50 protein-coding genes (1 of these 50 running past the window's edge) are annotated in these 57671 nt (G+C 58.1%); 25 read left to right on the plus strand and 25 right to left on the minus strand.

Going from position 1 to position 57671, the window contains the following annotated elements; all coding sequences use genetic code 11:
- Window positions 1-188: 188 nt before the first annotated feature.
- Window positions 189-1466 carry an MFS transporter gene (locus HMPREF2878_RS00365; protein WP_049193091.1) on the minus strand — a complete coding sequence of 426 codons (1278 nt, stop codon included), beginning with the start codon at window positions 1464-1466 and terminating at the stop codon, window positions 189-191.
- 261 nt (window positions 1467-1727) lie between these two features.
- On the opposite strand from HMPREF2878_RS00365, the gene HMPREF2878_RS00370 reads away from it, so the two are divergent.
- Both HMPREF2878_RS00370 and HMPREF2878_RS11550 read left to right on the plus strand, forming a co-directional pair.
- Entirely contained in the window at window positions 1728-3296 is a 1569-nt protein-coding gene (locus HMPREF2878_RS00370; protein ID WP_070549570.1) for an NYN domain-containing protein, read from the plus strand.
- Between the two features lie 29 nt (window positions 3297-3325).
- A complete protein-coding gene (locus HMPREF2878_RS11550) occupies window positions 3326-3451 on the plus strand; it encodes a hypothetical protein (RefSeq protein ID WP_255456202.1) in 126 nt (41 codons plus the stop codon).
- A 44-nt stretch (window positions 3452-3495) separates the two neighbouring features.
- On the opposite strand, the gene HMPREF2878_RS00375 is transcribed toward HMPREF2878_RS11550, so the two are convergent.
- Window positions 3496-4341 carry a PspA/IM30 family protein gene (locus HMPREF2878_RS00375; protein WP_070429053.1) on the minus strand — a complete coding sequence of 282 codons (846 nt, stop codon included), beginning with the start codon at window positions 4339-4341 and terminating at the stop codon, window positions 3496-3498.
- Between the two features lie 161 nt (window positions 4342-4502).
- Here HMPREF2878_RS00375 and HMPREF2878_RS00380 point away from each other — a divergent pair, with 161 nt between their 5' ends.
- Window positions 4503-5804, plus strand: a complete 1302-nt coding sequence (locus HMPREF2878_RS00380) for a serine hydrolase (RefSeq protein ID WP_070549571.1) — start codon at window positions 4503-4505, stop codon at window positions 5802-5804.
- A gap of 104 nt (window positions 5805-5908) precedes the next feature.
- On the opposite strand, the gene trxA (HMPREF2878_RS00385) is transcribed toward HMPREF2878_RS00380, so the two are convergent.
- From trxA (HMPREF2878_RS00385) to HMPREF2878_RS11085, 10 genes are all read right to left on the minus strand, one after another.
- Window positions 5909-6289, minus strand: coding sequence for a thioredoxin (trxA, locus tag HMPREF2878_RS00385; RefSeq protein WP_016421700.1), 381 nt, complete (start codon window positions 6287-6289; stop codon window positions 5909-5911).
- 142 nt (window positions 6290-6431) lie between these two features.
- Window positions 6432-7280 (minus strand): fumarylacetoacetate hydrolase family protein, encoded by an 849-nt coding sequence (locus tag HMPREF2878_RS00390; RefSeq protein ID WP_016421701.1) that lies wholly within the window; start codon window positions 7278-7280, stop codon window positions 6432-6434.
- 89 nt (window positions 7281-7369) lie between these two features.
- On the minus strand, window positions 7370-8566 hold the full coding sequence (locus tag HMPREF2878_RS00395) for an acyltransferase family protein (protein WP_049170073.1): 1197 nt from the start codon (window positions 8564-8566) through the stop codon (window positions 7370-7372).
- 142 nt (window positions 8567-8708) lie between these two features.
- The gene (dnaB, locus tag HMPREF2878_RS00400; RefSeq protein ID WP_049170075.1) at window positions 8709-10301 is read right to left on the minus strand and encodes a replicative DNA helicase; all 1593 of its coding nucleotides are present in this window, start codon (window positions 10299-10301) and stop codon (window positions 8709-8711) included.
- Between the two features lie 735 nt (window positions 10302-11036).
- Complete coding sequence (rplI, locus tag HMPREF2878_RS00405; RefSeq protein ID WP_005511982.1) at window positions 11037-11489, minus strand: 50S ribosomal protein L9; 453 nt, start codon at window positions 11487-11489, stop codon at window positions 11037-11039.
- A gap of 100 nt (window positions 11490-11589) precedes the next feature.
- Window positions 11590-12156, minus strand: coding sequence for a single-stranded DNA-binding protein (locus HMPREF2878_RS00410; RefSeq protein WP_049170077.1), 567 nt, complete (start codon window positions 12154-12156; stop codon window positions 11590-11592).
- Between the two features lie 121 nt (window positions 12157-12277).
- Window positions 12278-12565: a 30S ribosomal protein S6 gene (gene rpsF, locus HMPREF2878_RS00415; protein ID WP_005511978.1), complete on the minus strand. Its 288-nt coding sequence runs from the start codon at window positions 12563-12565 to the stop codon at window positions 12278-12280.
- Window positions 12566-12874: 309 nt separating this feature from the next.
- Window positions 12875-13066 (minus strand): hypothetical protein, encoded by a 192-nt coding sequence (locus HMPREF2878_RS00420; RefSeq protein WP_016421704.1) that lies wholly within the window; start codon window positions 13064-13066, stop codon window positions 12875-12877.
- On the minus strand, window positions 13067-15544 hold the full coding sequence (locus tag HMPREF2878_RS00425; protein WP_070652672.1) for a transglycosylase domain-containing protein: 2478 nt from the start codon (window positions 15542-15544) through the stop codon (window positions 13067-13069). It abuts the gene before it with no gap.
- A gap of 11 nt (window positions 15545-15555) precedes the next feature.
- Window positions 15556-15927 carry a DUF5318 family protein gene (locus HMPREF2878_RS11085; protein WP_224783765.1) on the minus strand — a complete coding sequence of 124 codons (372 nt, stop codon included), beginning with the start codon at window positions 15925-15927 and terminating at the stop codon, window positions 15556-15558.
- A 272-nt stretch (window positions 15928-16199) separates the two neighbouring features.
- On the opposite strand from HMPREF2878_RS11085, the gene HMPREF2878_RS00430 reads away from it, so the two are divergent.
- From HMPREF2878_RS00430 to HMPREF2878_RS00445, 4 genes are all read left to right on the plus strand, one after another.
- Window positions 16200-17285, plus strand: a complete 1086-nt coding sequence (locus HMPREF2878_RS00430; protein WP_016421706.1) for an inositol-3-phosphate synthase — start codon at window positions 16200-16202, stop codon at window positions 17283-17285.
- A 521-nt stretch (window positions 17286-17806) separates the two neighbouring features.
- A complete protein-coding gene (locus HMPREF2878_RS00435) occupies window positions 17807-18298 on the plus strand; it encodes a MarR family winged helix-turn-helix transcriptional regulator (protein ID WP_016421708.1) in 492 nt (163 codons plus the stop codon).
- Between the two features lie 158 nt (window positions 18299-18456).
- On the plus strand, window positions 18457-19389 hold the full coding sequence (locus HMPREF2878_RS00440) for a universal stress protein (RefSeq protein ID WP_069358890.1): 933 nt from the start codon (window positions 18457-18459) through the stop codon (window positions 19387-19389).
- A 43-nt stretch (window positions 19390-19432) separates the two neighbouring features.
- Complete coding sequence (locus HMPREF2878_RS00445) at window positions 19433-19849, plus strand: hypothetical protein (protein ID WP_048733161.1); 417 nt, start codon at window positions 19433-19435, stop codon at window positions 19847-19849.
- Between the two features lie 154 nt (window positions 19850-20003).
- Here HMPREF2878_RS00445 and leuS read toward each other — a convergent pair whose 3' ends face one another.
- Window positions 20004-22922 (minus strand): leucine--tRNA ligase, encoded by a 2919-nt coding sequence (gene leuS, locus HMPREF2878_RS00450; RefSeq protein ID WP_048733159.1) that lies wholly within the window; start codon window positions 22920-22922, stop codon window positions 20004-20006.
- Window positions 22923-22982: 60 nt separating this feature from the next.
- On the opposite strand from leuS, the gene HMPREF2878_RS00455 reads away from it, so the two are divergent.
- The 4 genes from HMPREF2878_RS00455 to HMPREF2878_RS00470 all read left to right on the plus strand — a co-directional run bounded on the left by HMPREF2878_RS00455 (window position 22983) and on the right by HMPREF2878_RS00470 (window position 26790).
- Window positions 22983-23594 (plus strand): SdpI family protein, encoded by a 612-nt coding sequence (locus tag HMPREF2878_RS00455; RefSeq protein ID WP_070604821.1) that lies wholly within the window; start codon window positions 22983-22985, stop codon window positions 23592-23594.
- Window positions 23595-23665: 71 nt separating this feature from the next.
- On the plus strand, window positions 23666-24649 hold the full coding sequence (locus HMPREF2878_RS00460; RefSeq protein ID WP_016421713.1) for a bile acid:sodium symporter family protein: 984 nt from the start codon (window positions 23666-23668) through the stop codon (window positions 24647-24649).
- Window positions 24650-24757: 108 nt separating this feature from the next.
- A complete protein-coding gene (locus tag HMPREF2878_RS00465) occupies window positions 24758-25888 on the plus strand; it encodes a DUF695 domain-containing protein (protein ID WP_049170090.1) in 1131 nt (376 codons plus the stop codon).
- Between the two features lie 14 nt (window positions 25889-25902).
- Window positions 25903-26790 (plus strand): serine hydrolase family protein, encoded by an 888-nt coding sequence (locus tag HMPREF2878_RS00470; protein WP_049170092.1) that lies wholly within the window; start codon window positions 25903-25905, stop codon window positions 26788-26790.
- Window positions 26791-26841: 51 nt separating this feature from the next.
- On the opposite strand, the gene HMPREF2878_RS00475 is transcribed toward HMPREF2878_RS00470, so the two are convergent.
- From HMPREF2878_RS00475 to HMPREF2878_RS00490, 4 genes are all read right to left on the minus strand, one after another.
- The gene (locus tag HMPREF2878_RS00475; RefSeq protein WP_070652673.1) at window positions 26842-27192 is read right to left on the minus strand and encodes a branched-chain amino acid transporter permease; all 351 of its coding nucleotides are present in this window, start codon (window positions 27190-27192) and stop codon (window positions 26842-26844) included.
- A complete protein-coding gene (locus tag HMPREF2878_RS00480) occupies window positions 27189-27872 on the minus strand; it encodes an AzlC family ABC transporter permease (RefSeq protein ID WP_070652714.1) in 684 nt (227 codons plus the stop codon). Before HMPREF2878_RS00480 ends, HMPREF2878_RS00475 begins: the two co-directional genes overlap by 4 nt.
- Before the next feature lie 111 nt (window positions 27873-27983).
- A complete protein-coding gene (locus tag HMPREF2878_RS00485) occupies window positions 27984-28625 on the minus strand; it encodes a YqgE/AlgH family protein (RefSeq protein ID WP_016421725.1) in 642 nt (213 codons plus the stop codon).
- Window positions 28625-30067 (minus strand): CCA tRNA nucleotidyltransferase, encoded by a 1443-nt coding sequence (locus tag HMPREF2878_RS00490; RefSeq protein WP_016421726.1) that lies wholly within the window; start codon window positions 30065-30067, stop codon window positions 28625-28627. The genes HMPREF2878_RS00485 and HMPREF2878_RS00490 overlap by 1 nt, the downstream gene beginning before the upstream one ends.
- A gap of 160 nt (window positions 30068-30227) precedes the next feature.
- On the opposite strand from HMPREF2878_RS00490, the gene HMPREF2878_RS00495 reads away from it, so the two are divergent.
- The 7 genes from HMPREF2878_RS00495 (at window position 30228) to HMPREF2878_RS00525 (ending at window position 41494) form a co-directional block, all read left to right on the plus strand.
- Window positions 30228-31085 carry an NUDIX domain-containing protein gene (locus HMPREF2878_RS00495; RefSeq protein WP_222865249.1) on the plus strand — a complete coding sequence of 286 codons (858 nt, stop codon included), beginning with the start codon at window positions 30228-30230 and terminating at the stop codon, window positions 31083-31085.
- 6 nt (window positions 31086-31091) lie between these two features.
- Window positions 31092-33629: a hypothetical protein gene (locus HMPREF2878_RS00500; protein ID WP_070546007.1), complete on the plus strand. Its 2538-nt coding sequence runs from the start codon at window positions 31092-31094 to the stop codon at window positions 33627-33629.
- A 27-nt stretch (window positions 33630-33656) separates the two neighbouring features.
- On the plus strand, window positions 33657-37265 hold the full coding sequence (locus HMPREF2878_RS00505) for a murein biosynthesis integral membrane protein MurJ (protein ID WP_070652674.1): 3609 nt from the start codon (window positions 33657-33659) through the stop codon (window positions 37263-37265).
- A gap of 235 nt (window positions 37266-37500) precedes the next feature.
- Entirely contained in the window at window positions 37501-38064 is a 564-nt protein-coding gene (locus HMPREF2878_RS00510) for a sigma-70 family RNA polymerase sigma factor (protein WP_224783764.1), read from the plus strand.
- Between the two features lie 164 nt (window positions 38065-38228).
- Window positions 38229-39167 carry a thioredoxin-disulfide reductase gene (gene trxB, locus HMPREF2878_RS00515; protein ID WP_049170102.1) on the plus strand — a complete coding sequence of 313 codons (939 nt, stop codon included), beginning with the start codon at window positions 38229-38231 and terminating at the stop codon, window positions 39165-39167.
- 411 nt (window positions 39168-39578) lie between these two features.
- Window positions 39579-39899 (plus strand): thioredoxin, encoded by a 321-nt coding sequence (gene trxA / locus HMPREF2878_RS00520; RefSeq protein ID WP_016421730.1) that lies wholly within the window; start codon window positions 39579-39581, stop codon window positions 39897-39899.
- 410 nt (window positions 39900-40309) lie between these two features.
- Window positions 40310-41494, plus strand: a complete 1185-nt coding sequence (locus HMPREF2878_RS00525) for an N-acetylmuramoyl-L-alanine amidase (RefSeq protein ID WP_048733139.1) — start codon at window positions 40310-40312, stop codon at window positions 41492-41494.
- Window positions 41495-41520: 26 nt separating this feature from the next.
- On the opposite strand, the gene HMPREF2878_RS00530 is transcribed toward HMPREF2878_RS00525, so the two are convergent.
- The 8 genes from HMPREF2878_RS00530 to rpmH all read right to left on the minus strand — a co-directional run bounded on the left by HMPREF2878_RS00530 (window position 41521) and on the right by rpmH (window position 48041).
- Window positions 41521-42474, minus strand: coding sequence for a hypothetical protein (locus HMPREF2878_RS00530; RefSeq protein WP_049170104.1), 954 nt, complete (start codon window positions 42472-42474; stop codon window positions 41521-41523).
- Between the two features lie 11 nt (window positions 42475-42485).
- A complete protein-coding gene (locus HMPREF2878_RS00535; RefSeq protein ID WP_049170106.1) occupies window positions 42486-43763 on the minus strand; it encodes a ParB/RepB/Spo0J family partition protein in 1278 nt (425 codons plus the stop codon).
- A 21-nt stretch (window positions 43764-43784) separates the two neighbouring features.
- Window positions 43785-44741, minus strand: coding sequence for a ParA family protein (locus tag HMPREF2878_RS00540; protein WP_048733133.1), 957 nt, complete (start codon window positions 44739-44741; stop codon window positions 43785-43787).
- 278 nt (window positions 44742-45019) lie between these two features.
- A complete protein-coding gene (gene rsmG, locus HMPREF2878_RS00545; RefSeq protein ID WP_224783766.1) occupies window positions 45020-45655 on the minus strand; it encodes a 16S rRNA (guanine(527)-N(7))-methyltransferase RsmG in 636 nt (211 codons plus the stop codon).
- Window positions 45656-45975: 320 nt separating this feature from the next.
- On the minus strand, window positions 45976-47124 hold the full coding sequence (gene yidC, locus HMPREF2878_RS00550; protein ID WP_048731382.1) for a membrane protein insertase YidC: 1149 nt from the start codon (window positions 47122-47124) through the stop codon (window positions 45976-45978).
- Between the two features lie 86 nt (window positions 47125-47210).
- Window positions 47211-47543 carry a membrane protein insertion efficiency factor YidD gene (gene yidD / locus HMPREF2878_RS10935; RefSeq protein WP_080969543.1) on the minus strand — a complete coding sequence of 111 codons (333 nt, stop codon included), beginning with the start codon at window positions 47541-47543 and terminating at the stop codon, window positions 47211-47213.
- On the minus strand, window positions 47503-47883 hold the full coding sequence (rnpA, locus tag HMPREF2878_RS00555; RefSeq protein ID WP_049170110.1) for a ribonuclease P protein component: 381 nt from the start codon (window positions 47881-47883) through the stop codon (window positions 47503-47505). The genes yidD and rnpA overlap by 41 nt, the downstream gene beginning before the upstream one ends.
- Window positions 47884-47903: 20 nt before the next feature.
- Window positions 47904-48041 carry a 50S ribosomal protein L34 gene (gene rpmH, locus HMPREF2878_RS00560; RefSeq protein ID WP_005511646.1) on the minus strand — a complete coding sequence of 46 codons (138 nt, stop codon included), beginning with the start codon at window positions 48039-48041 and terminating at the stop codon, window positions 47904-47906.
- A gap of 694 nt (window positions 48042-48735) precedes the next feature.
- On the opposite strand from rpmH, the gene dnaA reads away from it, so the two are divergent.
- The 7 genes from dnaA to HMPREF2878_RS00595 form a co-directional block, all read left to right on the plus strand.
- Complete coding sequence (gene dnaA / locus HMPREF2878_RS00565; protein WP_049170112.1) at window positions 48736-50484, plus strand: chromosomal replication initiator protein DnaA; 1749 nt, start codon at window positions 48736-48738, stop codon at window positions 50482-50484.
- A gap of 502 nt (window positions 50485-50986) precedes the next feature.
- Window positions 50987-52177: a DNA polymerase III subunit beta gene (dnaN, locus tag HMPREF2878_RS00570; protein WP_048731377.1), complete on the plus strand. Its 1191-nt coding sequence runs from the start codon at window positions 50987-50989 to the stop codon at window positions 52175-52177.
- A gap of 9 nt (window positions 52178-52186) precedes the next feature.
- Window positions 52187-53386 carry a DNA replication/repair protein RecF gene (recF, locus tag HMPREF2878_RS00575; RefSeq protein WP_049170115.1) on the plus strand — a complete coding sequence of 400 codons (1200 nt, stop codon included), beginning with the start codon at window positions 52187-52189 and terminating at the stop codon, window positions 53384-53386.
- A gap of 5 nt (window positions 53387-53391) precedes the next feature.
- Window positions 53392-54054, plus strand: a complete 663-nt coding sequence (locus HMPREF2878_RS00580; protein ID WP_049170117.1) for a DciA family protein — start codon at window positions 53392-53394, stop codon at window positions 54052-54054.
- Window positions 54055-54343: 289 nt separating this feature from the next.
- On the plus strand, window positions 54344-56383 hold the full coding sequence (gene gyrB / locus HMPREF2878_RS00585) for a DNA topoisomerase (ATP-hydrolyzing) subunit B (protein ID WP_016421743.1): 2040 nt from the start codon (window positions 54344-54346) through the stop codon (window positions 56381-56383).
- 74 nt (window positions 56384-56457) lie between these two features.
- Window positions 56458-57354 carry an alpha/beta fold hydrolase gene (locus tag HMPREF2878_RS00590; protein WP_370449400.1) on the plus strand — a complete coding sequence of 299 codons (897 nt, stop codon included), beginning with the start codon at window positions 56458-56460 and terminating at the stop codon, window positions 57352-57354.
- A 47-nt stretch (window positions 57355-57401) separates the two neighbouring features.
- Window positions 57402-57671, plus strand: the 5' end (the start) of a protein-coding gene (locus HMPREF2878_RS00595; protein WP_070604838.1) for an alkaline phosphatase family protein. The gene runs 1683 nt beyond the window's last position; only the first 270 of its 1953 coding nucleotides appear in the window; it begins with the start codon at window positions 57402-57404; the stop codon falls past the right edge of the window.

Here is a 57671-nt window from a genome sequence, read left to right on the forward strand (position 1 = left end):
ACATCAGCCAACCAAACACATAAACTGCCTGGCCGCGCTGACCTCCAGATACATTACACACATGCCCCCATTTAAGCGAATCCGCTGGTAGAACCTGGAAAACGAATCACTTTAGTTAACTCTGTACGCCAGATTTGAGCCTTCCTACGGCTCGGGCGCTACTTTTCAGCAACTCAGAAATCGACCAATTACTTAGTCAGAGCCGCCTTGTCACCTGCGAGTCGTCGCCAAGCAGTGGCAGACGCGACCCCCATCAGCGCACCCGCACCCAGAAACACGCTGCCTGCACCCATCGCGGTAGCACCCAAACCAGCAACCGGCGGCAGGATGACCTGCGCCAAGCGGTTACCCATCAGTCGGATGGATAGCGCCTGAGCGCGCACCTCGGCATCCACCAGGGAGCTCACCCACGTCATTGACATGGGCATGACAAAACCCCATGCCAAGCCACAGATACCAACCGCGACAACCATCAGCCACGCACTCTGTAGCCACGGCATTGCCAAAAGCGGCAGGACACCGGCACAAACTGCAATGATAAGGACTCGATTGCGATTAGCTCGGTGCAAAACAGTCGGCATGAGGGCTCGGGAAATAATCGCGAGGCCACTACGCGCACCAAGGATTGCCGTCACCTCGGCAACACTAAAGCCCAGTTCGCGTCCCAGCACCGGCACATATGCCGTCAACAGGTCAATGGCTACGATGACCGCAATTGATACAACCATGGCGCTGGACATGCCGTCGATACGCAGGATGCTTAGGACCGATGCGCCGCTGGCTTCGGCCTGCGCCGGCCGCCTCTTGTCCATCCGGCTGCGGTCGCTAACAGTCGACGCCGGGGATTGCTCAGTTGAGCTAGCAGCTTGCACTTCGGCGGCTGCATTCGCTTCGTGCCGTCGATAAGCAGTTGCGACCGGCCAGCCGATGATCAGGGCGACCGCGCCGATTCCCGTCATCGTCCAGAGTGCGGAAGTGGTGGCGGTCATGGCGCTGCCGTCGTGGTTGGGAGTGAGCAGACCTGCACCGACGATGCCGAGGAACTGCCCGACGGAGATCCCGAGCGTGAAATAAGCAAAGAGGCTATCGAGCCCGGCGACGCCGCCACGCAGGTGCGAAACCATGCCTTGAGCGGCGATGAGCGTGGTCATGTGGGCAAAACCCAGGGCCACGTAGCCGAGCAGAAGAATAGGTAGGTTGGGCGAGAGCGCCATTACTGCTGCAGCAATGACAGTGGCGACGAGACCGGAGTACATGACTTCGGTGGCGCGATGACTGTCGACAAGCTTGCCGGCGGGAAGCGCAATAATAAGAGGTACAAGTGAAAATGCGGCAGTGAACCAGCCGACGGTGGCGGCGGAACCGCCAAAATCGAGGACTCGCCAAGAAAGCAGCACGCGACCGCCGTTGAAAACCGCTTGTCCCAACACAGTAATGAGAACCAATAGGCCGAACCAGCGTCTCATACCTGTTTGTAACTCCCCTTCTCCTGTGTGGTCGTACTCTTCGCGGGGCGATTTCTTTGCACGTCAATACCTAAATTGATCGGTGCCTTCTCGTCGACTCGCACTCCTGCCAACCCGCGAAGAGCGGTCAAAGTGATGCGGCTTATTAAGAATAGTCCCTGAAGTTAAACATGTTTAGCGCATAGAATGAATTATTCGGGCATCCTTGTCGATGTAACCGGTTTGCTTATTTAGTTAATAAAGAATCAGGAATTAGGAGCCATGCTTGAACGCACATTGGTGTTCGTCGATACGTCATATTTATTGGCGAGCTTTTACAACTCGTGGGAAACCGGAGCCCGCGGGCAATTAGAAATCGACCTTAGAGAAGTAGTTAGTGTCCTTGACCGAATGATTAACCAGCAGCTGAACCAGCCAGTTCAGCGGCAACTTTGGTACGACGGCATCCCGGAGTCGGGGCCGCATCGTTACCAGCGCTCACTGCGCACGATCGATGGTGTGCAGCTGCGCGCAGGTCAACTCATTGAATGGGGTGACCGACGGACGCAGAAGGCCGTCGATACTCGGCTCGTCGCAGACATGGTTGTCGCCGGCCTGCGCAACCAAGTTTCCGATATCGTGCTGGTCTCGGGCGATGCGGACATGCTGCCCGGCGTCGCCGAAGCTTCGGCTGCCGGTGTGCGCGTGCATCTCTACGGCTTCGGCTGGGACTCCATGTCCGGTGCACTTCGCCATGCCTGCGATTCGACGACAATCCTCGATCCCCGCGAGGACTTCGCCGACGCCATGCAGCTCAATGTCCTCGAAGGCCCAATCCCACCGGTCGTCCGCACGAATAAGCCGCTGGGCGATGCCGAACCAATCGAAGATCTCGGCGCTACCTGCGTGCCGGATACGCGCATCACTCCTCCGGGCGAGGGCTCGCTTGACGACGGCACGGAGAACACTCCCTCCGCCGCCGACGGTGACGCTGCTTCGCCGGAGGCCGGAACTCCGGAGGTTCCGCAGGACCAGCGCGTTGTGCCATCCCCCACGGCTGACAGCGACTCCGACTGTCGCAGCGAAGACAATGCCGCAGCCACGCCGACGGCCAAGGCCGACTCGCCGAAGTTCAACGAGGTCGAGCACGCGGCCAAGATGGGTGCCCGGGAAATCCCGGCGCAGGCTGAGCACCGCGCTGAGGTAGAGCGCACCGGCGGTTCGGAAGCTACACGGGTGGATTCCGCTGCTTCGGGCGTTTCGGCTGCCTCACCAGCGCAGCCAACGCAGCCAGCACAGCCTTCTCCAGCGACCATGCCCGGCGCGACAGTCAACACTGGCAGTGGGGCTGGTAACGACACTGTGAACAACACCGGAGCCGAGCATGCAGGCGCGTCTGCCTCCGATTCCGCGTCGTCGACTGCAACCGGCAGTGGGGAGTCGGCGACGGAGTCGTCGACAAGCGAAGACGGTGCCAACACGAGTACGCCGAAACCAAGCCCGCGGCCGAATCCTTCGATGATGGCGCCAAGGAGGAAGCTGCGTAGTCGATACGTGCCCCTGCCGAACGAGGTGTGGGCATCCGCGGGTTTTCAGACGCCGTTCGATGTGGGACAGCAGTACGCGAACTGGTGGTACGAGAATATTGCAAACGAGCAGGCGCGCGATAGTGCCCACTTGCTCTCTGGTGGTGGGCTGCCACCGGACATTGATCGTCCGCTGCTGCAGTTTGCGTGCGAAACCCTGCACGAATACACGCTGACGGAGACGCAGCGCGTCAATCTGCGCGATGGTTTCCACGCCGGTATCCGCGGAGTGCTGCTCGCGCGGAAGAACGGCGAATTGGAGTAATAGCGCGCCTCACGGATTCGGCAGTTTCGGTGGCTTCAGCACTGCTGGCGCTACTGTCGCTGCTGGCGCTACTGTCGCTGCTGGCGCTGCTGGTGCGAGAAAGTGTCGGGGTTTATGTCAGTTTAGGGTGGTTTTTCCCGCTCAAACTGACATAAACCCCGACACTTTCTTGTTGACGATTGTTGGCAACTGGTGAACGCTACTTCGCTTCGTCTGCGTCCGTTGTGGTGTCCTCAACGGCCTCAACGGACTCGGCGGACTCGGCGGCCTCCAGCTCGCCGGCGTTATCCTTCGCGGCAGAACCGGATTCGAGAGCAGCGTTTTCATTATTCATCTGGGCACGAATTTCGGCCAGACGCATGTCAGCAGCGGCATCGCGAGTCGAAGTCTCGATCTCAGCCATACGACCTGCCTGTGAGGATTCCGCGAGCTCCTGAGCGCCCAACGCATTGGCGTAGCGGCCTTCAATCTTCTCACGGACCGAATCCAAAGTCGGCACATTCGGATCCTCGGAAATACCCTGCATGCTCTGGAGAGTCTTCGACGCGGTCTCTTGCATCTTGGCCTGATCGGCCTGCGACTCCAGCTTGCGGATATCCTGCTTAATCTGCTCGTAGCGAGCCTGCGACTGCTGCGCCTGACGCTGTGCCTCCTCAGCAGCAGATACGGCCTGCTGGTGGAGCTGCGTAGTATTTTCCAGCTCCTTTTCAACATTCACCAGCTGGGTGGCAAACACCTCAGCAGTGCTTTCCATCTTCTGTGCAGTGGCCTCATCGCCCTTGGCACGAGCTTGATCCGCATTGGCGAGTGCCTGCCGGGTGTTCTCGGTAATCTTGTCACGCTCAGAGGTCAACCGCCCCAGCTGCATTTCCAGCTGATTGCGGTTGCCGATGATAGCCGCAGCCTGACGCTGAATCTCCTGATGGCGCTGACGCTCGGCCTCAGCTGCCTGTGCAATCTGAACCTTAGGATCCGCATTGTCCTCGATCTTCTTATCGAACGAAGACATCATGTACTTCCAGCCCTTGGCAAATGGATTAGCCATGCAAATCCAACCTTCCTCAACATATGCGGAATAACTAATCGGAACCGAGAAGATTCCATCTCTTAAAAAATTGTACGTGAGCTAGCTCGCTCTCTCTCGGCAAACGGAAAGAGCTGGTTACCGACAAGCAAGACTCCCCCAGAGTTGTAAACTCTCTAAACATGGTTCATTGCCCTCAACGCACGTACCGCGGACTGGCCGCGAGTCTCGCCGCGGTAATTACTCTGTCAGCAACTGCGCCGCTGGCTAACGCGACAGTCACCGCAACTGCTGACTCCACCGATACCGGTGCATTTTCGCAGGTAGTCGTAGCAGCTCCATCGTCAACGGAGCCGGCTAAGCCCTCCGACGCAAAAACCAAGAAGACCACCGAAAAGCCAACTGAAAAGGCTCCCGAGAAGAGCACAGGGCGAACCGCAGAGAAGTCGGCGGAACAGTCGGCTGAGAAGTCGACCGAGAAAACCTCTTCACCGACATCGGAAACGTCCTCGACGGAGCCGTCGGAAAGCACTGTGAAAAGTGAGCCGAAGGAGTTTCCCCCACTTGTGCCAGGGGCGAAGACCCAGTGGGGCCTTGGCGTGCAAACTCGTCTCGACGAAGTGACTGAGAAGTTCGACGCTAAGGGCGGCATGCTCGGCATGGGCATTCTGGATCGCCAGACCGGTGAGTTCATCTGCAACTCACACTGTGATGATGTTTTTCGCCTCGCCAGCCTGATGAAGGTATTCGTCGCCGACGTTGTGGCCTATTCCAACTACACGCAGCCGAAGAAGGGCGAGATTGTCGCTGGCCAGGGTGATATGCCGGTTGAGGGCAACCCCGACGCCATGCTGCGCGACGACATGATTCGATACTCCAACAACGAAGCAACTGACGAGCTGTGGGATTCCTACGGCGGTGTACGCATCGTTGACAATGTCCGACAGCGCTACGGCCTCTCGGATAAGACTGTCGGCTCACCTATGTGGGGAGCCACCACCAGTACGCCAGCCGACATGGTTGCCTACTTTGACCGGATGCTGAGCGAAGAAGGCGGGCTGAGCGACACGGAGACCAAATACATGCGTCAGCTGATGTACTCACTGCCGCGCTACTCCTACGGCGATGCAGACCAGAACTTCGGTCTGCGTGCAGCGCTACCGAAGGAAACGATTGCCAACAAGTCCGGTTGGTACGAAGAGCAGCACACCACTGCCGGATTCCTTGGCGACGATGACCGTTACGCTATCGCGGTTCTGGGCAAAAACCTGACCGCCAACGAACTCACCGAAGCTGTCAAGCACGTGTTCCCAGACGGGCAGGTTCTGCCAACAGGTGAGAAGGAGACAAAGCACGCCCGCACCAGCGCACCACTGTCGATTGAGGAGGACTCAAACAAAGTCGCTCCAGCCCTGTGGGCGCTAGTAGCAGCACTCGCTGGCTTTGGTATTGGCTGGCTCATTCGTGGCCAGCGCGCGGACTAGATACAAAAAGCCCCCGCGCGCTTGAGGGCTAGTTCAGGCGCGGGGGCTTACGCGGAAGTGCTCCAAGTCGGAAAACGCACAGTATGCGGGCTGAACCGCAGAGTTTACTCGGTAGCGCTATCCTGTGCGGCCTGCTCGGCAATTTGCGCACGGACATCATCCATGTTCAGCTCCGAAGCCTGGCCAACCAGATCGCTCAGGGCGGCCTCCGGCAGCACACCAGAGTGCTGGAACAGCAGGATTCCCTCGCGGAAAACAAACAGCGTCGGAATCGACTGAATGCCCAGGGCTGCCGAAACCTCCTGGTTGGCATCGGTGTCCAGCTTTGCGAACACTACCTCTGAGTGCTTCTCGGAAGCCTTCTCATAAATCGGGGCGAACTGGCGGCACGGACCGCACCAGGATGCCCAGGCATCAACGAGCACGATGTCGTTGTTCTGAATAGTCTCAGCGAAAGTCTCGTTCGTAATATCAACAGTTGCCATGGGTCTAACTCCTCTTACTCTTTAACGTCGTGTTCTAACTTCACGTTCTTTACGTAGGTTTTTACCCGTTAGTCTCCCACAACGCACGCGGGGGTCGATTCATTCCCGCCGGGTTCGCGGGAACGTCGTAAAGCGGCGCGAGCTAGTGGTTGATGCGGACAGTGTTGGCCTGTTTACCCAGGCCATCGATGGTGATGACCATTTCCTGACCATCCTGAAGGTAGGTCTGCGGGCTCATGCCGTGTCCAACACCCGCCGGCGTTCCCGTGGAGATGACATCGCCCGGGTTCAGCTGCACGAACTGTGAGATGTAGGCGATCAACTTCGCCGGGGAGAAAACAAGGTCCGCAATCGGTGCATCCTGGCGCAGCTCTCCGTCGACGTATGTGCGCACCCGCGCGGAGTCCGCATCGAAAGCATCGGCCGTGAGCATCCACGGCCCGAAAGCACTGGCGCGCTGCAACGTCTTCCCCTGTAGCCACTGCGCGGTAGCGTACTGGAAATCGCGCTGAGTGAAGTCATTCATAATCGCGTACCCAGCGATAGCGTCCTGTGCCTGCTCCTCCGACACCCGCAGGCAGGTCTCGCCGACGATAACCGCGAGCTCGCCTTCGTAATCGAGCTTCTCCGCGCAGGCCTCCGGCACTCGGATATCATCCTTCGCACCGGCGACGGCATCGGCAAACTTCGCGAATAACGTTGGCACCTCGGGGCGCTGGTGCCCCATCTCGTCGATGTGCGCGGCATAGTTCAAGCCGACGCAGACGATTTTGCCCGGCCGCGTAATCAGCGGTGCGAACGCCCACGCGCTCTCCGCCATGACGTTGTCAGGGTTGTTCCCCGCCTCCGCCAAGAGTTCTTCCGCTTCACGACGCCACGTTGGCCGCGCTAACACATCTCCGAGACAGTGGTCATCAAAAAGGACCGCTACGCCGTCGCCGAGAACAGCGGCGCGGGTTGCACCCTGGTATCGCAACGTTGCTAGACGCATGGCTTTCTCATTTCTTCATGGCTATTCTCTGTGTCACTTCTGCCGCCTGATCGGCTCCCGGTTCCACGCTACCGCCTTGTTGAGCTGAATTAGGAAGCAGGTTCGCTCTTAGGCTGCCGCGGAGCCTCGCCTTCAGGCAGGGAAGAAGGATTCTGACTGCGCTGAAGGGCACGCTGCCCCGGCGTAGTCATGCGCACTACCCACACAGGACGGACAAAGAGCCACCCGGCACCGATGGCAAGCAGCAACCTGTGCAGACCAAGACACAGCATCGCCGCAATGATAGTCACCAGCGGCGTCATGATGACCAAATGTGGGTCCTTCGGCAGAATGAGGTCACAAATAATCATGACCACAACCAACATTGGAATGTGCATGAGGAAGATAGGCAGCGTTCGGCCGCCAACCTTTTCAAAAGGCACAACTAGGCGAGTGTTCTGCAGCATCGCCATAATATTGATTGCAGCCAGTGCGCCAGTGGTGGACAGGTACACGCGGGTGAAGCCGACGTTGCCTTCGTTAAAGCTCGAGTAGGTCGCCTGCACCCAGATCGCCACCGACAGAAACGCCGTCAGCGTCACTAGTAGTGCGAGACCACTGCGACGCTGTGCCATCCGGAAGATCCAGGGCGCGCCGTACATGCCCAGCACGTAGAAGAACAGCATTTTGCTGACAAAGTCCCACGACCAGCTGGACGAGGCAAAAGGCGCCCATGCACTAATGAGGCCTGTAACGATGAGCTGAATCACCGGATGTACCCAGCGGAATGCTCGTGTGAGAATTGCGAACAGCGCCAGCGCCCACAGGAACCATAGGTAGGAAGTTGGTTCGATGATCGCGTGAAGCGTGTTGTAAATTCGCGGCCCCCACGCGCTATGGTCTGTAATCGGCGCCGGAGACACTATGCCATCGGCATCCACGTGCGTATACGGCATGAGGAAAAGCACGAAGTCACGCAGTGGAACCCAAATCACGTAGAGATAGACCATCACCCAGATTCGGCGATTGGCTAACTTATGCCACGACTCCTTGAGTGCCTTGCCGGCAAAGAGACCAGATAGCAGGAAAAACAGCGGCATACGGATTGGTCCGAGGAAGAAGTTAATCCCCGCCCACTGCGCCGTGTAGTAACCGTGCGCTTGCAGCTCTGTGATGGCATGGCCAAGCACAACTAAAAGAATGCACAGCCCCTTAGCCGCATCTACCCAACCGACGCGCTGTTTCGGCGCACTCTTCTGCCTTTTCGCTTTGGCCTCCGCTGCCACGGGAGCGGCAGTTGGTGACATAGTGCTTCCCCGCTTCCCGACGACTCCGCGTAACCCTCAAAACCTTCAAAACCATCAACGCACGAAAACTCGCCCCATTGACTGTCACTCACCTTACCTAGCCCCCCGGATTGCACTAATTCTGGGTGGCTAGGCCAGGCACCTAGAGAGAACCGCTGGGCTCCTCCGCTAGGTTGGCGAACCTGGAGTAGTGCAGCTGGTGGGCCACAGCAATGCTTCCGGTCGGTCCACCACGGTGCTTTGCGACGATAATATCCGCCTCACCAGCACGTTCATGGTCAGCCTCCTGCGAGTCCGGCCGGTAAATTAGCATGACGATATCGGCATCCTGCTCCAGCGAACCCGACTCACGCAGGTCCGAGACCTGTGGCTTCTTATCTGTGCGAGCTTCCGGACCACGGTTCAGCTGCGAAATTGCAATCAGCGGTACCTCGAGTTCCTTCGCCAACAACTTGAGCTGACGGGAGAACTCCGAGACCTCTTGCTGCCTGGACTCGACTTTTTTACCCGAGCTCATCAGCTGCAGGTAGTCGACCACAATCATCTTCAGATCGTGCTTCTGCTTCAGCTGACGTGCCTTCGCGCGAATTTCCATCATGGTCAGGTTCGGCGAGTCATCAATAAACAGCGGAGCATCCCGAATCTTGTCGCCGACCTCGACCAGCTTTGTCCAGTCCCGCTCATCCAGGTCACCGGAGCGCAAAGATGCCATGTTGATTTTCGCCTCTGCGGACATGATGCGCATCATGATTTCGTTGCGCGACATTTCCAACGAGAAAATTGCGCTGGTCATGCCGTTGCGAATCGATGCCGAACGCATGAAGTCCATCGCCAGCGTGGACTTACCCACACCCGGACGAGCCGCAATAATCACCATCTGACCTGGGTGAAGGCCGTTCGTCAGCTTGTCCAGGTTGGTAATCCCCGTCGGCACACCCTGCGCCAGACCGCCGTTTTGGGTAATAAGATCCAGTTCCTCCAGCGTGTCATCCAGGACATCGGCGATGGGAACGTAGTCATTCTTCGTGTTCTCACGTCCAACGCTGAAGATGAGCTGCTGCGCCTCATCCACCAGCTGCTCCGGCTCCGTGTCCTCCGCGCCCGCATAGCCGATCTGGGCGATCTTCGTGCCGGCCTCGACCAGGCGACGGATTGTCGCCTTCTCCGCAACAATGCGGGCATAGAACTGCGCATTCGCCGCCGTTGGAACCAGGGAGGCCAAGGTGTGCAGGTACAGCGGACCACCGATACGCTCCAGGTCTCCAGTTCGATCCAGACGACCTGCCAGCAAAATAGGGTCAATTTCCGAGGACTCACCGTAGAGGTGCAAAATCGCCGAGTAAATCGTCTGGTGCGCTGGCCGGTAGAAATCCTCCGGCGTCAGCTGCTCGTACACATCCGCAACGACCTCTGAGTTCAGCAGCATCGCGCCGAGCACACTCTGCTCCGCCTCGATATTGTGCGGCGGCGTGCGCTCAAAAGTCGCGCCCGCGACCGCACTCGCACGAGCGCCACGACCACGGTCTCGCTCCCAGTCCCGCGCCCCAGATCCGCTTGCCGACGATCCGTTGCCCGAGCTCTGAGAGAAGGAATACTCCTCCGGTGGCGCATCCTCTACCGGCGGTTCCGGGGGCAGCGGAACGTCATCGAAGGAATCATCGTGGGAATTTACCGAGTAGGAGGACGCCTCGTCCCCTGCTCCGGAATGACCACCATCACCTACAGGCTGACTCATCGTGAGCAGCTCCTCCCCTTCTGGACCACTTAGGTGCCTTTTCAACCCTGTTGCTGACTGACCGTCACACTCAATATGTCTGTTCCGACCGCCAGCACTGGACACCTGACTACCTACCGCAGTTATACCTGTTCGAGCGGATTGACGGACCTGTAAAAGTACCCTTGAAGGCCCCGGAAAACAATCTTCTACGGTGTTTATCCCCGAAGTTATCCACAGCACCTGTGGACAAGCCTGGGGAGAACATGTGCACAATCAAGAAAAGTCCAGGTGAACGGTCCGTAACCCTAAACCGCCGCTTGAATGTTAACGGGGGTAGCGGAGTTTCAACCCGGAAATATTCTATCTACGCAGGTCAGTGCGTATTTGCCTTAATTCTGCACAAATGTAATCCTCTGTTACCTCGTTAGCATCGATGCTGCTCATGCGGAGATTATTAACGATAAATTAATAAAAATCTCGCGCTCTCCAGAAAAGCTATCCACGGCAGCCAGGCAAGTTACCCACAGGTTTATCCACAGCAATCATCGTTAGCCTGTGGACAAGTCGTAGACGCTCTTTCCAACACCTGCGTAAAAGGCTTTAAACCAGCCTTAAACCACGAAAAGCCCCGACCTTTCACTACGAAAGATCAGAGCTTCACGTGTGCTGTTGTCATTGGGCCTCAGAGCCCGCGCAGTCTTTAAACGCGGTGCTCGTCAGCCGCCGTCAAAGTAAAAACTCTAAACCGCGAACTTACGCGGCGACGACCTGTACGGAAACATGCGCGGTAATCTGCGGGTGCAGCGCGATGTCAACGGTGTGCTTACCAAGGGACTTGATCTGGCTCGGAGCAAGCACGACTGCGCGCTTGTCGATAGCCTGACCGGAAGCCTTACGAACTGCATCGGCGATGTCACCCTTGGTGACAGAACCGAACAGCTTGCCATTTTCCGAAGCCTTCACAGCAACGGAGACGTTGTCGAGCGAATCAATCTTCTGCTTGACTTCACGTGCATGGTCGAGGTCGCGGATAGCGCGAGCCTCCTGGGCACGACGAATGCCCTCGATCTGCTTTTCTGCGCCGCGGGTGGCAACAATTGCCAGTCCGCGAGGAAGCAGGTAGTTACGTCCGTAGCCGGCCTTGACCTCAACGATGTCGCCTGCGACACCGAGCTTGTCAACGTCGGCGGTGAGGATCAGCTTCATGATCCCTGCCTTTCGCTGGATATGTCTTTAAAAGATTATGAGAATTGTGGATGCTAAATCTGCTGCAAACTAGTCACGTAGTGCCGTGGCTGCAAGGAGCTTAGAACGGAGGCTCATCGCCGCCGAAGCCGCCACCGGCCGGAGGAGCTGAGTTCCACGGATCTTCCGCAGGAGCTCCGCCACCAAAACCGCGATCGCCCTGTCCACCCTGGTTGCCCTGGTTTCCACCAAAGCCACCGCCGAAACCACCACCGGCATTTCCGCCCTGGCTGCGGTTGCCGCCGCCAAAGTTTCCACCGCCGTTGCGTGGAGTGCGCGTGACCTGAGCTCGAGCGAACTTCAGGGACGGGCCCACCTCATCGACCTCAACCTCAAAGACGGTACGACGCTCGCCCTCGCGGGTCTCGTAACTGCGCTGGCGCAGACGACCCTGGACGATGACGCGCATGCCCTTGGAGAGACTTTCGACAGCGTTCTCCGCCGCCTCACGCCACAGGCTGCAGGTGAGGAACATACCCTCGCCGTCAACCCACTGGCCATCTCGGTACACCCGCGGAGTCGACGCGACGCGGAAGTTCGCGACGGCGGTGCCGTTCTGGGTGTACTTAAGCTCCGGGTCAGCAACCAGGTTGCCAACCACTGTGATTTGTACGTCTCCCTGAGCCATGCTTCTTCTCCTCGGTTGTATTCTGTCGAGCTGATGATGGGGCTTTCGCCCGCTATCCTACGGCTTTCGCTTTACCGGTGTGCCCCATTCGAGCACTCTGGCTACGCAAATATGACGCAGATTAACGATCAACCCGCAGCACCTTGGTGCGCAGGATGCTGTCGTTCAGATTCAGACGACGGTCGAGTTCCAGCACGGTTGCGGACTCGCAGGTGAGGTCGACGACAACGTAGATGCCGTCTTCCTTCTTCTCGATCGGGTAGGCGAGGTGGCGCTTACCCCAGATGTCCACCTTCTCCACCTTGCCGTTCTCCTTGCGGACAACGTCGAGGTACTTCTCCAGGGACGGGCCTACGGTGCGCTCATCCTGAGACGGATCGATAATAATCATTACTTCGTAGTGACGCACGGACCTCATCACCTCCTATGGTCTAGTTCTTGTATTTCGGCTACACAGCGTGGTGCGCTGGCACTGTCTTTCATGCCAACCGCTATGCAGCAGGAGGATCGTTGCGTCAAGCAACCCTGCCAGGGTACCGCAGGCAGAGGTATATGTCCTAATCGCAGGCGCCGTCGGCAAGCAGTACTGGCAAGCGGTGTCAGGGCGCCGAATAAAAAGAGACGCACAGAGCTACTGCGTGCGTCTCTTTGAATTGTGAAGTTGTCGCGTGCTTGGTGGGCAGTTAGCGCTCTAGCAGCTAACTACCTGGCCTGCGTCCTACATTGATGTCGAGGAAGCATGTGCCAACGCAATAATCACCGGAATGACTGTCGCGAATAGGAAGGCTGCCAGGCACAGAGCCCAAATGATTGCCGGTTTCCACTTCTGCATGAAGCCCCAAAAGGCCGTGCCGAACATCAGGAAGCCGATCGCGACGCAGACGATGGTGAAAATCACCCACGTATCCACTTACTGTCCACCTCCAGGGTTACCGGGGTCTCCGCCGCCTTCATTGCCACCGCCGAAACCACCGCCTCCCGGAATCGGGATGGGCAGTAGGTCAGCGATTCCGCCGCCACCGCCGCCGCCATCGCCACCCGGAACCGGAAGCGGTGCAGGCTGCTCCTCGGAGGACTCAGAGGTCGACTCCTCGGCCGACTCCTCTTCTGTGGTCTCCGGGGCAGAGCCCTGGTCATAACCAGAGTCAGAGGTCGACGGCGCCTGGTACTGCGGCGCACCTGCAACACCACCGATTGGTTCCGGCTTGGTGAAGTACTCAAAGTCCTCGTTGGCCAGTGCGTTATCCATGGTGTACTTCCACAGATCGCCCGGAGTTTGGGCACCGTACATGATGCCACCGTAGGCGTTGTAGAGCGCCGAACCATCGACGTTGCCAACCCACACTGCAGTCGACAGCTGCGGTGTCGAACCGATCATCCACGCATCCTTGTTCTGGCCGGTGTCACCCAACTGCGTAGTACCGGTCTTGGCGGCCGACGGGCGACCACCGCTCAAGGGCTTGTTGCTGTAACCGGCAATAGGCTCCATGGCCGATATCATATTGGTGGCCACTGCCTTGGAAACTCGACGGTCGCCCTTGTCAGCGTTGGACTCGTAAACAATCTCGCCCTTGGAGTTTTCGACCTTCTCTACGAAGTGAGTCTGCTGATAGACGCCATCGTTAGTCAGGGTAGCCAGACCAACGGCCATATCCAGCGGACGTGAGAGGTACTGACCCAGGGCGATACCGTCCTGCGAGTGACCGTTGTCGTCCATCAGAGTCTTTTCAATACCCGGGATGGACTCAGCCACGCCCAGACGATGAGCCATTTTGGCGGTGTCATCCGGACCATTCTTTAGGTCGCGCTGCAGGCGAATAAACGGGGTGTTCAGCGACTGCTTCAGGGACTCATAAAGCGGAAGCACGCCACCGCCGGCACCGCCGTCGTTGTGCAGAGTGACGTTACCGGACTGCACAGGTGCCGAAGAGTACTGCGCGGTCAGCGGAATGCCCTGATCGAGCGCTGCGGCCAGCGCAAAAATCTTGAAAGTAGAACCGGTCTGCAGACCGCTGTTCGCGTAGTCCCAACCAGTCGGATCGTCGCCACCGTAGTAGGCGCGGACAGCACCGGTCTTTGGCTCCACCGAAACGATGGCGGCACGCAAACCCGTTGACTGATCGACGTAGTTTTCCATCGCATCCAGGGCAGCCTGCTGTACCGTCGGGTCAATGGTCGTCGTAATGCGTAGACCGCCGGTGTTGACCTCCTGCTCGGAGATACCTTCGCGCTCCAACTCAGCCAGCACCTGATTCTTGATCATGGCAGCCGGGCCGGGCTCCGGAGCCTGCTTCGGCGCCAACGCCGGATCGATGGTCTCCGGGTACTGCATTCCCGCGCGGTCCTGCGGCGAGACGATGTTCATCTCCACCAGGCCATCGAGGACGTAGTTCCAACGCTGCTCAGCCTCCGGGCGGTTAGTCCACGGATCCAGTGCGGATGGACGCTGAATCGAGGCCGCCAACACAGCACCCTCTTCGGCATTCAGCTCACCGACTTCCTTACCGAAGTAGGCCTTCGACGCTGCCGCGATACCGTATGCGTTACGACCAAAGTAAATCGTGTTGAGGTAGGCCTCAAGGATTTCGTCCTTGGTCCACTCCCGCGCCATCTTCGCCGACATGACCAGTTCCTTGGCCTTGCGGGTCAGCGTGCGCTCATTGCCCACCACAGCATTCTTGACGTACTGCTGCGTAATGGTCGAGCCGCCACCCGCACTGGAATTACCAGTCACGACTCCCAGAGCCGCACGGGCATAACCAGTCAGGGAGAAACCCGGGTTGGTATAGAAATCACGATCCTCAGCTGCCAGCACTGCATTGCGTACAGCATCCGGCACCTTGTCGATAGTGATGTTGCTTCGGTTACCGCCCTCGGGGACGATGCGCGTGATTTCCTTTTCACCAGAACGGTCATAAATCACCGCAATCTGGCTATTGGCCAACTCCTCTGGCTCCGGCACGTCCGTTGTCGCATAAGCAACACCGAACACAACTACCGGCAACAGCACGACCAACGCCACGGCTAGACCGAGCCACGCTAAAATTCGCCGCTTATTGTCAGTCGGCTGTTCTTCTTGCGCCATCGAGCTTTCCTCTTCATGGTCATCTGGTTCATGGTCATCTGGGGCGTACTGCCCCTTCTCCGGATCCGGCTCGCTTGCCGACGTCATCTCTGAACCGGTAGCCAGACCCTCGTCATTGCCACCGACCGAAACAGCATCAATGCTGTCACTGGAATCGTCGTCAAGCGATGCGTCATCGGAGTGTGCGTGCGTATTGAAGGAATCAGCATCCGGCTGATCCCACCACTCGCCTGATGAATTAGAACCCTGGCCCTCGTGAGGGCTGTTAGGACCGCCTGGGCTATCGGGTCGATCATTGCTCACGGGTGCTCTCCCTAGTTTTCTGACTCTTCTCGAGCTGCCTGAAGTGTCCGGGTCAGGAAACTCCACTTGCAGTCGGGGCACACCTCAACTTCTTTGACGGTGCACGAACCATATTCATTAACTATTGCGGATAATTCGTTTTCAGTACAAGCAGAGCCGGAACGACGGCCCAAGTTTTCTCCGAACACCCAGAATACGAGTCGGAGGTCGAATTTGCGACATACTGGGCACTCTTCCTGGGACTTTCTGCCGTGAAAACGCGCGGCAGCGACCAGCCGAGCATCGGCATCACAGAGTGATTTTCGTGAAATCTCCCCTGCACGCCACTGCTCCAATAACTGCTTCTTGAGCAAGGAGTGATCGATCTCGCCCTGCCATGTCATCACGAAGACAGATTAGCAGGCGTGTGCGGGCTGATTTCACCCCCGCTTTATCGGTACACACATGCCCCCTCACGGTTCGGGCATCGGCAAAAAACGCATAAAGGTATAACGTCACGCTCGTTACCTCAATGCGTGCACCCACTCACGGCCGCACCGCGGACGTAAGGCCCTGGTGCGGGGTCCTGATGCTTGGTCCTGATGCGGGTTCCCGGTGTGAGTTCCCGGCGCGAGGTCAAAGCCTCCGAGCACATAGTTTCAAGGAGAATTACCAAATGAGTTCAATTCGCGTCGCTATCGTCGGCGTCGGCAACTGCGCCTCCTCCCTGGTGCAGGGTGTCGAGTTCTACCGCGATGCAAAGCCCGATGAGACCATTCCTGGCCTCATGCACGTCGTCTTCGGCGACTACCACGTCTCCGATGTCGAGTTCGTCGCAGCTTTCGATGTTGACGACAAGAAGGTCGGCAAGGACCTCTCCGAGGCCATCGTTTCCTCTGAAAACTGCACCATCAAGATCGCCGATGTCCCGACTCTCGGCGTTGAGGTTCAGCGCGGCCCGACCCTGGACGGCGTTGGCAAGTACTACGCGGACACCATCGACGAATCCCCAGCTGAACCGGTCGACGTAGTTCAGGCGCTGAAGGATGCCAAGGTCGATGTCCTGGTCTCCTACCTGCCAGTCGGTTCCGAGCAGGCCGACAAGTTCTACGCACAGTGCGCCATTGACGCTGGTGTAGCCTTCGTCAATGCCCTGCCGGTCTTCATCGCTTCCGACCCGGAGTGGGCCAAGAAGTTCGAAGACGCAGGCGTTCCGATCGTCGGCGACGACATCAAGAGCCAGGTCGGCGCAACCATCACCCACCGCGTCATGGCCAAGCTATTTGAGGACCGCGGTGTTCGCCTCGAGCGCACCCTGCAGCTCAACGTCGGCGGCAATATGGACTTCAAGAACATGCTCGAGCGCGACCGCCTCGAGTCCAAGAAGATCTCCAAGACCCAGGCCGTCACCTCCAATCTCACCGGTCCGCTGGCCGGCAAGATCGACGACCGCAACGTCCACATCGGCCCGTCGGACTGGGTGGACTGGCTGGATGACCGCAAGTGGGCCTACGTCCGACTCGAGGGCAAGGCCTTCGGCGAGGTGCCGCTGAACCTTGAGTACAAGCTCGAGGTCTGGGACTCCCCGAACTCCGCTGGCATCATCATCGATGCTGTTCGCGCTGCCAAGATCGCCAAGGATCGCGGCATCGGCGGCCCGGTCTACGCCGCTTCTTCCTACCTGATGAAGTCCCCGCCGAAGCAGCTTGCCGACGATGTTGCGCGAGCACAGCTCGAAGCATTCATCAAGGGCGAAGACTAAAAGGTACAAGCACTCAAAAGTACAAGCGAGCAGCTCCGAGAGCATGTGCCTTGAAAAGTGCCAGCCGGTTACCCATGCGGTAGCCGCTGGCGCTTTTGTGCTTCTCTCTCCCCTATCCTCCCCGCGTCTCTTCCACGCCTTCTCGCCCTACTCGCTGCTGCGCCCATCTCGTCCCCGCCATGGATGCGTGCGCTGCAGTCGTCGTAAAGCAGACAGCAATACACCCGCGAGGATGAATCTGCGAGACATATCACAAGCCAAAAGCATTCGCGAAAGTAGCCGTATGGCTACCTCCAACCCAACGTTCTAAGTACAGAAGAAGTGACACTTTAGGGGGTTTCTGCCAGCACCGAAAAACCTTATACGCAGATAGGTTTAATGTTTTGTACTGGGGTTTTAGATGTTTGGTGGAAAATTCCTGGTGATTTCATCGCCGAAATCACCAGTTGTAGAAAAATAAATAGCACCCCAAATAAATTTCGTATTGGCAACTAGCACTGTTCGCATATAACATCGTCGCTATGACATTATCTTCGGGCTCGATTGGCAATCCTGATGCCGTTACTCCTCTGTCGCTCGCTAAGCGCATTCGCCCTCTCCTGACTCGCGCTGAGCTGCTCTACAGCCGCCGCTCCTCGGAGTCCCAGCTCAGCCGCGCGCAGCTGTCCATCATGATGACCCTGGAGGCACTGGGCGCCTGCCGTATCAGCCAGTTGGCTGAGGCCGAGGCCATCCGCATGCCCACCGCCTCCAACGCCGTGCACCACTTGGAGGTCGCCGGCATGGTGGAGCGCGTCCGCGACAGCAAAGACCGCCGTGGCGTCCGCGTTGAACTGACCGACCGTGGCCGTGAAGAGCTGCACCGTGTTTCTGAAGAGCGCAATCAGCAGATGGCGGAGATGTTCAGCACGCTGACCCAGGAAGAGCTGGAATTTGGTGCTGGTCTTGAGACGATTCTGTCCAAGATCCTCGAAAACTACCCGGAGCACCCAAAGACAAACCCAAGCGTCTAGTCTCTTTTCCAGCTAGCCCTGCCCGCTTTAAGCCCACAGGCAGGATACATAGCTTTTACACGTCCTCGGTGCCGTTTTAAATATGCCCGCCTATCCACGTAGGCTATTACCCAGAAGCACCACTTGGATATTTCTGAGTAATCACAGGAGGATTAGCGATGGCTTCCCGCCCGCTTCGTATCATGATTGCGTGGCGTCCAGGCGAGTACGGCACCGAAACGCTTGCTTACGCCGCTTGGTTAGCTCGCACCACGAAGGTGCAGATTCGCGTTGTCAGCGCACTGTCGCGCGGCTGGCCGCTGACCTCACTGGCTCGGTTGAGCACCAATGACTCCTGGGTTTCCCACGAAACCGAGTCTCTTGAAAAAATCATCAAGGATGAGCTTAAGCTCGCTGGCCTGCGCAAGGGCATGCTTGACGACGATGCCGTACGGATCATCGAATCCTCCAGCGAATCCACAACTATCTGCAACGAAGCCGAAGAATTCGAAGCCGATGTGGTTTTGCTTGGCACCCGCCGAAGCAATACCAAGGACTGGACCGCCAAGAACCGCAGTCGCTTTACTGCGGGATCAACCTCTGATGCGCTGCTGCATTACTCGCCAATCCCGCTGGGATTGGCGATCCCCGGCGCGAAGCTTTCTAAGCACGGTGTGACCCGTGTCAGCATTTGCTACATTGACACCCCACAGTCGCACCACGCATTGAATAAGGCTGCTGACCTGGCATATCGCTGGGAAGTTCCCCTGCGTTTGGTCTCGTTTACGCCGCGTGGTGCGACCATGTACCCGACGGAGAACGGCTACGGCCCCTCCTCTGACCTGATGATTGAGTGGCGCGAGCAGGCTATGGGGCTGCTCGACCGCGGTATGGACCGCGCGCATACCCGTTACCCAGACCTTTCCATTGATGCGGAAGTAGCCTCCGGCAACGGTTGGGAAGAGGCCATTCAGTCCATCAAGTGGAAAAAGGGAGACTTGCTCGTTTTGGGTTCGTCTACTCTTGGCCCATTCGGGCGAATTTTCATCGGCTCGTCGACTAACCACATCGTTCGCCACAGCCCGGTGCCAATGCTGATTACTCCGGCCTAGTATGGCAGGCACATCAGACGGCATTTAGAGGCGAGGGGAGCAGATGGTGGATAATTCACCGAAGCGCAGTACACCAGAGCGCAATGAGGATGAAATCTTCGACGAGCTTGAGCGCAAGATGTATTCCGGCAAGCGCGCCTACATCTACACCGCGGGTGTGATTCTTACGACGCTGCTCGCGGGCCTCATTATTGGCATCGCCGGCGCCATTGTCGGTGGCCCCACCTGTGATGCGGGTAAGTCCAGCTTCCTCTGCTCCCGCACTTGGGAGATCCTTTTCCCCGTTGTCCCGGGCGTAATCTCCCTGGTCGGCTGCCTTTTGGGCTTCTGGCAGACCTACGTGGAGTGGAAGAACTTCCGCAACTGGCGCGCGTGGCTCGCTATGTGCTGGGTGCTCATGCCCTTCACTTTGATGTGGATGCTCTCCACATTCGGCGTCCTGATTCTGGGCGTTAAGTAGGGGTAAGAGGCGGCCAGCCTCGGAGCCACCCCTTGAGGCTTTTGCGAGAAAGTCTCAAGCGAGAAAGTGTCTGGGTTTATGTCAAATTTGAGCCGATTTTAGGCTTCAAACTGACATAAACCCAGACACTTTCTTGTAGGCATTAGCCTCCCGGCTACTTCTTCACAACTAGATTGACCATCTTGCCCGGAACGACAATGACCTTCACGATATTGCCACCGGCGTTCTCCACAGCTGCGACAACCTTTTCGTCGGCACGCGCGGCGGCCTCGATGTCCTCGCGGGAAGCATCGGTAGCCACGTCAATGCGAGCGCGAACCTTGCCGTTGATCTGAACTGGCAGCTCAACGGTGTCGTCGACCAGCCACTTTTCGTCAACTGCCGGCCACGGACCGTGTGCCAGGGACTCGGTGTGGCCGAGACGGCTCCACAGTTCCTCCGCGATGTGCGGTGCCACAGGGCCAAGCATGAGGGCCAGCGGTTCCACGGCGGCGCGCGGGGCACCGGTCGAACCGTAGGTCTTAGTCAGGTAGTTGACGTACTCAATGAGCTTTGCGACGGCCGTGTTGTCACGCAGCTCTGCGTAGTCAGAGGTAACCCCTTCCACGGTGCGGTTGAGCGCCTTGAGGTCGTCGTCGGAAAGCGCTGCGTCCGTGACGGCGAGCTCACCGGAGTCCTCATTGACCACCAGGCGCCAAGCGCGCTGGAGGAAGCGCTGCGAGCCGACCAGATCCTTCGTCGCCCACGGGCGGGAGGTGTCCAGCGGACCCATGGCCATCTCGTAGACGCGCAGGGTGTCAGCGCCGTAGTTGTCGCAGACCTCGTCGGGGGAGACGGCGTTCTTCAGGGACTTGCCCATCTTGCCGTACTCCTGGAAGACCTCCAGGTCAGAGCCGTCTTCGGCACCGCCTGGGATGAGGAACTTACCATCGCGCTCAACAACCTGATCCGCCGGCTGGTAGACACCACGGGCATCGGTGTATGCGTAAGCCTGGATGTAGCCCTGGTTGAACAGACGGCGATACGGCTCCTTGGAGGTCACGTAGCCGAGGTCGAAGAGGACCTTGTGCCAGAAGCGGGAGTAGAGCAGGTGCAGCACTGCGTGCTCGACGCCACCGACGTAGAGGTCGACGCCGCCTGGGTCGTCCTTACCGTGAGTCTCCGGGCGAGGGCCGGTCCAGTAGCGCTCGTTTTCCAGGTCAACGAACTCCTCAGCGTTATTCGGGTCGATGTAACGCAGCTGGTACCAGGAGGAACCTGCCCAGTTCGGCATGACATTGGTGTCACGGCGGTACTTCTTCTTGCCATCGCCGAGATCGAGCTCGACATTGACCCAGTCAGTGGCCTTGTCCAGTGGAGCCTTTGGCTCGGTGTCAGCATCGTCCGGGTCGAAGGTGACCGGCTTGTAGTCCTCGACCTCTGGCAGCTCGACCGGAAGCATGGACTCGGGCAGCGCGTGGGCGTGACCGTCCTCGTCGTAGACGATGGGGAAGGGCTCGCCCCAGTAGCGCTGGCGGGCGAACAGCCAGTCGCGCAGCTTGTACTGGACCTTCTCGTGACCCGCACCTTCCTTCTCCAACCACTCAATGACGGTGGCGATGGCGGTGTCCTTGTCCAGGCCATTGATGTCCAGGCCGGAATCATTGGCGGAGTTCACGCACGTACCGTTACCGACGTACGCCTCCTTTGCAATGTCACCACCTGCGACGACCTCGCGGATTGGCAGACCGAAGGCAGTGGCGAACTCGTAGTCGCGCTCATCGTGGGCCGGGACAGCCATGATGGCACCGGTGCCGTAGCCAATCAGGACGTAGTCGGAAATGAATACCGGCACCTGCTCACCGCTCACCGGGTTGGTGGCGTAAGCGCCCAGGAAGACACCGGTCTTTTCCTTGTTCTCCTGGCGTTCCAGGTCGGACTTGGAGGCAATTGCGGCGCGGTAAGCGGCGACGGCCTCGGCTGGGGTTTCCTTGCCGAAGGTCCAGCGCTCATCCACGCCCTCGTAGGAACCGCTGCCGGCTTCAACCAGCTGATCCACCAGCTCGTGCTCAGGAGCGAGCACCATGTAAGAGGCTCCGAAGAGAGTGTCCGGACGAGTGGTGAAGACCCTGATCTTGGTGGAGACCTTCGGGCCGACCTCGGCTGTGAAGTCGACCTCGGCACCGCGGGAGCGGCCGATCCAGTTGCGCTGCATGGACTTGACCTTGTCCGGCCAGTCCAGCAGCTCCAGGTCGTCGACCAGGCGGTCAGCGTATGCGGTGATGCGCATCATCCACTGGCCCAGCCGCTTGCGGAACACCGGGAAGTTACCGCGCTCCGAACGGCCCTCGGCGGTCACTTCTTCGTTGGACAGCACAGTGCCGAGGCCCGGACACCAGTTGACCATCGAATTCGACTGGTAAACCAGACGGAATTCGTCGACTGCTTCGCGCTGCTCGGTCTCGCTGAGCTCAGCGTAGACGCGACCGTCCTTGGTAGCCATCTCGCCCGACTCCAACAGTGGAATCAGCTCATCGATGCGACGGGCCTTCTTCTGATCCTCATCGAACCAGGCGTTGTAAATCTGCAGGAAAATCCACTGCGTCCACTTGTAGTAGTCCTGGTCAGTGGTCGCGAAAACACGGCGGCGGTCATGGCCAAGTCCCAGGCGGCCCAGCTGTCGCTCCATGTTGGCGATATTCGTTTCCGTCGTCACGCGCGGGTGCGTACCGGTCTGGATTGCGAACTGCTCCGCCGGCAGACCGAAGGCGTCGTAGCCCAGGGTGTGCAGCACGTTTGCGCCCTGCATGCGGTGGAAGCGCGCGAAGACGTCGGTGGCGATGTATCCCAGCGGGTGGCCTACGTGCAGACCGACACCGGACGGGTACGGGAACATGTCCTGGACGAAAAGCTTGTCCTTCGGCGGAGTCGAGCCGTCGGCAGCTGCCAAATCGCCCACCGGGTTGGGGGCGTAGAAGGTGCCGTTATCTTTCCAATACGCCTGCCACTTTCCCTCTAGCTGAGTCGCCAGCTCGGGGGAGTAGCGGTAGTCGGTGGCTTCTGCCGAGGACGAGGACTTTTCGCTGTTGGTCATGGTCTCACAGTCTAATAGGTGCGTTTGGCACGTGCTCAACCACCTATATAAATTGGAAGCATGATTGTCATCCCTGTAATTACCCTGGTTCTGGCTGTTTGCATAGCCGTTGTCGCTGGTTTGGCATGGTCGGCGAAGCTACCGGGTAATAACTGGATCGGAATTCGTGCGCCTGAGGCTCGAAAGTCCCAGGAAAACTGGGATATTACGCACCGCGTTGCCGGCCCACCGTGGGCTGTGTCCGCTGTCGCTTTCCTCGGCGCCGCCATGCTCGGCTTCCTCGCCATCCGCCCGGAGGCCTCTGGTTGGATGTGGCTGTGGTACGCCGTCGCTCTGCTCGCCGGTATCGCCATGCTCGGCATTGGTGCGGCTATCGGCTCGCACACCATCGCGCTTTACGACGCCAAGGTCTCCGCCGAGTCCGGCTCCGGTTGTGGGTGCGGTGACGGTGACAGCGGCTGTGGCTGTGACTCCGCCGCCACTGATGCCGCCGACACTGCGACTGATGATGCCTGCTGCTCCGACAACCCGGCAGCAGACTGCGGTGTCTCCGGTGGCTGCAGCTCCTGTGGTCTGGAAGGACTGTGCACGGACAAGGGCTCATCCGCGAATGCCACTTTCAAGCCTGTGGACAAGGATGCGCTGCGCAAGGCAGCTGAGCAGAAGAAGTAAAAAATTATTGCAGAGAAAAGCTTCTGCAAAACAGTAAGACAACCTCTGGTTGCCCACTAAGCTATTTGTCCATGTGGCAACGAATTGTGAATTGGCGTCCAGATCCCCTCATCGTCGGTATCGTTGCTGCAGCGATACTGGCGATTATTTTTCCTGCAAGCGGCACTACCGCTGAGGTTTTCAGCTGGGCCACAAAGATCGCCATTGGCTTCTTGTTCTTCCTCTATGGCGCGCGCCTGAGCCCGCAGGATGCGTTGGCCGGTGTTAAGCATTGGCGGCTGCACATAACCATTCTGGCTTTCACATTCGTGCTGTTCCCAATCCTCGGCCTGCTGATGAAACCCCTGGATTGGATTCTTTCTCCTGGCCTCTACCTGGGCATTTTGTACATGACGCTGGCACCGTCGACGGTGCAGTCGAGTGTGAACTTCACCTCCATCGCCAAGGGCAATGTCGCCGGCGCAATCGTCAGTGCCTCGGCATCTAACCTGCTGGGCATTGTGGTCACACCGGTGCTGGTGATGCTGTTGATGGCCACCGGCGGCGGCATTCATGTGGATTCGTCGGTGTTCTTGGATATCTCGCTGCAGTTGCTGCTGCCATTCGCAATCGGCCAGCTCACTCGCCGTTGGACCCTGAAGTTTGCCGCCGCGAAGACGACTAAGAACGTTGACCGCCTATCTATCGCAATGGTCGTTTACGCGGCGTTCTCCGAGGGCATGGTGCAGGGCATCTGGTCGAAGGTGCCGGCAGGGGACATTGTCATCCTGTGTGTGCTTTCGGTCGTGCTGGTGGAATTCGTTTTGCGGTTGTCCGGATTCATCGCAAATAAGATGGGCTTCGACCGCAAGGACCGCATTGCGATTCAGTTCTGCGGTTCGAAGAAGTCCCTGGCCACCGGTCTGCCCATGGCTGCCGTTATCTTCGGTGCCGATGCCAGCCTCTACATTTTGCCGCTGATGATTTTCCACCAGATTCAGCTGATGATCTGTGCGGTCTACGCCGCTCGCTGGGGCAAGGAAGCAGAAGCTGAGCCGGAGCCACAACCCGCTTAACGCGGTCTAGCGCATGGACCCGAGGAGCGAATCCGGCTTGGCACATATACTGGGGCGCACAACATATGGTTCGGTTTTAAACGAGCAAACGAAAGTGTGAGATTCAGCATGGCTAACGAGAATCCGGCTCCGTTCTCCCCGGAACAGCGCGCCGCAGAAGAGACCGCAATCAACGAGTTCTGGTCGTGGTGGAACTCTTTTGGCGCCGATGCGCTCGACTCGATGTTTAGTGTCCAGCTCGGTATCGATGGTGCTCCGAACGCCGCCGATGTGGACATTATTGATGTCCAGAAGGAGGTCGGCGGCCGCATCGCCGCTATTAATGACCGGCTCATCTGGGGGTTTGAGGCTGGCGCTCCGTATTCTCGCCACCTTCTGACTGTTAGCGCTGCGGGTGACCCTGAGCTGCGTCCGGTCGCTCGCCGTTGGCTGGAGGCCGCGCCTGACGACGGCGCGGTGTGGTCTTTCACCGACCTCCGTCAGGCGGATCCGGCGATGAAGCTGTCGCTGGGGGATGTCGCGGCCACATTGGTTGCACAGGGTGCTCTCGAGGCCGATGCTCCGGCCGAGGTCGATCCGGCAGACGCCCGCGTGGCTGTTAGCAGTGGTCATGGGGCAGTGGACGTTCGCCTATTCCACCCGCTGTTCCCGGCAATTGCTCAGTTGGAGGACGGTGAGCGCTTGGTAGCTCAGCTCGGTTTCACGCTGCTGCAGCTGGCTCTGGGGGAGGAGGACTTCGGCCTATGGCTACGCGGTTTTGCCTTCGCCGGCGAGGAGCCGGAAGGTGCGATCCCGCTACCGGAGCTGGGCGGTGTCGTCGAGAAGCTCGCGGAAGAGTGCCCCGAGTGGCTCACCATTGATGCCGAAGCCAACGGCCAGCCGCTCGTCGTCGCCACCCGCGCTCCGATTACGCAGCTGGTGAGCCCGACTATGACGCAGCATGTGCTGATTCAGCTCATGCTCGGCAATATTGACGACAAGGGCTTGCCGACGGACGAATCGAAGGAATCCCTCTCCGAGTTCAATACCGCTGCCGCTGAAGCCATCGCTGAGGACAAGGGTATTTTTGTTGCAACTGAGCAATCCGATGGCATGGCTCTGATGCACTTCTTTATTGACCCGGCATCTGATGCGGAGGCGGGTCTGCAAGCTGTTGCGGAGACGTGGACCGAGGGAGAGCATGTCATCGATACCGCTTACGATCCAGCTTGGCAGCGCGTCGGTCACCTGCGCGTGTAGATTGGTTTTTTGTTATGAACGCTCGTCATCGTCTTACTCCACGGCCTTCCCGCGCGATTCGCATGGGTCTTACCGGTGTCATCGCTGTCACCAGCCTTCCGCTGGCAGCTGGAAACGTCGCTGCGGCTCCGCAGCCAAAACTGACTCCGCAGGGCACTATTGATGCTCCGGGGCGAACCCAGATCAGCTTTACCCACACCCCAAGTGGCACGCACTACGGTACGGCGAACGAGAATGAAGCTCGTCCGGGGCTTTCGATTGTCAAGCTCTACATTGCGGACTACGTCTTCAAACATGGCACAGAAGCGGACAAGGCGAAGGCCACAGAGATGATTCGCTACTCCGATGACAATATCGCCAGTGAGCTCTATGGCCGTTACCCGGATTCCATCAACGCCACTGCGCGTGAATACGGCCTCAGCAACACCCACGATGCAGGTCACTGGGGAAATTCAACTACGTCCAGCGCGGACACTGTGAAGTTCCTGGAGGCCAAGAAGCGTGAGAACACTTCTGACCCGGTTCTGGTTGCTATGAGCACCGCGTCACCTGTGGCAGCGGATGACTACCGTCAGGATTACGGCACCGCCACGCTGCCGGGTGTTATTGGCACAAAGTGGGGTTGGTCCGATGACCGCCAGAGCGTTCACGCCTCGGCATCCATTGGACCTGACTTCAGCGTCGCTGCTAACACCTACGGCACGAAGGAAACTCACACCAGCGATGTTCAGAATGCCTTCGACGGCACGCTGGGCACTCCATCGCTGCCGGACATCCCAGGCGTCCCGAACCTGCCCGAGAGCCCAAATCTCGGCGAACTACTGAATCTGCCGGAATCCCCGCAGCTGCCCCAGATTCCGGGACTACCGGACTTCACTGGTCAGGTACCGGCACAGTTCTAGCCACTGCCGCTAGCCACTGGTCCGCTGGCACCGTCCCACACACAGCGCACCTCACGCGACAAGGTTCACGAGGACCATATACAGCGCCGTGCCTACAAAAATCGAAATCACGGTGTTGCGCCGCCACCAGTGCAGGCCAACGGTGACGGCCAGCGCTACGGGCACGGCCCAGGCAGCGCCGGGGTCGCCACTCTCACCGCTGAGTCCTAGCCGCCCGAAGACGGTGTAGGCAACCAACGCCACCATGACTCCAACCGGCATGGTCGTGCCGAGGAACTCGAACAGGGGAGACCCCTTCAGAGTGCGCACGAACGCAAACGGCAGCGCACGCAGCGCAAGAGTCACCGCTCCCATCGCAAAGAGCGCGGCAAGCACATAGCCGGAATCGGGCAACGCAGTCATGCTCGCTCTCCCTCCGTCGTACGCTGATTGCTTGCCGACGTCATGCGCATCACCCGATCCACCCGCGGTGACCACACGCGCAACAGCAGCAGGCCGAAGTACATCAGCAGTCCGATAACCAGCATCTGGTTCGGGTTAATCAGCCAGCCCACCAGCGTGCAGACGATAGCGGACAGGGGCAGTGACCAGTCCTTAGAAGTCTCAAACGCGTCCATGGCCAGCACCGTAAAGAGCGCCACCAGTGCGAACTCGGCACCGCGGATACCCTCGGGCAGTGCTGCGCCGGTTAGCGCCCCGACAATGCCGGAGCCCACCCACAATAACTGGCAGAGAATCTGAATCGTCAGCAGTCGGTGGCCCGACATCTTTTCGTCCGCATTTGCCGCAGAGACGATGGCATACGACTCGTCGGTAAGCGCGTATGTGGAATATGCGCGGCCGAGACGAGACTGTATCCGGTCGCGTGGGAACGTCAGTCCGTAGAAGACGTGGCGGAAGTTGACCATAAAGGACGTCACGGCACAGCCGAGCAGACCCGTATGCGCCATAACCAGGCCGACAGCGAGGAATTCCATCGACCCGGCGTAGACCACGAAGGAGAAGATGGGGGCCCACCACCAGCTAAAGCCAGTTTGTGCGATGAGCAGGCCGAATGCGAGCCCTAGCGGAATGAGTCCCATGCCCACGGGCAGTGTCTGCCGGATGCCGGCAGCTATGTCGGTGCGGTCGCTGTTTCCTGTGGCGCTACTTCCTTCAGCCCTGTTTCCTTCGGTATTGATGTGCTCACTCATCTAGTTGTCACGTACATCTACGGGATAGGTGCCATACAGTGGCAGCGGCCAGGGCTGACGGCGCATGCAATCACCCCAGATGTCCGCGGCAGCAGGCGCGAGTACATCTGAGGGCAGGGCAGGGGCGACGTACCAGTCACCGCGCTCGAGCTCGTCTTCCAGCTGCCCCGGATCCCAGCCTGCGTAACCGGCGAAGATGCGTGCGCCATCTATGCGGTCGCGTACGCCCTCCGGCTCCGCACCGAGGTTGACCAGCGCAAACCTGTGAGCGATGCGTTCCATCAGCGGGGCACCGGTAATACTGTCGGTCTCCTCTGGGAGGGTGGCACCATTTCGCACCACACCAATGCAGATTGGCTGTGTCTGGTTGACCGGACCCCCGACGTAGAGCACCGGCGGCTTGGCCATCAGCGGCGCCCAAGGCTCGAGCACATTGTGCACCGGCGTCTGCGAACGCTGCGTGAGATCGACACCAAGGGTGCCGTGTTCATCGTGCTCAATAAGGAAAATCACCGAGCGGGAAAACTCCGGCGAGAGCATGCCGGGTGCTGCGAGCAGCAGCATCCCGGCAGCCGGGTCGTTGCGCTCAAGGCTGGTAAAAAGCCGGTCGCCGTAGAGATTTTCCGGATTAATCGATGCCATTAGCTCTCACTTTCGCTTTCAGCCTGCTCACCGGACTGCTCGTACCACCATTTCTTCAGCGCCAAGATAGCATCTTCACGCTCCAGCGGACCGGACTCCAATCGCAGCTCTTTCAGGTAATTCCAGGCCTGTCCGACTTCTTTGCCGGGCTTCAGGTCCAGAATTTCCATGATTTCGTTGCCATCCAGGTCGGGGCGGACGCGTGCGAGGTCCTCCTGCTCGGCGAGCTCCTTGATTCGCGCTTCCAGGCTGTCGCAGGCTCGTGCGAGGCGTGCTGCTTTACGACGGTTTCTTGTCGTACAGTCGGCCCGCACGATTTTGTTGAGTCGTTCCAACAAATCTCCGGCATCGTTGACATAACGTCGCACCGCCGAGTCCGTCCACTTGCCTTCGCCGTAGCCGTGGAAGCGCATGTGCAGGTAGACCAACTGCGAGATTTCGTGGTTGGTCTTCTTCGGGAACTTCAGTTTCCGAAGGCGGCGCCGCACCAGCTTCGCACCAACCACTTCGTGCTGGTAAAAGGTGACGTTTCCCTGCTCGTTGTAGGCACGGGTAGCGGGTTTGCCGCAGTCGTGCAGCAGTGCCGCCCAGCGCAGTACGAGGTCCGGTTCACCGGGTTCTTCCTGGTCAATAGCTTGCCGCATGACCTGCAGAGAGTGTTGGTAGACATCCTTGTGCTGGCGATGTTCATCCTGCGTCATGCGCATGTCGGAAATCTCCGGCAGCACGCGGTCGGCCAACCCCGATTCCACCATCAGGTCGATACCTCGGCTTGGGTCCGCACCCAGGATGAGCTTGTTAAGCTCGGTGGAGATGCGCTCGACCGTGATGCGGTCAATTTCGCTGGACATTTCCTTCAACGCCTTGAGCACACGCGGTGCCACATCGAACCCCAACTGGGATGCGAAGCGGCAGGCACGCAGCATCCGCAGGGGGTCGTCGCCAAAACTGACCTCCGGCGCACCCGGGGTATCCAACACACCCGCGACAAGATCCTCGAAACCTCCGAGCGGGTCGAGGAAGGTGCGGGTGCCGTCACCGTGGAGCTCCACGGCGATGGCGTTACAGCGGAAGTCACGGCGGATTAGATCGCCCTCCAACGTGTCACCGAAAGTGACCTCCGGATTCCGGCTGACCTGGTCATACGTATCCGCGCGGAAGGTGGTGATCTCCACCTGACGGCCATGCCGTTCCGCGGAGAGTGTGCCGAATTCAATGCCGGTATCCCAGACAATGTCCGCCCAGTCATCAAGGATTGCGCGTGTCACCTCCGGGCGCGCGTCGGTGGTGAAATCGAGATCCACGCCCAGTCGCCCTAAGAGAGCATCGCGCACAGAACCGCCCACGAGGTACAGGCGATGGCCAGCTGCACTAAACGCAGCTGCCAGCGAATCCAGGATCTCCGACTCCTTGGCGATTGCCTGATCCGCCACTGCCAGCATTGCCGTCCTGCGCACCTGTGGGTCTGCGTCAGCAGTCGCCGGAGTAGCACCGTGAGGTGTAGTCCCCCCGGGCTGGTCACCATTTGTCGTTGAAGGAGTCGATTGTGTCACGACCGACACAATACCCGCTTATACCTATAAACCCGGTAGTCTAAGTGGAATGAACAACGTGGTACGCAATGACAACTCGGTGGCGAAGAGCCGTCGACGTCGTCGGCGACCGCGCAGAAGAGGTGGCGTTTCCTCGTCCACCAACACTAGCAACGCTACTACCAGCGGAAATTCTGCAAAACGTAGTGGCTCCGGTGCCAATGGCCCCAAATCGGCCAAGCCAAACTCCGGTGGCGCCAAGAAAAATTCCAAATCACCGAAGTCGGCACGACCCTCGAAGCAGTCGAACAACCGCGGTGGCCGTAAGAACGGTCAGGATAGGAACAATCGCCGTCGTCACGCACAGACGAAGCGCACAAACAATCGCCGTGCGCACTCGTCGCGCGCGCAAAATGCAGCGCCGATGCAGACCTCGATTGAGACTTCGGCGGGCGGACTGGTCGTCTCGGGGCTTGCTGAGGCTGTCGGCGATGGCGGCAAAGTCAACCTGTCACGGATTTATGTCGCGCTGATTGGTCGGCACGATCGTCGCGGGCGCCTGCTGTGGTCGATGCCTAAGGGCCATGTCGAACCCGGCGAAGCTTTCGATTCCACCGCCGAACGTGAGGTGTGGGAAGAAACGGGCATTCGCGGCGAGGTCATCGAAGAGCTCGGTGTGATTGACTACTGGTTTGTCTCCGATGGCACGCGGATTCACAAGACCGTGCACCATCACCTTCTGCGCTACGTCGATGGCGATTTGAACGACGAAGACCCCGAGGTCACCCAGGTCATGTGGGTCCCTGTAGACACCCTGGTGGAACGGTTGGCCTACGCTGACGAACGCAAACTGGCCCGGCGCGCGCACAATCTGCTGCCCGATCTCGCCCGCGCGGAAAAGCGAGCAGGCCGGCAGACGCCGAGGTGATTGCGCATGTTCAGGTTGCAGTTGCCAAGAAATGTTGTTCGTAAAGTCACGGCCGCTTCCGCAGCGCTCATACTGTGCTTGCCGACGACCGTTGCGCCCCCAGCTTTTGCGCAAGATGAGCAGTTGTGGGGCAGTGGCACCAATCGTGTCGGTGAACAGGGCCCCCTTCGGCTTTCGATAACCAGCTTCACTCCGCATGTCGCGGCTCTGCATTCGACACTGACCATCAAGGTGCAGGTGCACAACACCTCCGATGCGGATATCAGCAATGTTGCGCTGCGCCCACAGCGGGCCGGCGCACTGGCTTCCTCTGCAGATGCGCGGACGATTCTCGCTGAGCCTGAATCGGTGTTTGATGTGGCTGGGACCTTCAGTGCCCCCATCGAGCTGAAAGCGGGGGAGAAGCGTGAGGTTACGCTAAGTGTTCCTATCTCCGCACCGTCCCCAGAAGGACTCGACATCACGGAAGCCGGCACGTTTCCGCTGCTCATCAATGCTAACGGGCAACCGGCAGATGACATCGACCGCCTGCTGGCGGAAACACGCGCACTGCTACCGGTGACGGATCCGCAAGCCGCAGGTGATGAGCCGGAACCGCCTGCCGGTGATGAGAACGACAACGATGAGACCGACAATTCCGATGCGCCCACCCGCCGCGACCCAGTGCCGTTTTCGCTGATTTGGCCCATCAGCCAGCCAGTGCCACTGGTCGGCGGTGAGACCGGTGACGCACCCTCGTCGCCGAATCTCATCCTCACCGACAATTCTTTGGCCGAGTCTCTCGAACGCGGTGGCCGCCTCGACGGTTTGCTCACCTCGTTGGAAAAGGGCTTTGCCGGCCCGGATGGGCAGAGGTTGCGGGAATCGACCTGCATCGCCATCGACCCGGAGACCCTCGACGCAATCTCCAGGATGACCCGCGAATACTGGATTGGCACCAGCCGCCCAAGTCCTGTGGAGTCCTCTCCGCGACTGCGGGATTCCTGGGGAAACGCGGATGACACCAATCTCACGCATATGCCCGCCAGTGACAATGCTGCCGCCTGGCTCAATCGGCTGCACGATCTCACACAGGACACCTGCACACTGTCACTGCCGTGGGGCGGCACCGATGCCAGCGCCGTGGCTCGCGTGGGGGATCACGAGCTTTCGATGGAGGCACTCGCCGCTGGTCGGCAGACTATCGCCAAGCATTTGGACGTTCAGGCACTGCCGGGCCTCTATTTGCCGGCCGAGGGATACGTGACGTCGGAAAGCGCCCCGCTGTACTCGGCGGCCACGGCCCTGAACGGGACCACCCCGGAGCGCGCATTCGAAAACCGCGTAGATACCAGCGAGACGATGCCACCCTCGCCCACTCCACCCGAAGCCGCGCACGACACCACCGTGTTAGTCGCAGACAACACCGCCTTCACCGCCGATGGTCAGACACTGCGCCCCGGCCATAGTGGCGTGCTTGCCGACGGTAGCCGCGCCTTCGCCCTCCCTGGGGCACTGACAACCTCTCTGGCTGCAACAGGACGGTCTCCCCAGACTGTGGCGTATTCGAATTTGCTCGGACGCTACGATTTCCGAATCGACTCCGAGGCTGCACGGATGCAGACAGCGATTGGCACTCTGTTCCAATCACTGACTGATTCGGATGACCCTCGCGCGGCTGTGGTGGCAGCACCACCGTCCGGTTGGGATCCACGCGCTAGCGACGCTGAAGATTTCATGGCCGCGGTCCGGAAAGCCGTGGACGATAACCTGGCTGAGCTGACTCCGCTGATGGACTCCATCACCACTTCAGCTCACGACCTGGATGCGGGCTCGGTTACTCCAATTGACGAACTTGCCGATCCCGCGCCAGTGAGTGAGACGCTCGTGGAGAAGGCTCAACTGGCCTCCCGCGAAATCACGGACCTGACCACAATCATGTCCAACGATCCCAATGTCGCACTGACACGGTATGAATTCACCCGTCCCCTGCGGCACGACTTGCTGCGCTCGTTTACAACTCTCGGCCGGCGAAATCAGCTGCAGTCAACTGACGTGCAGCGGCGGAGCGAAGAACTCAGCGACCAGGCACTGATTATGAATCGACGCCTGCGCAATTCGGTGACGTTGGTAGCTCCCGGCGGTGTCTACACCCGCGCAACGCAGCTGTCGCCGATTGCGGTGCTGGCTCGTAATGGCCTGCCGCTGCCGGTTCCCGCGTTCGTGCGCGTCGGCGCTGGAGATTCGGTGTTGGAGGAGAAGTATGAGGCCGCCATCCCCGCCAAGGGGTCGGTGACTGTTCAGTTCACTCCGAAGTCGGGTGATGATGCAGAATCCACTCCGGCAACCAATGCTCCAGAGGGAGACCGGCCACGGGATAGTGGAGACAACTCCCACAATCTGTTGCTGTGGCTCGAATCACCTGGCGGCACGCCCATTTCCCGATCAGTGAGTATTTCCGTGCAATCGGGCGCTTCGGTTGGGGTTTTGGCTATCGTGACCCTCGTCATCGTCACTGTTGGTGGGTTTTTTGCCGCAAAACGGTCACAGTACTTTCGGAAATAGACCCCCTTTTAAGCAACAATAGGACATGTGACTGACTCAGACGCGCATAAATCTGGACTTCGAGGCCGCATTCGTCGCCCCGCGCCACCGGCTCCGGTTCCGGCGGCGCGGCCAACGGCTGAATCTCAGCCGGCCGAAGCGGCCCCGGACCTAACTCGCGTATCCGGCCATAAGGCAAATGCCGATACCGCCACTGACGCGATGACGGAATCGGCATCACCATCGCCAGCAAAGGCGGCAACTGCGACAGCAACCGCTTCCAGCGATTCCTCCGCAGGCTCGACGGCGGACGCAAATCAGGGACAGTCGAACTCGGACATCGTCGCCTCCACGGGCTCGATGGCAATCGCTACCCTGATTTCGCGCATTACGGGTTTTTTGCGAAACCTGCTCATCGGCGCGACGCTGGGTCCGGCTGTGGCTTCAGCCTTCAACGTCGCCAACACACTGCCGAACCTGATTACGGAAATCGTCCTCGGCGCAGTGCTGACTTCTCTGGTGGTGCCAGTGTTGGTGCGCGCGGAGAAGGAGGATCCAGATCACGGTGCCGCCTTCATTAGACGTCTCTTGACTGTCTCTATGACGCTGTTGGCAGTGGTGACGGTGCTGGCGGTGATAGGTGCGCCACTGTTGACCAGATTGAGCCTTAACGAGGCCGGTAAGGTCAACGTTCCGCTGGCAACGTCATTTGCGTTCTTACTATTGCCGCAGATTATCTTCTACGGCATATTTGCGCTGCTCATGGCGGTGCTAAACACCAAGGGAATCTTTAAACCCGGTGCGTGGGCACCTGTCGCCAACAACGTCGTGGCCATTGCCACGCTCTTGCTATATCTGTTCCTGCCCGGCCAATTGAGTCCGGATTCGGACGGTTCACTCTCCGATCCGCACATCCTGCTTTTGGGTCTTGGTACCACCCTGGGTGTCGTCATTCAGGCAGCCATCATGATTCCCTACCTCAAGCGCGCGGGCATTGATTTGCGTCCGCTGTGGGGTATCGACGACCGCATCAAACAGTTCACCGGCATGGGTGTCGCGATTATCACCTACGTGGCAATTTCCCAGGCTGGTTACTTCATCACCACCAATATTGCCTCGACTGCCTCCAAGGCAGCGCCGACGATTTACCAGCAGGCTTGGCTGCTGTTGCAGGTGCCCTACGGCATCATCGGCGTTACCTTGCTGACCGCCATCATGCCGCGACTGTCCCGCAATGCAGCCGACGGCAACGATGGGGCAGTGGTCCGAGATCTGTCCATCGGTACCCGCCTGACCATGATTGCGCTGGTGCCGATCGTTGCCTTCTTCACCGCATTCGGCCGCCCCATCGCCGTCGGTCTTTTCGCGTATCTGGAGTTCCCCCGCGAAACCGCAGAGATTCTCGGCTGGACGCTGTCCTTCTCGGCGTTCTCGCTTATTCCATACGCCATTGTGCTTTTGCACTTGCGTGTTTTCTACGCCCGTGAAGAGGCCTGGACCCCGACTTTCATCATCCTCGGCATTACCACCGTCAAGGTGATTCTGTCGTTCTTCGCTCCTCGTCTGGCTTCTGACGATGAGACCGTCGTCGTGTTGCTCGGTGCCGCCAACGGTTTCGGTTTCGTCGCCGGCGCAATAATTGGCTTCTTGCTCTTGCGCCGCACTCTCGGACACTTGGACAGTAAGGCGACCGTCCACACCGTGCTGTGGGCACTGGGGGCGTCGCTTGTCGGTGTCGCCGTTGCTTGGGGCGCATTCGCATTGACCGACCTTGTGCTGTTCGATTTCTTCGGTTCCTTCGGTGTGCTACTGCAGACCATCGTCACCGGCGTGGTCTTCCTCATCGGTACCGGCCTGGTGCTCGCTCAGGCTCCATTGGAAGAGGTCCGCGTTCTGGGTGGCTTCCTCGGCCGCATTCCGGGTCTACGTCGCTTTGCTCCGCAGCCTCATGCAGCCGACAATGCCGTCGCCGACCGTGAGGATATGGAGCGCGAACGTGGCTTCGCCGCTGATGCTTTCTCGATTGCCCCGTCGAACCTGATTGGCGAGGCCACGGGTCTGGCAAACGAGGGCTTCACCGCTTCGCCGCTGTTGCCGCCGATGCCGACGCAGGGTTCTCGCCCGACCCGCTATGTACCCGGCGAGATGGTCTCAGGTGGTCGTTTCCGTCTGCGTTCTGAAGTCGCGACCTACCCAGGTCTGCGCCTGTGGCGCGCCATGGATATGGGAGATCCCGACAACTCAGATGTCGCACTTGTCTTCGTCGACACGATTGCACTGCCGTACTACGACACTTCGCCATCGGTTGCCGCCCAGAAGATTGCCACGACGACCAATGAGCTGCGTGACCTGGCTGGCACCGGGATGTCCCGCATTCATAGTGTGGCGAAGACACGCACCGAGGTGCTCATCGTCGCCGACTGGACCAGCAGTATCGGTATTGAGCGGTTCGATCAGGCCGCCCACCCGGATGCCCTGGCACTCGCAATAGCATCACTTGCCGAGACAATCGCCGACGCCCACGAATCTGGGCGCTGCCTTGGCCTGACAAACAAGCCTGGACAATTGCGCATCAGCAGCGACGGCCACATCTACGACGCTTTCCCCGTCGTTTTGCCCGATAGCTCGCAACGTTCGGACTACAGCGCGTTGCTTTCTGTCATCGACGAGCTGTTCTACAGCGTGACGAACATCCCCTCCGATATTTCTGCTGCTATCGACCGCGCGAAGCAAACACGCCCGGAGGACTTCAATGGGCAGGAGTCGCCAGCTCGCACGCTCGCCGAGGACTTGCGCGCCGCAGCGCTGGGCCCCGATTCTTCGGAGTTTCTCGCAATCGACCCCGACACCGGTGCGCGCGAATCCGTCGATGCCGGCGGTGCAGCCCAATCAAACGCTCATCACACCAAGAATCGCACCCGCGCATTCAGCACCGGCGCAGTCGTTGTCGGCGTAGTCATTGTCGGTGCACTCGTCGCCGCGGGCATCTTTGGTCTGGTTAACCGTTCCTCGGACGCACCGATTAACTCCGAGTCCGTACGACGCGGTCCGGCTCCGGTCACGACGCTCTCGCTTGCCGACGCTAGCGAGTGGCAAGCCGACACCGACAACCCTGCAGCAGGTCCGGACAATCCGGACATGGCTGAGCTGACCATCGATAATGACGAGGAAAGCTTCTGGGTAACTTCTACTTACCTCAGCCAGTTCGGCAATCGCCCAGAGGACTTCAAACCTGGCGTTGGTATTCGGGTCACTCTCGATGAACCGGCAACCATTCGAGAGCTTAAGGTCGCGGCGACCCCGGGCGCACACATTGAAGTTCGCGGCCTACGAGATGCTGACTCGACGAACTTGGATGACACAACGGTTCTCGGAAGCGCTACTGCCACCTCAGGTACGACGACCATCGAAATCGATAGCCGCGACACTGAGTGGAAGAACCTTGTTGTCTGGATCTCCGGCTTGCCGACGGCTGCGGAAGCGGTAGCCGACAGCGACTCAGACACTGACGCTGATACAGATGCTGATACAGATGCTGAGTCGCAGAATTCCGATGCGGACAACCCACTTGTCGGCGACCGCAATCTGGCTGAGCAATCTCCGGATTCGTTGCTGCCAGTTGCTATTGGCGACATTCAGGTGCGTGGTACGGAATAACGCTCTGAGCTTGCCTTAGGTGGCAACAGTTCAAGTTGTCCCAAGTTATCCACAGCTACTGGGACGTTTTGAAATTCATCCACAGCCCGCGGTCTCCACGGCAGTTTTGCCAAGCGGAGAGCGCGGGTTTCGTGTTTGCATAGGAGCCATGAACTTTGGGGGAAGAAATCGAATTGGGGACAGTCACCGTAAGGCCCGCATGGGTCGGCGACTGGGGGATTGTGGCGTCGTCGGTATGCAAAAGCATGCATCTGCGGACGAGGTCGATCGTGAATTATTGAAGGCGCACCTGGCGGGGGATCGTCGCGCGTTCGCGGTGTTGGCACGGCGTTATTATCCGCAGTTGGTAGCGATGGCGCGGCGCTATCGTCGGGATGATTTCGATCCCTTGGATGGGGTACAGGAGGGGCTGGCGCGGGCAATTGCGGGGGCGGCGAATTTTCGCGGGCGTTCGACGGTGGCGACGTGGCTGACGTGCATCGTGAAGAATGCGTGTATTGACCACAACCGCGGTCGTTTCGGGGAGATCCCTCTCTGCGATAAGGAGGAGGATTTTGAGACGTTTATGAGTTCACAGCCGATTCCCTGCCCGGATGTTCCGCTACGTGTGACTATGGCCGCCGCATTGGAGCAGCTGCCAACGGATCAACGGGATGCCCTGCTGTACTTGGACATCTTTGGATATTCGCTGCAGGAGACCTCTCGCAGTATTGGGCAGCCGAGCGGGACGTTGAAGTCTCGGCGGGCGCGGGCGCGTCGTACGCTTCGGCGACAATTGGAAGAAGTGCAGGTGGCCTAACAACTGCGGAGCAGGGGAGAGGCTGGGGGAATAGAGATGGCTAACCTCACGTTGGTTGAGGTGGCTGGTTCCGGTAATTTCTTTCCCGGAGCTGAAAAATTTGCTTACTACTGAGCATCACTGTGCGCCATGTGATGTGAGAGATAAAAATTATAGGAGTCTTCATGAGCGATATCGTTCACGACCTGATCATCGTCGGTTCCGGTCCCGCCGGTTACACGGCTGCCACCTACGCAGCCCGTGCCGACCTGAAGCCTGTGGTGTTCGAGGGCATCGAGTTTGGCGGCCTGCTTATGACGACTACCGATGTGGAGAACTACCCAGGTTTCTCCGAGGGCATCATGGGCCCAGAGCTGATGGATCAGATGCGCGCACAGGCAGAGCGCTTCGGCGCTGACCTGCGCATGGAGATTGTCGATCGCATGGATCTCACCGGCGATATCAAGTCTGTCTGGGTTGGCGAAGAAGAGCACAAGGCTCACGCTGTCATCCTGGCAACCGGTGCCGCTCCGCGTTATGTCGGTGCTCCGGGTGAGCAGGCGCTGCTTGGTCATGGTGTCAGCGCCTGTGCCACCTGTGATGGTTTCTTCTTCCGCGACCACGATATCGCCGTCATCGGCGGCGGTGACTCCGCAATGGAAGAGGCAACCTTCCTTACCAAGTTCGCCCGCTCGGTGACGATTGTCCATCGCCGCGATGAGTTCCGTGCGTCGAAGATCATGGTCGAGCGCGCGCAGAACAATGACAAGATTCGCTTTGCGACGAACAAGGTTGTGTCCCAGGTTCTTGGTGAGGACAAGGGTTCGGTTACCGGTCTCGAGCTGGAAGACACCGTCACTGGTGAGAAGTCCGTCCTGGATGTGACTGCCATGTTCGTAGCAATTGGCCACGAGCCACGTTCGCAGATGGTTCGCAATCAGCTGGATTGCGATGAGAATGGCTACATTCAGGTAGCCGCTCCGAGCACCCAGACCTCTCTCAAGGGCGTCTTTGCGGCGGGCGATGTTGTTGACTCGCATTACCAGCAGGCAATTACCGCCGCTGGTTCTGGCTGCAAGGCTGCGCTGGATGCTGAGCACTACTTGGAAACTGTTACTCGGTAGATGACAGCAGGGCAGTCGCACTAGCTGGATAAACACCTAATAGTTGGGGTATCGCAATTGTTGGATAAGCCCTACGATTGCAGATATCCAACTATGGGGAATATCCGATAGTCGGTAAGCCCAATTGTTGTTAGCTGTAGCTCAATCAGGGTGCAGCGGGACGTGTTATAGCCCGGTACGCCCCGTACTCATCGAGCACTTGCAGCGTTCTCAAGAACACCATTAATTAACAATTTAGTACTTCACTCGCACCACCGGAAGCCCTAATTTTTGACGCCTTGAGCGCCAAATCCGTACGCGAGGCCAAATCCGTACGCGAGGCTGAAGAAGCTAGGTTGAAAAATTAGAATCAAGACCACAAAACAAAACCACTAAGAACTCAAACGAGCTCATTCTAAGGAGAAGAATTTCATGGCTCCGGTAACCGTCACCGCCAACACCTTTAAGTCCGATGTCCTCGAATCCGATAAGCCGGTGCTTGTTGATTTCTGGGCAGAGTGGTGTGGCCCGTGTAAGAAGATTGCTCCCGTTTTGGACGAGGTTGCGACCGAGCTCGATGGCAAGGCCGTCATCGCCAAGGTCAACGTCGATGAGGAGCGTGCACTGGCTGGCATGTTCCAGATTATGTCCATCCCAAGCCTGCTCCTATTCAAGGACGGCAAGAAGGTCGAAGAGATTCGCGGAGTCCGCCCGAAGGGCGAAATCACGTCGCTCATCGAAAAGCACCTTTAAAAGAACTTGGGGTTGCTCCTTATCCGATACGAGGTTACGACTGCCCACCCGTCACTTCGCCACTGCCACCTTCGTTGGACACACCCCATTATGATGTGACTGAAGTTGTGGTTGTGATTTAGAGTTAGTCCTGGGGTTCTGCCGTCGGGCTAGCCGACGCGCCCTCGTAACAATCAATTCGCGCCTGCGACCTGGTAATCTTGCTGGAAATGGCGGTTTACGTCTTCCTTAATACCGTGAAGGAACCAGGTTGCCGCCAACTTGAGAGGTATTGCTGACCATATCCTCTGAGAGTGCGCGGGATTTCTTAACTGAAGTTTCGTTTAGCTCACTGGCCAGTAATACTGATTAAGTGTTGTGAGGACCCACAACGGCCTAAACATAATTGTGGAGTTCGGAAGGGAGTTTTCGTGCCAGAGTTTCTGAAGGTGGGCGATAGGTCACCTCGTGTAGCCGAGGTACGTTCTACCCTGGCTCGTCTTGGGCTTCTGCCCAATTGGGAGGGCTCAGCCGCGGAGGAGAACTCGCCTCAGTGGTCTGGTGACGATGACCTCTTTGATGAGGACATGCGCAACGCTCTTCTGGCGTTCCAACAGTCCCGCGGTGTCTATGCCGACGGGATTATCCGCGACAGCACCCTGCGCCTACTGCGAGAAGCCTCGTACACTCTGGGCACCCGCGTACTGTCCTACGATCCACTGTCACAAATGACCGGTGAGGACGTAGGCGTTCTCCAAGCTACCTTGCAGGAACTCGGCTTCCACGATGCCCGAGTAGACGGCCACTTTGGCCCGAAGACCGATGCCTCTGTACGTGAATACCAGCTCAATTACGGGCTGGAGCCCGACGGTATCTGTGGTCCCGTTACTCTCCGGGCGCTCAGCTACTTGGGCAGGAGGGTTACTGGTGGCTCTGTAAACGCCTTCCACGAGAAGGAAATACTGCGCACGATGGGGCCGAAGCTCTCTGGAAAGCGCATTGTCATTGATCCAGGTCTTGGGGCAGGGGAGCCCGGCATTGTGGTCGACGGCCCTTACGGTCAGATTTCTGAAGAAGAGATTCTTTGGGATTTGGCCTCTCGCATTGAGGGTCGCCTTGTCGCGGCAGGTGCAGAGACTATTCTGTCTCGTCCTCGTACCGACAATCCGTCCATCGAGGATCGCGCTGAGATGGCCAACGCATTTGGCGCTGACGTCTTCATCTCCCTGCAGGCTGACCACTATCACAACAACCGCGCCAGCGGTATTGCGACCTTTTACTTTGGCTCGATGAAGGGCTCCAACTCCATTCTGGGCGAACAGCTCTCTGGCCTTATCCAGCGAGAGATTGTTGCCCGTACGAGCCTGGTAGACTGCCGCTCGCACGCCCGTACCTGGGATCTCCTCCGTCTGACCAGGATGCCCACGGTGGAAGTCGCCGTTGGTTACCTGACCAACGAGGATGACGTCGCAATTCTTTCTTCCCCAGATCAGCGGGACGTAATTGCCGAATCTATCGTTGTCGCTGTAAAGCGTCTGTACCTGGGCGATGAAGAGCAGCAGCCAATGACCGGCGCTTACAGCTTTGCGCAGCTGATTGAAGAGGAAAAAGCCTAAACACGGCTGACCAATGAAACCCAGCGCTAAAGACTGAACAGCTTTGAGCGCATAAAGGGTTCTTTCGCACTTAGATCCAACGCATGGCCGATTTCTTCGTCCCAGTCCAATTCCGCATCCAACTCGATACGGAGTTTCGGATGAATCGGATGTGGAGTCACCACCCGAAACCCGGAGTCAAGAAGGGTTCGCGTACGAATCAAATCACCGGCGTTATGGTTAATCGCCGCCAACGAATCTGAAATACACGGCTTTGGATTCAGCTTTTCTTCGAGTTGCGCTTCGAAATCAGCGATTAGATTCTCCGTACCGTCGTCAGGCGTTGGCGACGACGGCGTGGATGCCGACATAGAATCCGCCGTGCCACTGCAACCAAACGCTTCTACCGCTGAAATCCCGCGCAGCGCGAGCTTGTGCAGAGCGGTCACAATGAGCACGCGGAGCATGTCATCGTCAACCTCTAAAGCGTTGTAATGCAGACTCGTCAGCGCAATCGCATCCGGCGATATTGGTCCGGAAGGCATGGAAAATGTCGTCGGGCAGAAGCGTGGCGGAGCAAAGAGCAGCGTGCCGACGGTCTCAAGTTTCCCATCGATAAGTGATGCCGGTGGCTTTCGTCGTAGTGAATATCCGCACGGTCCCCAGGAAAGGTAGACGGTATTGAGCCATGCTTCCTTCTCCAAGCGCACCTGGGCGGCTAAATCAGGGCTTAAATCGCCATTTAAGAGGCTTTCACTAGCTCCGCCTGGCCGAGTAGGGGGTTGGCCGTCCGAATGCTTTAAATCACCGTTGAGCGCTTCATCCTCTTCTGGCGTGCTGGGGTCCAAATTAGGTTCGCGCGGCTCAGTCGAGAACTGGGGTAGGGCAGTTGCTGTACGGATATGCTCCATGCCCTGTTCCCAAAACAGGCTTAACATCGTCTCTGGATAGATTCCTTCGATGTCGGCCAGCGAAATTTTCTCGATGAATACTTCAGTCACAGTAACCGGGTTTACTCTTCGTCGAGATGCATCAGTGACATGATGCGATCAAAGTCCTCGAGGTTGCCGAATTCGATAACGATTTTGCCCTTACGCTTGCCCATCTGGGCAGTCACCTTCGTATCAAAAGAATTGGACAGGCGGTCAGCCCAATTGTGAAGGACCTCCGGCTGCGGAGTGGGCTCGCGGTGCTGCTTTTTCGGTCGCTCGCCGGCATTGAGTAATGTCACTGCTTCTTCGGTCGCACGGACGGATAGTCCTTCAGCAACAATTCGCTCGGCGAGGCGCTGCTGTTCTTCCTTACCTGCCTTAACTCCAAGCAAGGCACGTGCGTGACCAGCCGACAGAACACCGACCGCTACTCGTCGCTGTACCTCCACCGGCAACTGCAAGAGTCGAATCATGTTGGTAATAACGGGCCGCGAGCGACCGATTCGATCCGCCAGCTCTGCCTGAGTTACACCAAACTCTTCGAGTAGCTGCTGGTACGCAGCGGCCTCTTCGAGTGGGTTCAGCTGAACGCGATGGATGTTCTCTAGTAGGGCATCGCGAAGCATGTCCTGGTTTGGAGTATCGCGAACGATGGCGGGAATCGTGTCGACCCCAGCTCGCTGAGAAGCACGCCAGCGCCGTTCACCCATGATGATTTCAAACTCGGGTTGCGGCGCGTTCGGATCTTCCTTGCGCGCTGCCTCGAGTGCGGCCGCACGACTATCCTCAGAGATTGGTCGTACGATAATCGGCTGCAATAGACCGAACTCACGAATAGAGTGAGCGAGCTCATTTAGGGGCTCCTCATCGAAGACCTCTCGTGGCTGCTTCGGGTTCGGCGTGATCAGCTTCAAGTTGATTTCGCGATAGGTCGCGCCAAACTCGTTTGCGGCCGAAGTGTCAACATCGGTCGGCTTGGCGCCGCTATGGTCCGCTACTCCCGATGTCGTCGAGGGCGATGTTTCACGTGAAACATCGCTACACTTACCAATAGTCTTATTGTCACTGTGACGTTTCTGCGCCTCATTGGTATGAGGTTTGCTCTGGCCGGATTTTGCAGATTTTCCGGCGTTTTTCCCTTCAGTCAACGAGGTGCCGGATCCCGTCGCGGCTGCCCCCAGTACGTCGGCAACTCCGCTACTTCCAGGCTGCTTCGTCCCCTGGGTACGGCGGGGACCGAAGATAATATCCGCGGCACTCTCACCTACCGAGGGGTTAGCCGCCGGAGCAGTTGGGATCAGCGCGGCGATACCGCGACCGAGCCCTCCCTTGCGGTTCTCCTTTTTTTGATTCGACATCGGTAACTACTCCTAGTGGCTTTAATTTGTCTCAGTGGAATTGGACGGGGTAGGGGAGGAAGCTGGTTTTTGCCCAATCGCACTTCCACCCGAAACTGCTGAATAGTCGCCACGCGTTGCCAATTCCTTCGCGGCGTCAAGATAAGCAACTGCGCCCCGAGACCCTGGATCGTAGGAAATTACGGTCTGCGAATATCCCGGCGCCTCCGATACCTTCACAGATCGAGGGATGAGATTACGTAGCACAACCTCACCGAAGTAGTTACGAACCTCATTGGCAACTTCTTCCGAAAGCTTGGTGCGGCCATCGAACATAGTGAGCAGCACAGCAGAAATATGTAGCTCCGGATTGAGATGCTGACGAATCATCTGCACGTTATTCATCAGCTGAGTCACACCCTCCAAGGCGTAAAACTCACACTGAATCGGGATCAAAACCTCGTTGGCGGCAGTCATCGAATTCAGAGTCAACAGACCGAGCGAAGGAGGGCAGTCAATAATGAGAAAGTCAAAGCCGTTGTCAATCAGGTACTGATCTGACACTGCATCGAGAAGTCGGCGCTCACGGTTCAGGAGCGAGACCAGCTCAATCTCGGAGCCCGCCAAGTCCAATGTCGCTGGCACACAAAAGAGATTCTCAGATTCAGGGGAACGCTGGATGACATCGTCAATCTGTAGTTCGCCAATTAGAAGCTCATACGTCGACGGGGTCCCGGAAACATGCTCAATCCCCAGGGCCGTAGAAGCATTTCCCTGCGGGTCATTATCGATGACTAGCACCTTGAGACCATGCCGCGCGAGCGCCGACGCGATGTTGACTGCCGAAGTGGTCTTGCCCACGCCACCCTTCTGGTTGGCGATAGTAATACGGCGCGGGCGTTCGGGGCGTGGAAGCGATAAACGGTTCGGGGCCTTAACTTGCGCTGCCCGTTGAGCTGCCGCAGCGATGGGTGTGTCTTGCCAGGACTTCCGGCTCATTAACTATTCCCCTTACAAGCACAGCAATCACCAATCATGGCCACTGGAGTGCGAATAAAAACTTAGTAACTATCTGCAAAAGCGTAATCATCAAGCCCCAACAAGCGTTAGACGCCGACGATTGTGGAAATGTTTCACGTGAAACATCCACCTTGGCCGGTAGGACTTTGCCATACCGCGATACTTATCCCACTCTAGCCCGACGGCACTACGCGCCTCAATGTCGAAACCAAAACACAAGCGAACCGGCAGTGGAGTAGGGGAGGGGGACTTACAACCTACTTCTTCTGAATAATCACGGCGTACGTCGAAGTTCCCAACACGGAACCGCCAACCTCTACAACGCGGGGATTAGTTCCCTTCGCCTTGGCAATAAGCTTTGCGTCCCGATCAATCTCCTCTTGCGCAGTTCCACCCTTCAGTGCAACCATCGCGCCTCCGGATTTAACTAAAGGAAGCGACCAGCCCGCCAATTTCCCAAGAGGGGCAACAGCGCGAGAAGTGACGACATCTACTTGGCCAACCTCAGCGCGAACCACTTTCTCCTCAGCGCGGCCGCGAACCACGGTCACATTGTCCAGCTCGAGATCTTCCACAACCTCGTTCAAGAAAGTCGTACGGCGCAGCAATGGTTCCACAAGAACCACCTTCAAATCTGGTCGTGCAAGAGCAAGCGGAATCCCGGGCAAGCCTGCCCCCGAACCAATGTCCGCAACTAGAAGCCCTTTGCCTATCGCTTCTCCAACTACCGCAGAATTGATAATGTGCCGATCCCACAGCTTTGGAGTTTCACGTGGCCCAATCAAACCTCGGACTGTAGCCTCCTCAGCCAACCATGAATGGTAGCGGTATGCTCGATCGGCATTCCCTCCAAACACGGTATCTATCACCGAACGCAGATCCGGATCGACCAAACCTGCGGAGGCTTCTTGATTATCGACGTCTTTCGCGGAGTTACTCAACAGTTCCACTAACCTTTCCAATGGGGCAGCTGTGCCGTCACCCGTCGAGCTTTTCATTACCCCTAGTGTACGACAGTGCAACAGCCATGTTTCACGTGAAACATTGACCGGAGTTGGATGCCAAACTCCAGGCCCCACAGAAAATTACATGCCTGTAATAACAGCGACGTTGTCTGCGCGATAGAGTACCAAGGCAAGCAAAAACGCCCCGCATCAACTGCGGGGCGTTTCGATTAATTAACTTATGTAGACGAAGGGCGATTCCACTTCAGCTATTTCTTTTTCCGCTTCCGGTTCTTCCGATTTGCGGGTTTCTGTCCTGGCGCTGGCTTCGAGACTGGGCCCTGCTGTCCCTTCCCCGAATTACCATCCGGAAGATGGCTAGAAGCCTTGTTCGCTGCAGAGGCCTGACCGGACTGCGCCTGCTGCGCATTCTGCGCTGCCTGACGCTTGCCACCCTTCTTCGGATTGATTGGCTTCTGGCCAACCTTCGGAGCGAGCTTCTCCTGTGCCTCGCGCTTGGCAGCCTTCTTAGCTGCGACAGCTTCCTTCTCTTCCTCATCCAGCTTGCCGAAGATGTAGCGCTGCTGGAAGTAGGTCCAGACGTTGTTAGTCACCATGTAGACAAGAAGGCCGATGTGCCAGAAAGCACCGGTAACAAGAATCATGATTGGGAAGAACCAAAGCATCATCTTGTTCATCATGTCCATCTGCTGACCCATAACGCCTTCCTGGCGCTTCACCAGACCGGCTTCCTGGCGGGCACGCGTGCGGTCAACAGACATGCGAGCGTTGAAGTGCGTTGCAAGTGCCGCGATAACAATCAGCGGAATGGCAACGATCATGATGTCCATGCGGGTGAAGTCCGCAGGCGTACCAGGCACAGTAAAGGCTGCGTATTGATCCTCACCCATACCAACCGAACTGGACAGTGGAGCATTGAGCACACGAGCCAGCAGGAAGGACCGCACCTCATCTACACCGAAGACGTAGTTAGGCGTATTCCAGTTCTGCTCCACCGACATGCCGAGCGCATTGCCCGTCGTACCCGTTCGGTTGAACGAACGCAGCACGTGGAAAAGGCCAATGAACACAGGCATCTGAACCAGAATCGGCAGACAGCCGCCGAGCGGGTTGACACCCATTTCCTTCTGTAGCTGGCGCATAGCAAGAGCCTGAGCCTGCTGATCGTTCTTGTACTTCTCCTTGATGGCCTGCATCTCAGGAGCGAGCTGCTGCATCTTGATGGCAGAACGCTGCTGGTTCAGCATCGGCTTAAACAGGAGGATACGGATGGTGACCACAAGCAAAATAATGGCCAGCACCCAGGAGATACCCGAGGAGGGATCGAATAGGAAACCTGAGGCCTTATGCCAGAACCACAGGATGGCCGAAATCGGCACATACACGAAATTGAGCACGGTCTAAGATCACTCCGTTCTTTAGGGGACAGCGCACTCGCGCCTTCGTCTACAAAGCCCCGTCAAAGGCTAAGCATTACTAGAGGTTACCTGTGCATTCGCCTCAACCACGAACCCAGGCCGGGGAATGTGGCAGGAACTGGATCCCAGCCACCCGGATGCCAGGGTGCGCAACGGAAGATGCGCAAGAAAGTCAGCCACAGGCCACGAATAGCTCCGAAACGGCGCACAGCCTCAAGACCATATGCGGAGCACGTCGGTTCAAAACGACATGTGCTCGTGGGCTTCAGATTAGAGATACGACGGCGGTAGAAGAGAATCGCCCTCTCAGCCACACGTGCGCCGGGGGTCTGAGCGAGGGGGCCGTCGTCAAGCGAATTAGCGCCGACGTTCGTATGTGGCGAGTGCCGATTGCACATCGTGGGACAGCTCCTGGCTGGTGGCTGTGGCAGATGCAGGCAGCGCGCGAACGACAATGTCCATGGTGGACGGAAGATTCTGCGCGGCCGCGGCCATAACATGGCGGAGCCTGCGGGATACAGCGTGACGAGTCACGGCGTTGCCCACAGCTTTAGATACGACAAGACCGACACGCGGACCACCAAACCTGGCAATCTGCGTATCGGTCTTATCTTCACCGCCAGAAGCGGCGGTGTCACGAATATGCAAGACCAAGGTCTTGCGTCCGATTCGGCGTCCACGTCGTACGGTGACCGTGAAGTCACGCGAAGAACGCAGCTTATTGCTCTGAGGGAGCACCGAAATCGGTGTCCTCTTACTTAAGCGGACAGGCGGGCACGGCCCTTGCTGCGGCGTGCTGCCACAACGGCGCGACCGGAACGGGTACGCATACGGGTACGGAAGCCGTGCACGCGTGCACGACGGCGGTTATTCGGCTGGAACGTCCGCTTCGACACGGTTGACACTCCTTGAAACTCAAACGACCACGAGTCCACGCTGAACACACCGCAGTAAACTCCTCGCTTCGAGTGCGAGGCAGCGATGCGTCTGACGCATTCCCGTGATGCACGGAAAAATTACTTACCGACAGATTGAAAGCTACATGCGTTCTGTCGGGTCCAAGCACAAGCTCGGACTCATATCTCAATGGATATGAAACACCCAGATAGGTTACGTCGAATCGAGCGAGAAATTCAAATCAACACGCCGGATTTACCTGGAGAATCATTTTCCAAGTTTTCCGACGGTACCGATGTTGACCTGTGGAAATACTAACCTATGCACTGCAATCCACAGGGCGTTTATCCCATCAGCTGTGGATAACTTCCACACCATGAATCACAGCGAGCAGGGGAAATAACGTGTTTACCTAGGTAAACGCAGACTAGGGGGCTATTTTTCATTGTGGGCAAACTGTGGATAAACTGTTAGTCAATTAGCGACAAGGTTTATCCACAGGTGTGGACAAACATGTGGAAGTCCTGCTCGGGGCGTATAGCACCTTGTGTAGAAACACCCCACAGGGCGAATTACAAGAAATAGCCCCCAAATGGGCAGATATGGCGCTCTCGCCATGCCAAAAACACTCCACAAAAACAGGTCGCCTCGATAAATTTGATGAACGTAAACATGTAAAAGGACATTCACACAGTGAGCGAACAACCAGAATTGCCAGGTGGACTCTGGGAGCAGGTCGTTTCTATCCTGACTTCACCAGAAGGTGCGCCGGAGTTGGGCATTGCACCACTACGCCCGCCACACAAGGCACTGCTGCGGTCAGTGACGCACACTGGTGACTTTCCAGGTTTTTTCCTGCTCAGCACTCAATCGCCAGTGGTGCAGGCACTGGTAAAAGAAGAGCTCAAGGGCATTATCGAGGCCGTCTTAGCCTCGCTGACCGGCGAGGAGTTGGAAACGGTCATCACCGTTGCCGATCCTGCTGACGACGCTGAAGATAGCCAGGCAGCAGAGACCACTCAACCATCTGCACAGCACTCGGGGCAGATGCCATCTGCAGCTTCGCGTCCGCAGCAGGCTCAGCGTCAACAGCCAAACCAGCAGCACCAACAGCAATCTGGCCGCAACTACCCGTTCCCCAGTGCAGATGCGAATGACTTCAATCGCCACGAGCAGCACCAGGGATCGACGCAGACGCCACAGGTGCCGCAGACACACCAGCAGAATGTCCATAATCAGCAGAGTGCCCAGTCACAGCACCGATCGATGGACGCAGTGGATTCAATGGCGCAGGGGCTTTCGCACTCATCTGCCGAGAATCCGATGACTATTGCTGATCAGCGCCAGGTCACAAGTCCTTTCCGCTCCGAGAGCCACGGCACTCCAACCGAGATGAGCATGCCTTTCGAGGAGCCCACCCTCAACCCGAACTACACCTTCGAAACCTTTGTTATTGGTCCGCAGAATAAGTTCGCCGCCGCAGCCGCCGTCGCTGTTGCAGAGTCTCCGGGGCGCACCTACAACCCGCTGTTTATCTCCGGCGGTTCGGGTCTTGGCAAGACGCACCTGCTCCACGGCATTGGTCACTACGCCAAGCATTTGTACCCTAACCTGCGGGTTCGTTACGTTTCTTCGGAAGAGTTCACCAACGACTTCATTAATTCCGTGCGTGACGACGCCCAGGAATCCTTCAAGCGTCGCTACCGCGATTTGGACATGCTCATCATCGATGACATCCAGTTCTTGGAGGGCAAGGAAGGTACACAGGAAGAGTTCTTCCATACGTTCAATGCCCTGCACCAGTCCAATCACCAAATTGTGCTGTCGTCGGACCGCCCACCACGCGAGCTTAAGACCCTGGAGGATCGCCTTCGTACCCGCTTCCAGTGGGGGCTCAATCCGGATCTGCAATACCCGGACTTGGAGACGCGAATCGCAATTCTGTCGAAGAAGGCACAGCTGTCTGATTTGGTCGTTCCGCATGATGTACTCCAGTACATCGCGGAGAACACCTCGTCTTCTATTCGTGAGCTCGAGGGGCGTCTACTGCAGATTAGCGCTCACGCATCCATGATTCATGAGCCTGTGACCTTGAAGTTTGCGCAGGAGATCCTCGGTGCCGACGAAATCGAGGTGCAGATTACCCCGGAGATCATCATCTCCACCACCGCTGAGTACTTCGACCTAACGGTTGCGGATTTGGTGGGCCCGGGTAAGACTCGCCCGGTCGCTCATGCTCGCCAGATCGCGATGTACTTGACAAGGTCCTTCACTGAGCTTTCGTTGCCGTCGATTGGCCGGGAGTTCGGAAATCGTGACCATTCGACGGTTTTGCACGCTGAACGCAAGATTGTTAAGGAAATTCAGGAGAAGAAGCCCTCAAAGGACCAGGTCAACGACCTGACTACACGCATTCGAGACCGAGCTCGCGGCACGGCTTAAAAACCTTGGGCTCGGCGTGCGGAATTCTTGTTATTAACTGCGGTTTTTCCGTGCACAGAGCTGTGGACAACTCGTAAATTTTGTGGATGAAAGATGAAGCCCGAACACTATCCACAGACACCCCAAGTTATCCACAGTTAGACGCACTGGTTATCCACAGCGCGAAATCAGTGAAGACCAGCGGGAATCATGTAATTTCACAATGTGCACACCCCCTATTACTACTCCCGACTTTAAAAATCTCTAGAAACTTCTAGATAAAAGGGGGCCAGCGCACAACCTCTGGCAAGCAACCTCTCGCGCACAACTTCATAAATGCCAAGAACGAGCAAGAACTAGGATTAAGCACTAGACGGACTACAAGAATGCCAGTGAGGTCTTTGGCAGTCTGCAGTAGAGTTGTACGATGGAATCTTTGTAACTCCAGTCATGTGCGCTGACATAGCGTGCTGACAACACAAAAGACGGCTAATAACAGACATCCAATACCGGTGGAGGAACGATGGAGCAGACCGAAGTCCGTATTCGCGCGGCTAAGGACGATCTCGCGGGTGCGGTGAGCTGGGTTGCTCGTAACCTGCCTGCACGCCCGACTCAGCCGATTCTGCGTGGCATGATTTTTCTCGCGGATGACAATGGTCTGCAGCTCGCTGGCTATGACTACGAGGTCTCGACTCAGATTCGTATTAGCGCAGAGGTCGATGAGCCCGGTCGCTTCGCCGTCAATGGCAAGTTGGTTTCTGACATTGTCTCTAAGCTGCCGAATAAGCAGGTAGAGATGCACTTTGATGGCACGAAGGTCATCGTTCGCTGTGGTTCTTCCCGCTTCGAGCTACCAAGCCTGACCTTGGAGGATTACCCTCAGCTACCAGAAGCTCCGGCTGCTACCGGCACTGTCGATGCCGCTCTGTTGGCTGAGGCTATTGGTCAGGTCGCTATCGCTGCCGGCAAGGATGAGTCGCTGCCGATGCTGACCGGCATCCGGATGGAAACCGAAGGTAACGAGGTCACTCTCGCTGCCACCGACCGTTTCCGCCTGGCGGTTCGCAGTTTCGAGTGGGAGCAGATCCCGGAGGGGGAGACCAAGCTGCTCATCCCGGCAAAGACCTTCGCGGAGACTGCCCGCACTCTCGATACCACTTCCAGCGAGCCAGTGACCTTGGCATTCGGCGACGGATCTGATGATCGTGAGGTCGGCTCCGAAGGTCTGCTGGCTATCCTCGCCGATCCTCGTCGCACTACCACGCGACTGCTGGACGCCGAGTTCCCGAAATTCCGTCCGCTGCTGCCGAAGCAGCATTCCTCCATGGCTGTTGCTCGTGTTGACCAGCTGCAGGATGCCATCCGTCGTGTGTCTCTGATGGCGGATCACGGTGCGCAGATTCGCATGGACTTCTCCGACGGCCAGGTTGTCCTTTCCGCTCATGGCGACGAGGTCGGTCACGCAGAAGAGACTGTGGCCTGCAACTTCTATGGGGAACCACTTCTGATCGCCTTCAACCCGCAGTACCTGCTCGAGGGGCTCAGCGCTGTTCGCTCCCACCGCGTTCTGCTGGGCTTTACGCAGCCGTCGCGTCCCGCGATTCTCATTCCAGAGCCGGAAGCTATCCCGGAGCTCGGTGAGGACGGCTTCTACCCAACGCCGGAGACCGACTTCACTTACCTGCTGATGCCTGTGCGCCTGCCGGGCTAGTTTGCGGCTATGCACATTCGGTATTTGTCCTTGCGGGACTTCCGCTCCTGGCCGGAGTTGGAAGTCGAGTTCACGCCTGGAATTACCGTATTTACCGGGCAAAATGGCTACGGCAAGACCAATATTGTTGAGGCCGTTGGATATCTCTCCACGCTCGGCTCGCATCGAGTGTCTACGGATGCTCCGCTGGTTCGTTCGGGGACCCCGTCGGCACGCATTTCGGCGACGGCAGTCAATGATGGCCGCGAGCTGACGGCGCATCTGCTCATCAATCCGCATCGCGCGAATCAAGCGCAGATTAATCGCACGCGGCTGAAGTCTCCGCGGGAGCTGCTGGGGATCGTCAAGTCGGTCTTTTTCTCGCCCGAGGATCTCACGCTGGTCAAGGGCGAGCCCGCTTCCCGTCGCCGATACATCGATGATTTGCTCGCTTTACGACGGCCACTGTCCGCCGGTATCCGCATTCAATATGACAAGATTTTGCGTCAGAAGAATGCGCTGCTGAAGTCGGCGGGCTCGACGCTGCGCCGTGGCTATTCTTCCTCGGAGGGGCAGGCCGCACTGAGCACGCTGGATACCTGGGATGCGCAATTGGCGCAGGTGGGAGCGGCGTTAATGGCTGCGCGCATGGATTTGATCGCCGAGCTTTCCGAGCATGTCAGCGAGGCCTATGCCACGCTTGCCCCGCACTCGCGCCCAGCCACGATTGCCTATGCGCCGAAGGTCGACAGCCTGGATGGCGGGCCATTGCCCAGCGAACCGGAGCTGCTCGAGGCACTGCTGCTGACGAAGATGGCGGAGCGCCGCACCGCGGAGATTGAGCGCGGTTCCTGTCTCGTTGGTCCGCATCGCGATGATCTCGACCTCATTCTCGGCAATGACCCCGCCAAGGGCTTTGCTAGCCACGGCGAAACCTGGTCTTTTGCACTCGCGCTGCGTCTCGGCGCGTACTTTTTGCTCCGGGCCGATGGACCCGACCCGATTTTGGTGCTTGACGACGTGTTTGCGGAGCTCGACCGGCATCGTCGGGAAGCTCTCATGGAAATCGCGCAGCAGGCTGAGCAGGTGTTGATCACCTCGGCGGTGGGGGAGGAGTTGCCTCAGGCACTGGTCGAGGATTCTTCTGTCACTCATCACACGGTGACGGTGGCGCAGACTGAGCAGGGGAGAATCTCACTGCTGGATGAAAACCCAGTCGCGGAAGAGTGACGGGTATGGTCGAGAACATGGAGCCGGATAACTCACCGGAAGAAGAAAAGGACCTGATCAGCGACGCTTTCTTCCGCATGCGCGATGCCGCTAAGGAGGGCGGTCACAAGTTACCGAATCTCCAGCGGCCACCGAAGAAGAAGGGCTCGTGGTCTGGCCTCGATAGCCGTGTGCCTGTGAAGGCCGCGGAGGGGATTGTTGCGGACGTCGATAAGCAGCGGGCAGCGCAAGCAGTGGTACGAGATCGTGCCGGTACGGTGATTTCGCCGAGCTTATTGAAGGAGGCGGGGATTCGGCTGTACCGGAAATATGACCGTCGACCTGCGCCGATTGGTGCGGTGCTGAATAAGGCAGTAGTTGATCGCGGCTGGCAGATCCATATTGCCCACGGTGTGATCATGACGGAGTGGGATTCGATGGTCGGCAAGGTTGTCGCGGAACACTCCCAGGTCAAGGAGTTCAAGGACGGCACTTTGGTGGTCGAGTGCCAATCGACAGCATGGGCAACACAGCTGCGGCTAGCACAGCGACAGGTTTTGAAGTCGATTGCGGAACGCGTCGGGGATGGAGTGGTTGAGGAAATTAAGGTGCTTGGGCCAAAAGCGCCGAATTGGCGCAAGGGCAAATTGCACATCGAGGGCCGAGGACCGCGTGATACTTACGGGTAAAGGTCGGTAAACGGTCTACGAATACCCGTCGGTATGCGTAAAACTGCGAAATTTGGTCCTTTGAGCGCATCGGCTATATCCACAGTAGGGGACTACGTTGGGGTAAGATGGGCAGGAGAAAACCGGCAGGCGGTTCTTGAGACGTTATCGACTTCCAAACTAGCCAGACCTATCTAGTAGTCCTATGTAGTTCTGGCTGGCGCTGATAGCGCTTGACCGCCGGCCTATTTTTCGCGCGCTGACGAATGTTGCGCGGGGAGAGAACCAAGAATAGGAGACGCGCCGAACCGTGGCTGCTACCGAACATCAATATGACGCCTCATCGATTACCATCCTCGAGGGCCTCGAGGCCGTGCGTAAGCGGCCGGGTATGTACATTGGCTCAACTGGTGAGCGTGGCTTGCACCACCTGGTGTGGGAGGTTGTAGACAACTCCGTCGACGAGGCGATGGCGGGTTACGCCACCGATGTTGAGGTCACTCTGCTGGAAGACGGCGGCGTTCAGGTCCGCGATAACGGCCGTGGTATTCCTGTCGAAATGCACCCGTCGGGTATGCCGACGGTGCAGGTGGTTATGACTCAGCTGCACGCCGGCGGCAAGTTTGACTCCGAGTCCTACGCTGTTTCCGGTGGTCTGCACGGTGTGGGTATTTCGGTGGTTAACGCGCTGTCGACGCGTATGGAAACCGAGGTCATCCGCGATGGCTACACCTGGTACCAGAACTTCGACCAGGCTGTTCCGGAAGAAATTATCCGAGGTAAGAAGACGCGCGGCTCGGGTACCACGCAGCGTTTCTGGCCGGACCCGGAGATTTTTGAGACCACCGATTTCAAGTTCGACACCATTTCTCGCCGCCTGCGCGAGATGGCGTTTTTGAACAAGGGCCTGACCATCACGTTGGTGGACAAGCGTGTCTCCGAGGAGGAGCTCGAGGCCGAGGCTCTGGCGGAGCAGGCGGAGACCGAATCCGCTGAGATCGCCAAGGATGCGGTTGAGGAGCAGAAGGAGAAGGCAGAGAAGACCACCAAGCCGAAGGAGCGCCGCAAGGTCTTCCACTACCCGAATGGTCTGCGGGACTATGTCGAGACTCTGAACAAGTCGAAGAACATCATCCACCCGACCATCATTTCCTTCGATGCTGCAGGTGACGGCCATGAGGTCGAGATCGCCATGCAGTGGAACTCGGGTTACTCCGAGTCGGTGCACACCTTCGCCAATACCATTAACACCATTGAGGGTGGCACGCACGAAGAGGGCTTCCGTTCTGCGTTGACATCGCTGATGAACCGCTATGCGCGTGAGCACCGCCTGTTGAAGGAGAAGGAAAACAACCTCTCCGGCGAGGACTGCCGTGAAGGTCTCGCTGCCGTGATTTCGGTGAAGGTCGCCGATCCGCAGTTCGAGGGCCAGACGAAGACGAAGCTGGGTAACACCGAGGTGCGTTCCTTCGTCCAGCGCATGACTAATGAGCACATCGGTCACTGGCTAGAGGCCAATCCGGCCGAGGCCAAGGCCATTGTTAACAAGGCCATTGCTTCGGCACATGCCCGTCAGGCGGCTCGTAAGGCTCGTGACCTGGTGCGTCGTAAGTCCGCGACCGATCTTGGCGGTCTTCCGGGTAAGTTGGCGGACTGCCGTTCGAAGGATCCGAAGCAGTCCGAGCTGTTCATCGTGGAGGGTGACTCCGCAGGTGGTTCTGCAAAGGCAGGCCGAAACTCGCTGTTCCAGGCCATTTTGCCGCTACGCGGTAAGATCTTGAACGTCGAGAAGGCGCGCCTGGATAAGACGCTGAAGAATAACGAGGTCCAGGCCATTATTACGGCGCTGGGCACCGGTATTCACGACGAGTTCGACATCGAGAAGCTGCGCTACCACAAGATCGTGCTGATGGCCGACGCCGATGTCGATGGTCAGCACATTGCCACGCTGCTACTGACGCTGCTGTTCCGCCTGATGCGTCCGCTGATTGATGAAGGGCACGTCTACCTCGCCCAGCCGCCGCTGTACAAGCTCAAGTGGGCCAAGGGTGAGCCGGGCTACGCCTACTCAGATGCTGAGCGCGATCAGCTGCTGGAAGAGGGGCTGGCTGCCAACCGCAAGATCAACAAGGACGATGGTGTTCAGCGTTACAAGGGTCTCGGTGAGATGAACGCCGCTGAGCTGTGGGATACCACCATGGATCCGGATCACCGCGTGCTGCGTAAGGTCGCCCTCGAGGACGCGCAGAAGGCGGACGAACTGTTCACCATTCTGATGGGCGATGACGTCGCTTCACGACGTTCGTTCATCACCCGTAATGCGAAGGACGTTCGCTTCCTCGACGTCTAAGCCGATACCAAGTCTGGTTATCGGCTTGTCGGTTCCCCTGACAAAACCTCCGTTCAGCCATTAATGTTTATGAAATGGAAGATACTCGGGGAAGCATGGTCAACGGGGAACCGCCAGTCGAGCCACGTATTGTGCAGGAGACATTGCCAGATGGCTCCGTGACCCCGATGGCGCTTCGGTTTCCCGAAGGTTCGCCTCGGGGCATTGTCGTTATTTGGCCGGGCTTTGGCATGGGTGCTCGCTACTACCGGCCGATTGCCCAAGAGTTACAGCGTCGAGGTTTTTGCGTCCTGACCTCGGAGTTGCGCGGCCAGGGTAACCAAACTGCGGTGGCCACCCGCCGTCACAATTGGGGCTACCAGGATCTCGCGTCGGTGGATTATCCCTTGGCGGTGGCTTGTGCTCGGAAGGAATTCGACCATCTGGCAGCAGGGGAGAAGCTTCCCGTTTATTTGCTGTGTCATTCCATGGGCGGCCAGATTGCTTCTCTGTATTTGGCCCGACCGGAAGCGGATGTGGCCGGCGTGGTGATGGTCGGATCCGGCACCCCGCACTATAGGTGTTTTACTGGCAACGAGTACAAGCGGCTTCGTTACGGTGCACCATTTATGCAGGTGGTATCCCAGATTTTGGGTTATTGGCCGGCAGGCAGGTTCGATGTGGCTGGTTACGGTCGGCAGGCTCGCAATCATGTGGTGGAGTGGGCGCGCTTCTCGCGCACGGGCTTTCTGCGACCACGGGGTGCAGACATCGACTATGCCGCTGAGATGCCGAAAGTAACTACCCCAGCGTTATTGCTGAACTGTGGCGGTGACCGTGATTGCCCAGCGGAATCTGCGCAAGCGCTAGCTCGGATGTTGCCTAAGTCTGCGAAGTACGAGTTCATTGAGCAGCGCCTTGGCCATAATCGGTGGGCGCGTGAGCCACAGGCTGTGGTTGACCGTTTCGAGCGATTTATCGAGGAGAATTAAGCGGCAGTTCGCCGGCTGGTAATCTGCGCTTCTTAACGTAGATGCCTATGGCAACTTCACCTAAAAATATATCTGAATTTTCCCGTCGGCACTTCCTGCAGACCGCCGCTGGAGTCGGTGCTGTCACCGCTGCGAGCACGCTGCTGCCGCCATCGTTGCTCCATGCACTCGCGCAGCCCCGACCGGCTGGCTCCCTCGACCAGGTTGAGCACGTTGTCGTGTTGATGCAGGAAAACCGCTCTTTTGATCACTACTTCGGCACGCTCCGAGGTGTGCGGGGGTACAACGACAATTCCGCTTTGCCGGGCGTTTTCAAC

This window comes from Corynebacterium sp. HMSC065H09 (genome assembly GCF_001812845.1).
Taxonomy (GTDB): Bacteria; Actinomycetota; Actinomycetes; order Mycobacteriales; family Mycobacteriaceae; genus Corynebacterium; species Corynebacterium jeikeium_D.

What these genes read in the sequence shown, in the direction of transcription:
- HMPREF2878_RS00365 (WP_049193091.1), bottom strand. Translation starts at nt 1,466, where the DNA reads ATGAGACGCTGGTTCGGCCTATTGGTTCTCATTACTGTGTTGGGACAA.
- HMPREF2878_RS00370 (WP_070549570.1), top strand. Translation starts at nt 1,728, where the DNA reads ATGCTTGAACGCACATTGGTGTTCGTCGATACGTCATATTTATTGGCG.
- HMPREF2878_RS00375 (WP_070429053.1), bottom strand. Translation starts at nt 4,341, where the DNA reads ATGGCTAATCCATTTGCCAAGGGCTGGAAGTACATGATGTCTTCGTTC.
- HMPREF2878_RS00380 (WP_070549571.1), top strand. Translation starts at nt 4,503, where the DNA reads ATGGTTCATTGCCCTCAACGCACGTACCGCGGACTGGCCGCGAGTCTC.
- trxA (WP_016421700.1), bottom strand. Translation starts at nt 6,289, where the DNA reads ATGGCAACTGTTGATATTACGAACGAGACTTTCGCTGAGACTATTCAG.
- HMPREF2878_RS00390 (WP_016421701.1), bottom strand. Translation starts at nt 7,280, where the DNA reads ATGCGTCTAGCAACGTTGCGATACCAGGGTGCAACCCGCGCCGCTGTT.
- HMPREF2878_RS00395 (WP_049170073.1), bottom strand. Translation starts at nt 8,566, where the DNA reads ATGTCACCAACTGCCGCTCCCGTGGCAGCGGAGGCCAAAGCGAAAAGG.
- dnaB (WP_049170075.1), bottom strand. Translation starts at nt 10,301, where the DNA reads ATGAGTCAGCCTGTAGGTGATGGTGGTCATTCCGGAGCAGGGGACGAG.
- rplI (WP_005511982.1), bottom strand. Translation starts at nt 11,489, where the DNA reads ATGAAGCTGATCCTCACCGCCGACGTTGACAAGCTCGGTGTCGCAGGC.
- HMPREF2878_RS00410 (WP_049170077.1), bottom strand. Translation starts at nt 12,156, where the DNA reads ATGGCTCAGGGAGACGTACAAATCACAGTGGTTGGCAACCTGGTTGCT.
- HMPREF2878_RS11085 (WP_224783765.1), bottom strand. Translation starts at nt 15,927, where the DNA reads ATGACATGGCAGGGCGAGATCGATCACTCCTTGCTCAAGAAGCAGTTA.
- HMPREF2878_RS00430 (WP_016421706.1), top strand. Translation starts at nt 16,200, where the DNA reads ATGAGTTCAATTCGCGTCGCTATCGTCGGCGTCGGCAACTGCGCCTCC.
- HMPREF2878_RS00435 (WP_016421708.1), top strand. Translation starts at nt 17,807, where the DNA reads ATGACATTATCTTCGGGCTCGATTGGCAATCCTGATGCCGTTACTCCT.
- HMPREF2878_RS00440 (WP_069358890.1), top strand. Translation starts at nt 18,457, where the DNA reads ATGGCTTCCCGCCCGCTTCGTATCATGATTGCGTGGCGTCCAGGCGAG.
- HMPREF2878_RS00445 (WP_048733161.1), top strand. Translation starts at nt 19,433, where the DNA reads ATGGTGGATAATTCACCGAAGCGCAGTACACCAGAGCGCAATGAGGAT.
- leuS (WP_048733159.1), bottom strand. Translation starts at nt 22,922, where the DNA reads ATGACCAACAGCGAAAAGTCCTCGTCCTCGGCAGAAGCCACCGACTAC.
- HMPREF2878_RS00455 (WP_070604821.1), top strand. Translation starts at nt 22,983, where the DNA reads ATGATTGTCATCCCTGTAATTACCCTGGTTCTGGCTGTTTGCATAGCC.
- HMPREF2878_RS00460 (WP_016421713.1), top strand. Translation starts at nt 23,666, where the DNA reads ATGTGGCAACGAATTGTGAATTGGCGTCCAGATCCCCTCATCGTCGGT.
- HMPREF2878_RS00465 (WP_049170090.1), top strand. Translation starts at nt 24,758, where the DNA reads ATGGCTAACGAGAATCCGGCTCCGTTCTCCCCGGAACAGCGCGCCGCA.
- HMPREF2878_RS00470 (WP_049170092.1), top strand. Translation starts at nt 25,903, where the DNA reads ATGAACGCTCGTCATCGTCTTACTCCACGGCCTTCCCGCGCGATTCGC.
- HMPREF2878_RS00475 (WP_070652673.1), bottom strand. Translation starts at nt 27,192, where the DNA reads ATGACTGCGTTGCCCGATTCCGGCTATGTGCTTGCCGCGCTCTTTGCG.
- HMPREF2878_RS00480 (WP_070652714.1), bottom strand. Translation starts at nt 27,872, where the DNA reads ATGGGACTCATTCCGCTAGGGCTCGCATTCGGCCTGCTCATCGCACAA.
- HMPREF2878_RS00485 (WP_016421725.1), bottom strand. Translation starts at nt 28,625, where the DNA reads ATGGCATCGATTAATCCGGAAAATCTCTACGGCGACCGGCTTTTTACC.
- HMPREF2878_RS00490 (WP_016421726.1), bottom strand. Translation starts at nt 30,067, where the DNA reads ATGCTGGCAGTGGCGGATCAGGCAATCGCCAAGGAGTCGGAGATCCTG.
- HMPREF2878_RS00495 (WP_222865249.1), top strand. Translation starts at nt 30,228, where the DNA reads ATGAACAACGTGGTACGCAATGACAACTCGGTGGCGAAGAGCCGTCGA.
- HMPREF2878_RS00500 (WP_070546007.1), top strand. Translation starts at nt 31,092, where the DNA reads ATGTTCAGGTTGCAGTTGCCAAGAAATGTTGTTCGTAAAGTCACGGCC.
- HMPREF2878_RS00510 (WP_224783764.1), top strand. Translation starts at nt 37,501, where the DNA reads ATGCAAAAGCATGCATCTGCGGACGAGGTCGATCGTGAATTATTGAAG.
- trxB (WP_049170102.1), top strand. Translation starts at nt 38,229, where the DNA reads ATGAGCGATATCGTTCACGACCTGATCATCGTCGGTTCCGGTCCCGCC.
- trxA (WP_016421730.1), top strand. Translation starts at nt 39,579, where the DNA reads ATGGCTCCGGTAACCGTCACCGCCAACACCTTTAAGTCCGATGTCCTC.
- HMPREF2878_RS00535 (WP_049170106.1), bottom strand. Translation starts at nt 43,763, where the DNA reads ATGTCGAATCAAAAAAAGGAGAACCGCAAGGGAGGGCTCGGTCGCGGT.
- HMPREF2878_RS00540 (WP_048733133.1), bottom strand. Translation starts at nt 44,741, where the DNA reads ATGAGCCGGAAGTCCTGGCAAGACACACCCATCGCTGCGGCAGCTCAA.
- yidD (WP_080969543.1), bottom strand. Translation starts at nt 47,543, where the DNA reads ATGTGCAATCGGCACTCGCCACATACGAACGTCGGCGCTAATTCGCTT.
- dnaN (WP_048731377.1), top strand. Translation starts at nt 50,987, where the DNA reads ATGGAGCAGACCGAAGTCCGTATTCGCGCGGCTAAGGACGATCTCGCG.
- recF (WP_049170115.1), top strand. Translation starts at nt 52,187, where the DNA reads ATGCACATTCGGTATTTGTCCTTGCGGGACTTCCGCTCCTGGCCGGAG.
- HMPREF2878_RS00580 (WP_049170117.1), top strand. Translation starts at nt 53,392, where the DNA reads ATGGTCGAGAACATGGAGCCGGATAACTCACCGGAAGAAGAAAAGGAC.
- HMPREF2878_RS00590 (WP_370449400.1), top strand. Translation starts at nt 56,458, where the DNA reads ATGGAAGATACTCGGGGAAGCATGGTCAACGGGGAACCGCCAGTCGAG.